56 protein-coding genes and 3 tRNA genes (1 of these 59 running past the window's edge) are annotated in these 57,263 nt (G+C 55.0%); 22 read left to right on the plus strand and 37 right to left on the minus strand.

The features are described from left to right. On the minus strand, positions 1 to 1,529 hold a 1,529-nt coding region (locus DD606_RS10095), incomplete at its 3' end, for an isovaleryl-CoA dehydrogenase (protein ID WP_129258580.1). A gap of 195 nt (positions 1,530 to 1,724) precedes the next feature. On the opposite strand from DD606_RS10095, the gene DD606_RS10100 reads away from it, so the two are divergent. Beyond that, complete coding sequence (locus DD606_RS10100; protein WP_023315262.1) at positions 1,725 to 2,999, plus strand: MFS transporter; 1,275 nt, start codon at positions 1,725 to 1,727, stop codon at positions 2,997 to 2,999. A gap of 33 nt (positions 3,000 to 3,032) precedes the next feature. On the opposite strand, the gene DD606_RS10105 is transcribed toward DD606_RS10100, so the two are convergent. From DD606_RS10105 to nnr, 21 genes are all read right to left on the minus strand, one after another. Then, positions 3,033 to 4,196: a glutathionylspermidine synthase family protein gene (locus DD606_RS10105; protein ID WP_129258582.1), complete on the minus strand. Its 1,164-nt coding sequence runs from the start codon at positions 4,194 to 4,196 to the stop codon at positions 3,033 to 3,035. A 2-nt stretch (positions 4,197 to 4,198) separates the two neighbouring features. After that, entirely contained in the window at positions 4,199 to 4,813 is a 615-nt protein-coding gene (locus tag DD606_RS10110) for a DUF1190 domain-containing protein (protein ID WP_074126402.1), read from the minus strand. Between the two features lie 9 nt (positions 4,814 to 4,822). Further along, the gene (locus DD606_RS10115) at positions 4,823 to 5,215 is read right to left on the minus strand and encodes a DUF350 domain-containing protein (RefSeq protein WP_063855346.1); all 393 of its coding nucleotides are present in this window, start codon (positions 5,213 to 5,215) and stop codon (positions 4,823 to 4,825) included. A gap of 19 nt (positions 5,216 to 5,234) precedes the next feature. Continuing rightward, the gene (locus DD606_RS10120; RefSeq protein ID WP_048966066.1) at positions 5,235 to 5,888 is read right to left on the minus strand and encodes a DUF2491 family protein; all 654 of its coding nucleotides are present in this window, start codon (positions 5,886 to 5,888) and stop codon (positions 5,235 to 5,237) included. Further along, complete coding sequence (locus DD606_RS10125; RefSeq protein WP_063855345.1) at positions 5,869 to 6,954, minus strand: potassium channel family protein; 1,086 nt, start codon at positions 6,952 to 6,954, stop codon at positions 5,869 to 5,871. The genes DD606_RS10120 and DD606_RS10125 overlap by 20 nt, the downstream gene beginning before the upstream one ends. Next, a complete protein-coding gene (locus DD606_RS10130; RefSeq protein ID WP_063133720.1) occupies positions 6,954 to 7,652 on the minus strand; it encodes a PspA/IM30 family protein in 699 nt (232 codons plus the stop codon). The genes DD606_RS10125 and DD606_RS10130 overlap by 1 nt, the downstream gene beginning before the upstream one ends. Before the next feature lie 16 nt (positions 7,653 to 7,668). Then, positions 7,669 to 8,070 (minus strand): YjfI family protein, encoded by a 402-nt coding sequence (locus DD606_RS10135; protein WP_063133721.1) that lies wholly within the window; start codon positions 8,068 to 8,070, stop codon positions 7,669 to 7,671. 125 nt (positions 8,071 to 8,195) lie between these two features. Next, on the minus strand, positions 8,196 to 8,927 hold the full coding sequence (gene rlmB / locus DD606_RS10140; protein WP_063855344.1) for a 23S rRNA (guanosine(2251)-2'-O)-methyltransferase RlmB: 732 nt from the start codon (positions 8,925 to 8,927) through the stop codon (positions 8,196 to 8,198). Positions 8,928 to 8,990: 63 nt separating this feature from the next. Further along, positions 8,991 to 11,432 carry a ribonuclease R gene (rnr, locus tag DD606_RS10145; RefSeq protein ID WP_032104769.1) on the minus strand — a complete coding sequence of 814 codons (2,442 nt, stop codon included), beginning with the start codon at positions 11,430 to 11,432 and terminating at the stop codon, positions 8,991 to 8,993. 38 nt (positions 11,433 to 11,470) lie between these two features. Next, positions 11,471 to 11,896 (minus strand): nitric oxide-sensing transcriptional repressor NsrR, encoded by a 426-nt coding sequence (nsrR, locus tag DD606_RS10150; RefSeq protein WP_003855998.1) that lies wholly within the window; start codon positions 11,894 to 11,896, stop codon positions 11,471 to 11,473. 192 nt (positions 11,897 to 12,088) lie between these two features. After that, positions 12,089 to 13,387 (minus strand): adenylosuccinate synthase, encoded by a 1,299-nt coding sequence (locus DD606_RS10155; protein WP_129258594.1) that lies wholly within the window; start codon positions 13,385 to 13,387, stop codon positions 12,089 to 12,091. 104 nt (positions 13,388 to 13,491) lie between these two features. Further along, entirely contained in the window at positions 13,492 to 13,689 is a 198-nt protein-coding gene (locus DD606_RS10160) for a DUF2065 domain-containing protein (RefSeq protein WP_003855996.1), read from the minus strand. 71 nt (positions 13,690 to 13,760) lie between these two features. After that, positions 13,761 to 14,765, minus strand: coding sequence for a protease modulator HflC (gene hflC / locus DD606_RS10165; protein WP_003855994.1), 1,005 nt, complete (start codon positions 14,763 to 14,765; stop codon positions 13,761 to 13,763). A 2-nt stretch (positions 14,766 to 14,767) separates the two neighbouring features. After that, the gene (hflK, locus tag DD606_RS10170) at positions 14,768 to 16,027 is read right to left on the minus strand and encodes an FtsH protease activity modulator HflK (RefSeq protein WP_003855992.1); all 1,260 of its coding nucleotides are present in this window, start codon (positions 16,025 to 16,027) and stop codon (positions 14,768 to 14,770) included. 56 nt (positions 16,028 to 16,083) lie between these two features. Continuing rightward, a complete protein-coding gene (gene hflX, locus DD606_RS10175; protein WP_003855991.1) occupies positions 16,084 to 17,364 on the minus strand; it encodes a ribosome rescue GTPase HflX in 1,281 nt (426 codons plus the stop codon). A gap of 74 nt (positions 17,365 to 17,438) precedes the next feature. Further along, positions 17,439 to 17,750 (minus strand): RNA chaperone Hfq, encoded by a 312-nt coding sequence (gene hfq / locus DD606_RS10180; RefSeq protein ID WP_003855990.1) that lies wholly within the window; start codon positions 17,748 to 17,750, stop codon positions 17,439 to 17,441. 85 nt (positions 17,751 to 17,835) lie between these two features. Continuing rightward, the gene (gene miaA / locus DD606_RS10185; RefSeq protein ID WP_003855989.1) at positions 17,836 to 18,786 is read right to left on the minus strand and encodes a tRNA (adenosine(37)-N6)-dimethylallyltransferase MiaA; all 951 of its coding nucleotides are present in this window, start codon (positions 18,784 to 18,786) and stop codon (positions 17,836 to 17,838) included. After that, on the minus strand, positions 18,779 to 20,623 hold the full coding sequence (gene mutL, locus DD606_RS10190) for a DNA mismatch repair endonuclease MutL (RefSeq protein WP_129258584.1): 1,845 nt from the start codon (positions 20,621 to 20,623) through the stop codon (positions 18,779 to 18,781). Before mutL ends, miaA begins: the two co-directional genes overlap by 8 nt. 9 nt (positions 20,624 to 20,632) lie before the next feature. Continuing rightward, on the minus strand, positions 20,633 to 21,973 hold the full coding sequence (gene amiB / locus DD606_RS10195; RefSeq protein WP_003855985.1) for an N-acetylmuramoyl-L-alanine amidase AmiB: 1,341 nt from the start codon (positions 21,971 to 21,973) through the stop codon (positions 20,633 to 20,635). Positions 21,974 to 21,989: 16 nt separating this feature from the next. Further along, positions 21,990 to 22,451 (minus strand): tRNA (adenosine(37)-N6)-threonylcarbamoyltransferase complex ATPase subunit type 1 TsaE, encoded by a 462-nt coding sequence (gene tsaE, locus DD606_RS10200; protein ID WP_003855970.1) that lies wholly within the window; start codon positions 22,449 to 22,451, stop codon positions 21,990 to 21,992. After that, positions 22,444 to 23,967 (minus strand): bifunctional ADP-dependent NAD(P)H-hydrate dehydratase/NAD(P)H-hydrate epimerase, encoded by a 1,524-nt coding sequence (gene nnr, locus DD606_RS10205; RefSeq protein ID WP_129258586.1) that lies wholly within the window; start codon positions 23,965 to 23,967, stop codon positions 22,444 to 22,446. The genes tsaE and nnr overlap by 8 nt, the downstream gene beginning before the upstream one ends. Here nnr and queG point away from each other — a divergent pair. Further along, complete coding sequence (queG, locus tag DD606_RS10210) at positions 23,966 to 25,105, plus strand: tRNA epoxyqueuosine(34) reductase QueG (protein WP_003855966.1); 1,140 nt, start codon at positions 23,966 to 23,968, stop codon at positions 25,103 to 25,105. The two genes, nnr and queG, sit on opposite strands and share 2 nt — an antisense overlap. A gap of 270 nt (positions 25,106 to 25,375) precedes the next feature. Here the strand turns inward: queG and DD606_RS10215 are convergent. From DD606_RS10215 to orn, 4 genes are all read right to left on the minus strand, one after another. Then, a tRNA-Gly gene (locus tag DD606_RS10215) sits at positions 25,376 to 25,451 on the minus strand. 45 nt (positions 25,452 to 25,496) lie between these two features. Beyond that, positions 25,497 to 25,572, minus strand: a tRNA-Gly gene (locus DD606_RS10220). 45 nt (positions 25,573 to 25,617) lie between these two features. Next, a tRNA-Gly gene (locus DD606_RS10225) sits at positions 25,618 to 25,693 on the minus strand. 196 nt (positions 25,694 to 25,889) lie between these two features. Next, complete coding sequence (gene orn, locus DD606_RS10230) at positions 25,890 to 26,435, minus strand: oligoribonuclease (protein WP_003855965.1); 546 nt, start codon at positions 26,433 to 26,435, stop codon at positions 25,890 to 25,892. Positions 26,436 to 26,542: 107 nt separating this feature from the next. On the opposite strand from orn, the gene rsgA reads away from it, so the two are divergent. The 3 genes from rsgA (at position 26,543) to mscM (ending at position 32,005) form a co-directional block, all read left to right on the plus strand. Continuing rightward, entirely contained in the window at positions 26,543 to 27,595 is a 1,053-nt protein-coding gene (gene rsgA, locus DD606_RS10235; RefSeq protein ID WP_003855964.1) for a small ribosomal subunit biogenesis GTPase RsgA, read from the plus strand. Between the two features lie 98 nt (positions 27,596 to 27,693). Next, on the plus strand, positions 27,694 to 28,662 hold the full coding sequence (asd, locus tag DD606_RS10240) for an archaetidylserine decarboxylase (protein ID WP_003855963.1): 969 nt from the start codon (positions 27,694 to 27,696) through the stop codon (positions 28,660 to 28,662). A gap of 19 nt (positions 28,663 to 28,681) precedes the next feature. Next, complete coding sequence (mscM, locus tag DD606_RS10245) at positions 28,682 to 32,005, plus strand: miniconductance mechanosensitive channel MscM (protein ID WP_003855962.1); 3,324 nt, start codon at positions 28,682 to 28,684, stop codon at positions 32,003 to 32,005. A 36-nt stretch (positions 32,006 to 32,041) separates the two neighbouring features. Here mscM and yjeM read toward each other — a convergent pair whose 3' ends face one another. Further along, positions 32,042 to 33,541 carry a glutamate/gamma-aminobutyrate family transporter YjeM gene (yjeM, locus tag DD606_RS10250; protein ID WP_003855961.1) on the minus strand — a complete coding sequence of 500 codons (1,500 nt, stop codon included), beginning with the start codon at positions 33,539 to 33,541 and terminating at the stop codon, positions 32,042 to 32,044. 178 nt (positions 33,542 to 33,719) lie between these two features. Beyond that, entirely contained in the window at positions 33,720 to 34,697 is a 978-nt protein-coding gene (gene epmA / locus DD606_RS10255; protein WP_003855960.1) for an elongation factor P--(R)-beta-lysine ligase, read from the minus strand. A 310-nt stretch (positions 34,698 to 35,007) separates the two neighbouring features. Here epmA and frdA point away from each other — a divergent pair, with 310 nt between their 5' ends. From frdA to frdD, 4 genes are read left to right on the plus strand one after another with little or no spacing between them, the layout of a single operon-like run. Continuing rightward, positions 35,008 to 36,798 carry a fumarate reductase (quinol) flavoprotein subunit gene (gene frdA, locus DD606_RS10260; RefSeq protein WP_023324036.1) on the plus strand — a complete coding sequence of 597 codons (1,791 nt, stop codon included), beginning with the start codon at positions 35,008 to 35,010 and terminating at the stop codon, positions 36,796 to 36,798. Further along, positions 36,791 to 37,525: a succinate dehydrogenase/fumarate reductase iron-sulfur subunit gene (locus DD606_RS10265; RefSeq protein ID WP_003855955.1), complete on the plus strand. Its 735-nt coding sequence runs from the start codon at positions 36,791 to 36,793 to the stop codon at positions 37,523 to 37,525. Before frdA ends, DD606_RS10265 begins: the two co-directional genes overlap by 8 nt. Positions 37,526 to 37,535: 10 nt before the next feature. Continuing rightward, complete coding sequence (frdC, locus tag DD606_RS10270) at positions 37,536 to 37,931, plus strand: fumarate reductase subunit FrdC (RefSeq protein WP_003855953.1); 396 nt, start codon at positions 37,536 to 37,538, stop codon at positions 37,929 to 37,931. A 10-nt stretch (positions 37,932 to 37,941) separates the two neighbouring features. Further along, positions 37,942 to 38,301, plus strand: coding sequence for a fumarate reductase subunit FrdD (frdD, locus tag DD606_RS10275; protein ID WP_045347145.1), 360 nt, complete (start codon positions 37,942 to 37,944; stop codon positions 38,299 to 38,301). A gap of 29 nt (positions 38,302 to 38,330) precedes the next feature. Here the strand turns inward: frdD and ampR are convergent, their stop codons facing one another. Continuing rightward, entirely contained in the window at positions 38,331 to 39,206 is an 876-nt protein-coding gene (gene ampR, locus DD606_RS10280; RefSeq protein WP_058672824.1) for a LysR family transcriptional regulator AmpR, read from the minus strand. 132 nt (positions 39,207 to 39,338) lie between these two features. On the opposite strand from ampR, the gene DD606_RS10285 reads away from it, so the two are divergent. Together DD606_RS10285 and DD606_RS10290 are read left to right on the plus strand one after the other, a co-directional pair. Then, a complete protein-coding gene (locus DD606_RS10285; protein WP_045331818.1) occupies positions 39,339 to 40,484 on the plus strand; it encodes a cephalosporin-hydrolyzing class C beta-lactamase ACT-41 in 1,146 nt (381 codons plus the stop codon). A 160-nt stretch (positions 40,485 to 40,644) separates the two neighbouring features. After that, positions 40,645 to 41,175: a lipocalin family protein gene (locus DD606_RS10290; protein WP_129258588.1), complete on the plus strand. Its 531-nt coding sequence runs from the start codon at positions 40,645 to 40,647 to the stop codon at positions 41,173 to 41,175. On the opposite strand, the gene sugE is transcribed toward DD606_RS10290, so the two are convergent. Continuing rightward, complete coding sequence (gene sugE, locus DD606_RS10295; protein WP_003855944.1) at positions 41,172 to 41,489, minus strand: quaternary ammonium compound efflux SMR transporter SugE; 318 nt, start codon at positions 41,487 to 41,489, stop codon at positions 41,172 to 41,174. The genes DD606_RS10290 and sugE overlap by 4 nt on opposite strands. Positions 41,490 to 41,751: 262 nt before the next feature. On the opposite strand from sugE, the gene DD606_RS10300 reads away from it, so the two are divergent. Beyond that, complete coding sequence (locus tag DD606_RS10300; protein WP_022650247.1) at positions 41,752 to 42,351, plus strand: LuxR C-terminal-related transcriptional regulator; 600 nt, start codon at positions 41,752 to 41,754, stop codon at positions 42,349 to 42,351. A gap of 37 nt (positions 42,352 to 42,388) precedes the next feature. Here the strand turns inward: DD606_RS10300 and ecnB are convergent, their stop codons facing one another. From ecnB to efp, 3 genes are all read right to left on the minus strand, one after another. Continuing rightward, positions 42,389 to 42,535, minus strand: coding sequence for a lipoprotein toxin entericidin B (ecnB, locus tag DD606_RS10305; RefSeq protein ID WP_003855942.1), 147 nt, complete (start codon positions 42,533 to 42,535; stop codon positions 42,389 to 42,391). A gap of 108 nt (positions 42,536 to 42,643) precedes the next feature. Continuing rightward, positions 42,644 to 42,775: an entericidin A/B family lipoprotein gene (locus DD606_RS10310; RefSeq protein WP_003855941.1), complete on the minus strand. Its 132-nt coding sequence runs from the start codon at positions 42,773 to 42,775 to the stop codon at positions 42,644 to 42,646. 57 nt (positions 42,776 to 42,832) lie between these two features. Next, positions 42,833 to 43,399 carry an elongation factor P gene (gene efp / locus DD606_RS10315; RefSeq protein ID WP_003855940.1) on the minus strand — a complete coding sequence of 189 codons (567 nt, stop codon included), beginning with the start codon at positions 43,397 to 43,399 and terminating at the stop codon, positions 42,833 to 42,835. A 40-nt stretch (positions 43,400 to 43,439) separates the two neighbouring features. Between efp and epmB the strand changes: the two genes are divergently transcribed. Continuing rightward, the gene (gene epmB / locus DD606_RS10320; RefSeq protein ID WP_003855939.1) at positions 43,440 to 44,468 is read left to right on the plus strand and encodes an EF-P beta-lysylation protein EpmB; all 1,029 of its coding nucleotides are present in this window, start codon (positions 43,440 to 43,442) and stop codon (positions 44,466 to 44,468) included. A gap of 65 nt (positions 44,469 to 44,533) precedes the next feature. Here the strand turns inward: epmB and DD606_RS10325 are convergent, their stop codons facing one another. Next, positions 44,534 to 44,887 carry a DUF4156 domain-containing protein gene (locus tag DD606_RS10325; RefSeq protein WP_003855938.1) on the minus strand — a complete coding sequence of 118 codons (354 nt, stop codon included), beginning with the start codon at positions 44,885 to 44,887 and terminating at the stop codon, positions 44,534 to 44,536. Positions 44,888 to 45,120: 233 nt separating this feature from the next. On the opposite strand from DD606_RS10325, the gene DD606_RS10330 reads away from it, so the two are divergent. From DD606_RS10330 to iadA, 3 genes are read left to right on the plus strand one after another with little or no spacing between them, the layout of a single operon-like run. After that, positions 45,121 to 45,768: a nucleoside recognition domain-containing protein gene (locus DD606_RS10330; protein ID WP_022650246.1), complete on the plus strand. Its 648-nt coding sequence runs from the start codon at positions 45,121 to 45,123 to the stop codon at positions 45,766 to 45,768. Beyond that, on the plus strand, positions 45,765 to 46,226 hold the full coding sequence (locus DD606_RS10335) for a YjiG family protein (RefSeq protein WP_032661233.1): 462 nt from the start codon (positions 45,765 to 45,767) through the stop codon (positions 46,224 to 46,226). Before DD606_RS10330 ends, DD606_RS10335 begins: the two co-directional genes overlap by 4 nt. A gap of 10 nt (positions 46,227 to 46,236) precedes the next feature. Further along, complete coding sequence (gene iadA, locus DD606_RS10340; RefSeq protein ID WP_109949043.1) at positions 46,237 to 47,400, plus strand: beta-aspartyl-peptidase; 1,164 nt, start codon at positions 46,237 to 46,239, stop codon at positions 47,398 to 47,400. A 66-nt stretch (positions 47,401 to 47,466) separates the two neighbouring features. Here iadA and groL read toward each other — a convergent pair whose 3' ends face one another. Further along, a complete protein-coding gene (groL, locus tag DD606_RS10345; RefSeq protein ID WP_003855930.1) occupies positions 47,467 to 49,113 on the minus strand; it encodes a chaperonin GroEL in 1,647 nt (548 codons plus the stop codon). A 40-nt stretch (positions 49,114 to 49,153) separates the two neighbouring features. Beyond that, entirely contained in the window at positions 49,154 to 49,447 is a 294-nt protein-coding gene (locus tag DD606_RS10350; RefSeq protein WP_003855929.1) for a co-chaperone GroES, read from the minus strand. A 178-nt stretch (positions 49,448 to 49,625) separates the two neighbouring features. Here DD606_RS10350 and yjeH point away from each other — a divergent pair, with 178 nt between their 5' ends. Beyond that, positions 49,626 to 50,873, plus strand: coding sequence for an L-methionine/branched-chain amino acid transporter (yjeH, locus tag DD606_RS10355; RefSeq protein ID WP_045337467.1), 1,248 nt, complete (start codon positions 49,626 to 49,628; stop codon positions 50,871 to 50,873). Between the two features lie 23 nt (positions 50,874 to 50,896). Here the strand turns inward: yjeH and DD606_RS10360 are convergent, their stop codons facing one another. Beyond that, entirely contained in the window at positions 50,897 to 51,361 is a 465-nt protein-coding gene (locus tag DD606_RS10360) for an FxsA family protein (protein WP_003855925.1), read from the minus strand. Positions 51,362 to 51,695: 334 nt separating this feature from the next. Here DD606_RS10360 and aspA point away from each other — a divergent pair, with 334 nt between their 5' ends. The 5 genes from aspA to DD606_RS10385 all read left to right on the plus strand — a co-directional run. Further along, positions 51,696 to 53,132: an aspartate ammonia-lyase gene (aspA, locus tag DD606_RS10365; protein WP_003855923.1), complete on the plus strand. Its 1,437-nt coding sequence runs from the start codon at positions 51,696 to 51,698 to the stop codon at positions 53,130 to 53,132. A gap of 116 nt (positions 53,133 to 53,248) precedes the next feature. Next, on the plus strand, positions 53,249 to 54,550 hold the full coding sequence (locus DD606_RS10370; RefSeq protein ID WP_003855921.1) for an anaerobic C4-dicarboxylate transporter: 1,302 nt from the start codon (positions 53,249 to 53,251) through the stop codon (positions 54,548 to 54,550). A 113-nt stretch (positions 54,551 to 54,663) separates the two neighbouring features. Continuing rightward, entirely contained in the window at positions 54,664 to 54,987 is a 324-nt protein-coding gene (gene cutA, locus DD606_RS10375; RefSeq protein ID WP_003855908.1) for a divalent cation tolerance protein CutA, read from the plus strand. Next, complete coding sequence (locus tag DD606_RS10380; protein ID WP_023324030.1) at positions 54,963 to 56,672, plus strand: protein-disulfide reductase DsbD; 1,710 nt, start codon at positions 54,963 to 54,965, stop codon at positions 56,670 to 56,672. Before cutA ends, DD606_RS10380 begins: the two co-directional genes overlap by 25 nt. Positions 56,673 to 56,721: 49 nt before the next feature. Continuing rightward, on the plus strand, positions 56,722 to 57,263 hold the 5' portion of the coding sequence (locus DD606_RS10385; RefSeq protein WP_017383972.1) for a transcriptional regulator. Its footprint extends 34 nt past the window's final position; the window shows 542 of its 576 coding nt (coding positions 1-542); its start codon is at positions 56,722 to 56,724; its stop codon lies beyond the right edge, outside the window.

Below are 57,263 nucleotides of genomic sequence, written 5' to 3' on the forward strand. Positions count from 1 at the left end.
CACCACGCCTGCGCCACGGGCGGCGTTGCGTGCCGCAGCATCTGGCTTCCGGCCCCGAGTAAAAAGAGCTGCCGCGCGATCTCCCTGCCCTGCGCTTCCTGCGGTTTACGCAGCTTCTGCTGTAGCTGCCGCCAGCTGCGATCGAAGTGCCTGTCCTGGCCTTTTACCTGCGCGAAATCATCGGCGAGCAGGTCGAGAATGCCCGACTGCTTCGCCAGCACGCGCAGGACATCCAGGCACATAATATTGCCAGAGCCTTCCCAGATGCTGTTAACGGGCATTTCACGGTACAACCGCGGAAGCTCACTCTCTTCGCAATAGCCTGCGCCACCCAGCACCTCCATTGCCTCTGCCACAAACGGTATGCCCGCTTTGCAGACGCTGTATTTTGCCGCCGGCGTGAAAAGCCGCGCCCATGCGGCTTCCTGCGGGTCGGTGCGGTTATCCCACGCCCGGGCGAGTCGGAACAGCAGTGCCGTGTGTCCCTCCAGCACCAGCGCCATACGGCTTAGCACGTCGCGCATTAACGGCTGGTCGATCAGATTTTTGCCGAAGGTCTGCCGCTGATGGGCATGATAAAGCGCCACCGAGAGCGCACGGCGCATCAGTCCGTGGCTGCCAAGCGCGCAGTCAAAGCGCGTCAGCCCACCCATCTTAAGAATTTGCCGGACACCTTCACCCTCTTCGCCCAGCAGCCAGCCGTAAGCATCAAGGAACTCAGCCTCACTGCTGGCATTTGAACGGTTACCGAGCTTGTCCTTCAGACGCTCAAGGCGCACGGCATTGCGTTGCCCGTCGGGTAAGAAACGCGGAACAAAAAAGCAGGAAAGCCCGCCCTTCGCCTGCGCCAGCACCAGATGCGCATCGCTCTGCGGCACGGAGAAAAACCATTTGTGCCCCACCAGCCGGTAACTGCCATCACTGCATTTCTCTGCTTTGGTGGTATTACTGAGTACGTCCGAACCGCCCTGCTTTTCCGTCATCCCCATGCCGATCAGCAGACCGCGCTTTTGCGCCCCCGGTGCGAGATGGGGATCGTAGCGATCGCTCATCAGCGGCGTTAACCAGTCGTGAAACGGTTTGGGTAGCGACTGTAGCAACAGCGGCGTGGCCGCAAAGGTCATGGTCACCGGGCATAGCGTTCCCGCCTCCACCTGAGCATGAAGCACAAAACGCGCGGCCCGGGCGACGAACGATCCTTTCCGCGCCTCCTCCCACGCCAGGTTGTGCACCCGGTTGGCGCAAAGCCCCTGCATCAGAAGATGCCATGCCGGATGAAAGCGGACGTCATCCAGCCTCGCTCCCGTGGCGTCATAACGCAGCAGCTCCGGCGGATTAACGTTCGCCAGCCTGCCCAGCTCCAGCGACTCCGCCGTACCCAACTGCTGTCCGATGCTGGCAAGAAGATCCACATCCCACTCAGCCCCTTCGCGCGCTACCGCATCGCGCAGGGCGCAATCAGAGAGAAAAAGGTTGCTGTTCGATAGAGGTGCAGGTTGATTAAAAACGGTATGAGTCTGCCAGTGCATGCTGTCTCCCTCCTTTCATTGGCAATAAAGGTAAGTATGGACAGAGGGCATGCACGCTGCATGGGAGGGGGGTCACACGATGACAATCGTGTTGATATCATTCGTGAAATAGCTCACAGAACATAAGAATAAACTATTTCATTACTTCACTAATGCTGAATAATTTATTCTTACCCTGTTTTTGTGAGGATCGTTATGCAACAGGATGCGCACAAGCGTGCATTAATTGCAGGCTCCATCGGTAATTTCATCGAGTGGTATGAATTTGCGGTCTACGGTTTTCTGGCAACGGTGATTGCCAGAAACTTCTTCCAGCTTGAGGGGGAAGCGGAGCTCACCAGCCTGATCCTTACCTGGGCCTCGTTCGCCATCGCTTTCTTCTTCCGTCCGCTGGGTGCGGTGGTCTTTGGCCGCATTGGCGACAGGATTGGCCGCAAACCGACGCTGATTATCGTGCTGGTATTGATGACGCTCGCCACCGCTGCCATCGGTATTGTGCCGGTCTACGCCAGTATCGGGATTGCCGCGCCGCTGATCGTTACGCTCCTGCGTATTCTGCAAGGACTGTTCGCGGGCGGTGAGTATGGCGGTGCGGTCTCATTGATGACGGAGTTCGCCCCGCGCGGCAAGCGCGGTCTTTACGGGGCATGGCAGTCCTTCACCGTGGCGCTCGGACTGTTAGCGGGCGCAGGTATTGTCGCGTTGCTCTCTGCCCTGCTCTCCCCTGAAGCCTTGCACGACTGGGGCTGGCGCATTCCGTTCTTCCTGGCGTTGCCGATGGGTGCGGTCGCGCTATGGCTGCGGGTGAGCATGGAAGAGACGCCGAGCTTTGTGCAGCAACGGGAAAAACCGGTTGTTACTCAGGCCACCACCGCCGCCACGTTCAAAACCATCCTGATGGGCATTGGCCGCGTGATGGTCTGGTCTGCGGCGGGCTATACCTATCTGGTGATTATGCCGACCTATCTGCAATCTGCGCTGCACACCGGTTTTAACCAGGCGCTGCTGATTGCGGTGATTTCTAACATTGGGTTTGCGCTCACGATCATTCCGTCGGGCATGCTGAGCGACAGGATCGGGCGGCGGACGGTGATGATTATCTCCACCGTGCTCCTGCTGATCCTCGCCCTGCCGCTGCTGAAAATTTTGCAGGCGGAAACCAGTACGCTGGCGGTCAAAGCGATTGTGGTGCTGATTGCGGGAGGTCTGGTTGGGATGCTGGCAGGGCCGGGGCCGGCAATGCTGTCTGAGATGTTCCCGACGCGCGTGCGTTATACCGGGCTGGGGCTGGCCTATTCTCTGTCGAATGCGATCTTCTCGGGCTGCGCGGGGCTGATCATTACCGGGCTGATTAAAGAGACGGGCAATCTGGATATTCCGGCGTACTACGTGATGGCAACGGCGGTAGTGAGTATTTTCGCGCTGATGACACTGAGGAAGGATGACCATTTGCGGTCTCTGGAGGAGTGAACCTCAGAGCTGGGGTTTTCACCCCAGCTCAAATTAACCCGCTATATAGTGCGGGATAAAACGCGAAGTATCTTTCGTGATCAACGATCCGTCTTCTCGAATACCGATTCCCGAAGGTTCATCATCGATCACCCAACTTCCTATCAAGGTATAGCTGTTGCCAAAACGAGGTAACGCCTGGAAACCCTGATAAATCATAGGTTCGTTTGCATAATCCCCTGCTTCACTCTCAATGATATTGCGCTGCGCGTCGAAAATAGTCACATTTCCCCCTTCCCGCGAAAACAAGGGCTTACGAACTATCGGAACGCCTTTTGGAATCGACGTTAACTCATTTTCAAACCACGCAGGCAGAAGGTTGGGATGGCCCGTAAAAAAGCGCCACAAGAGGGGCAAAATACCCTTATTACTGATGATGCTTTTCCAGAGCGGCTCCAGCCACTGTTCTCTTCTGGCGCAGAGAAGTGGACCATTTTCATCACGCATCATCCACTCCAGAGGATAGAGCTTAAACGCACGGCGGATCACGTTATCGTCAATGTCCGTTAAAAATCCGCCGGTGCCCAGGCCAATATCATCCATATAGATAAAGCGGGTGTTCAGCCCGGCCTGGACGGCACAATCTTCCAGATAAAGAAGCGTGCCGCGATCCTCCTCACTCTCTTTGCAGCAGCAGAAGTAAAGTGGAATATCGGTGGCTAATTCTTCAAAGCGAGCAACAAGCTTATCCTGAATGGAATTAAACTGATCGGCGTCACGCGGAATGATCCCGGAGCGACGAGCGTCCTCCATCCATTGCCACTGAAAGTAGGCTGACTCATACAAGGACGTCGGCGTGTCGGCATTGTATTCCAGCAGTTTGACGCTACCTTCTTCAGTCCAGACAAAGTCCATACGGCCATACAGTGAAGGATCCTGGCTGTGCCAGCTTTCCGCAATGGCATCCCAGTAAAGCGGCGGGATGGCCAACTGCGTCATCAGTTCTTCACTTTTTACCGCACGATCCACCACATCCAGACACATTTGATGGAGTTCAGCCGTCGGTTTTTCTATTCGTTCTTCAATTTGCTGTAACGTAAAACGGTAGGCACGGCTTTCATCCCAGTAAATTTCATCGTCGATGATATGAAAATGAAAACCATGGTCGTGGGCAATTTTGTCCAGCCCCGGACGAACAGGGACGTCATGACGTAACATAATTATCCCCCCCAACTTCCACGCGCACTGGATGAGCGCCCATATCCACCACGAGAAATGGTTGATACACGCTTTGTTGTATAGCCCATTTGACTACTGGCCTGCTTACCGGAGTGCCAGACATAGGATGAAGAGCTTCGCCACACAGGACGGGAAGAGTAAAATGAACCTCCGCTTGTATACCTGTACCCTTCATCAGCGTCTTCTCTGACTTTTTTATTAAGTAAGAATCCTGACAGAACCGGTATCCAGCTATTTTCGATATTGTCGTAATAGCAGTTCTCGAATTGACGTATACAGTCTTCCCTGGACATTTTTTTCGGCATATCTGCTTCAAATTTAGCTTTCGCATTGTTCCATGCATCGCTGCAAACCTGAGCGCTATTGCCATCGTCAACGCACGCTTGCGGCGATGCGTAAAACACGCCATCACCGTCATTATCATCAGCCGAACTATCGCACCCCTTCAGGGCGATAAATGCTGCACCGCCCATAATGGCCAGCGTCAAATACTTTCCGCTTTTGCGCTTTGAGGGTGAAGAGCGGAACGCTGCATTTTGGCTTCCTGATGCAGATCGAATCGGATTAGACTTCCGTGTTTTTTTCTTTTTAGCCATGTTCATTTATTACCATGTCATGCAGGCAGCATTTAAAATTCCGCCAGCCAGTGCTGCCATCCCCATAAATAAACCTGCGGCGTAGTGGCGGTTAACGATTTTTTCACTGATGTTTGGCATATAAATGCGCACGCAGCCATACACCAGTAACTGTACGATTAGCGCAACGCATCCCCATATCAGGTAATCCGGCATGCTAACCGAGTTTACGGCAGCGCTGGACAGAGGAATCACATACCCCAATAGCGTGCCACTGAATGCTGCTGCCGCCGCCAGGTTATTTTCTTTGATCAGTTTCCACTCATCATGTGACGTTATTCTTGAGTAGATGAATAAGAATATGACGGTCATCGCCAGACCGGTTAAGAAGTAAGAAAGAAAAGCAAATAATGAACCCAGCATGGTTTACATCCCCAGAAAGTTAACCAACAATGTTTAGCGAAGTGAGTGGAATATCCACACCTACGGCATACGAAAAGATCCACTCTGGCTCGCTATTATCACAAAATGTCTCTTCGCCAGTTAGCAAAAGGTACTCATACAGATCGGCAGTCGCCTCCCTCTGATATGCCATCATGAAATTATGCACATCCCATTTTTCGTTCTGGTTATTTTCAACGTGTTCCAGCAGGTAAACCGGCTCAACGTTCCCCTCCTCATTCTCGTTAAATATTCTTGTCCAGTCTCGTTCATTCCATTGCAGACTGGGTCTGCCAATTAAAGCTGCACCGATCTCTTTTTGCCATTGTTTCTCCGACGTAATACCAAAGCTATCCTGATAAATAAAAAGCTTAATATCATCAATATTTTCCCTTTCCATACCACCAGTAGTATTTATCTGCAAAAACTCATCGCCAGACGTGTAATAACGATAAATACGACAACCCGCGCCAGCTTCAATCACGCTGCTAGCGGCAATGGTATATTCCTCTGCTGGTAGTTGAGTCAAAAAACGGGCGGACAGTCGAAATGTCAGCGTATCAAGTGTAAACGCCGCACGTTGATGTAATCCCAATGGGCCACGCTTCACTGGCTGAGGTGTTTTATTAAATAAATTAAAAAATAAGTTCCGCATAACTTTTCCCTATGTTCTGCCAGCACACCTCATTCGACGAAATGCGACTATTGCCGATTAAATGCAACCACATTCCTCCTCTAACCTCTGTGGAGATCACAGGGTTAAGCTCCATACCACGACCATTTTTACAGTGGCTAATCCCCAGCACCGTCGCATCATGTTGCAGTTTCATGTAATGCATTAACGCACCATAAGGAATACAGGAAACCGATGTGGGTACCATCAGCGCGTAACCTGTATCACCCAGCATCGGGTTCATGATTGATGCTACGGATTGTGAAGAGCCAGGATCCTGGATCGAACGGGAAAGCTGTTCGGCTGAAAGATTGCGAACAATCTCAATTGTCGGGCAATGGGTCTCCAGTAAGCTTGCGTAGCGTTCATCCTCAAGATAAGCAACGATATGGCAATGCGCTGGCGCGTCGTTTACCAGCGAGAGTGTGGCCGTAAAGGTTTGTTCATCGGTGCTGGCAAAAATGACTACACATGAACAATTTACTAACCCCATCCGTTTTTGCTCTTTCGGATCGCTGTAGTTACTTACTTTGAGAAAATCGACATATAAATTATCGGATAAAGGATGCGCTATATCCTGCTGCTCACACAACACTACGCGACTAAATACCCGCTGCTCATCATAAAGCAGCAATGAGATCATTTTCTCTGTCTGATGACCACGCCAGCCAATCACCAAAACATGATTACGTAGAGAATGAAAATCGCCCATTCCTGCTATTCCTTTAGCTAATAATTCCTGCACCAATGCAATGATTTTGCCCATCAGCGCGCCGAAAAGGCCAACGCCAATGGGGATTTGCCAGAGCGCTGTGAACAACTTCCCTGCTTCGCTCTGAGGACTCAAATCGCCAAAGCCAATCGTCGCCCCAACCACTGAGCTGTAATAAACAAAATCACTTATCCGGCCAATGAGGGTCGTCTCTCCCAGCCAACGAAAGACAATAAAGCAAAGCAAATAATGCCCGGCAAACAAGCACAGCAGCGCTGTCCAGGTAAGCCGGAATAAATGTTGCCTGCAAACATTTACGACCCAGGAGAGAAACATTACGGAGCCTGCGTAAGTTTTAACCGTTCAAGAACCGCCTGTGCGGAGCTTGTTCCTGTGGTACCCACGCCTGCCTGCGCGAGTTTCTCTTCAAGCTCACGTCCATCAGCCACTTTTTCCAGTTGCGCTGCCGCATCCAGTCTCGCCTGACGTTCAGCCTGACGCGTCTGAAGTCTTTTTAAAGACTCTGCGGCCGTCGTTACGTTCGATGTTGCTCCGACCGTTGACGTCGTCACGGCCTGTTGCGCCCGCTGCATGGCTTCCGTGGCTTTAACAACCTCCAGCTGCTGTTCAAACTGATTAATACGTTGTGAAGTAATAGCTACGGCTTTTTCAATATTATTTCTTGAGGTTTCAAGAGAGTCCAAAACCTGTGCTTCACGAGTAATGGTATTCTCAAGTCGGGCGATTTCCTCTGCAACCTCGTTTAACAGCGCAGCATCAATATTCTTGCTCATTCCCTCTATCGCTCGTGACTCAAGATATTGCTTCCGCTCCCGCAACTCGGAAAGCTTGTCATTACTGAGCTTTACCCGGGCAAGCAGATCAACCCGGGATTTGCCTGCTTTATCAAGCTCAGCTTTTGCATCCCGGATGTGCTGCTCCAGCATCCGAACGCCCTGCGCTTCTTCTATCGCTTCATCGGCCTGATTGAGTAGTGATTTACCCAGTGTAAAAAGATTCTTCAAGATGCCCATACCTTTCCCTTACCTGTTAATTTATAAATTCTTGTGTAAGCTCAGCCAAATCCAGCGCATTCTCCGCAAGGGTTGTGATTTCCAGAATAATATCCTCAAGAGAAGAACTTACGGATAAGGCGCCAAAAGCGACATAATATTCATCATGTTGAATTTGCGAAATTCCAACAGAAGATAAGGGAAGCATTTTTTGATTACGTAATAAGAAGAGATTGAAATCAGCCTGGCGCTTAATGTCATTTACAGGACAAATATAGGTTTCAATGATAATTTGCTGGGATGTAATAAAAATACTTAATGGCAAATCGCCATATTCATTCATTTTTATAATAAGTACATCATTGTTATTTTTTAAATCAATATAAATATCGCGCTGGCGCGACAATTCATCGGCAAGCGATGAGAGAGACCATCTCATAATTTCATCCATGTGTTAGTTTTAAAGATATTTATAAAAGCCGAAATCACTTCGGCCGTTATATTACCAGCCAGGACATAAAAAAAGCCACCCGAAGTGGGTGGCTTTTTTTTATAGTTTACTCGTTAGCTACGCTGACGCACCGCTTCAAACAGGCAGATACCCGTCGCAACAGAAACGTTCAGGGACGACACGCTGCCTGCCATCGGGATGCTGATCAGCTCGTCGCAGTGCTCGCGCGTCAGACGACGCATGCCTTCACCTTCTGCCCCCATCACCAGCGCCATGCGGCCGGTCATTTTGCTCTGATACAGGGTGTGATCCGCTTCACCGGCTGTGCCGACGATCCAGATATTCTCTTCCTGCAACAGACGCATGGTGCGCGCCAGGTTAGTCACGCGGATCAGCGGAACGTTTTCCGCCGCGCCACAGGCAACTTTTTTAGCGGTAGCGTTAAGCTGCGCGGAACGATCTCTTGGCACAATCACCGCATGCACGCCTGCTGCATCGGCGCTACGCAGGCACGCGCCCAGGTTATGCGGGTCGGTTACGCCATCAAGGATCAGGAAGAACGGGTTATCCAGCTCAGCGATCAGATCCGGCAGATCGTTCTCCTGATACTGACGGCCTGGCTTCACGCGCGCGATAATGCCCTGGTGTACAGCTCCTTCGCTTTTCTCATCCAGATACTGGCGGTTCGCCAGTTGGATCACTACGCCCTGCGCTTCCAGCGCGTGGATCAGCGGCATCAGACGTTTATCTTCTCGCCCTTTCAGAATAAAAACTTCCTGAAAACGCTCCGGCGCGCGCTCCAGCAGGGCCTGCACCGCGTGGATGCCGTAAATCATTTCACTCATTGATGGTTCTCGTAATAAATATTTTCCCTCTCCCGTTGGGGAGAGGGTCAGGGTGAGGGGAAATTACTCCGCCTGCTGTTTCTTCGCCGCGCGCTTCGCTTTGGTCGCGGCCGCTATTTTTTGGGTCTTGGTCGACGGTTTTTTCGCTTTACGAGCGTCTTTTTTCGCCGCCTTGGGCTTCTGTTTCTTCTCGCCACGGAAAGCGCTGTCTGGCTCAAAGTTTACTCTTTTACCTGCCTGACGTCGCTTGCCGCCCGCTTTACCGTTGCCACCTTTTTTCGCTTTCTCACGCTCGGTTTTCCCGACGTTACGCGGCGCGCGCTCGCTGGAGATCAGGCTGAAGTCGATTTTACGGTCGTCCATATTCACGGCTTCAACCTTCACTTCCACCCGATCTCCCAGACGGTAGGTCTGGCCGCCGGATTCGCCGATCAGACGTTGTCCGACCTGGTCGAAGCGGTAGTAATCGTTATCGAGGCTGGAAACGTGCACCAGACCGTCGATAAACAGCTCATCCAGACGCACGAAGAAGCCAAAGCCGGTGACGCTGGCAATCACGCCTTTAAAGACGTTACCCACCTGATCCAGCATAAAGTCACACTTCAGCCAGTCCGCCACGTCACGCGTTGCTTCATCCGCACGACGCTCGGTCATGGAACAGTGCTGGCCCAGTTGCAGCATCTCTTCCATAGAGTAGTGATACCCTCCGGTTTCGGTCGTGTTGCCTTTATGACCCTGCTCGTGCGCCAGCAGATACTTGATCGCACGGTGCAGGGACAGATCCGGATAACGGCGGATCGGCGAGGTGAAGTGCGCGTACGACTGTAAGGCCAGGCCAAAGTGGCCCCGGTTTTCCGGATCGTAAATCGCCTGCTTCATGGAGCGCAGCAGCATGGTTTGCAGCATTTCCGCGTCAGGACGATCGCTGATGGATTCCAGCAGCTCGGCGTAATCTCGCGGCTCAGGCTTATTACCGCCAGGCAGCTCCAGGCCGAGTTCAGCCAGCACGGAGCGGAACGAGGTTACGGCTTCCGTGGTTGGCTTATCGTGAATACGGAACAGCGCAGGCTCTTTGGCTTTCTCAACGAAACGTGCCGCCGAGATGTTCGCCAGGATCATACACTCTTCAATCAGCTTGTGCGCATCGTTACGCTGGGTCTGCTCGATACGCTCGATACGACGCTCAGCGTTAAAGATAAACTTCGCCTCTTCACTCTCAAACGAGATCCCACCGCGCTCTTCGCGCGCCTGATCCAGCGTTTTGTAGAGGTTGTGCAGCTCTTCGATGTGTTTGACCAGCGGCGCGTACTGTTCGCGCAGATCCTGATCGCCCTGCAACATATGCCAGACCTTGGTATAGGTCAGGCGCGCATGAGAACTCATCACTGCTTCGTAGAACTTATAGCCCGTCAGACGTCCCTTGCTGGAGATGGTCATTTCGCAGACCATACACAGGCGGTCCACCTGCGGGTTGAGGGAACACAGGCCGTTGGAGAGCACTTCTGGCAGCATCGGTACAACCTGCGACGGGAAGTAGACCGATGTACCGCGGCTGCGCGCTTCGTTATCCAGCGGCGTGTGTGGACGTACGTAGTAGCTCACATCCGCGATAGCCACCCACAGACGCCAGCCACCACCACGTTTTTTCTCACAGTACACGGCATCATCGAAGTCACGGGCGTCTTCACCATCAATGGTGACCAGCGGCAGATCGCGCAGATCCACGCGGCCTGCTTTGGACTCTTCCGGCACTTCTTCACGCAGGTTTTCGATCTGGTCTTCAACCGCTTTCGGCCAGACGTACGGAATTTCATGGGTGCGCAGCGCCATATCGACGGCCATGCCGGTGCCCATGTTATCGCCCAGCACTTCAACGATTTTACCCACCGCTTTTGTGCGACGAGTTGGGCGCTGGGTGAGTTCAACCACCACCACAAAGCCCATGCGTGCGCCCATTACCTCTTCAGGCGGGATGAGAATGTCGAAGCTCAGACGGCTGTCGTCCGGCACCACAAAGCCTACGCCCGCATCGGTAAAGTAACGGCCAACGATCTGGCTGGTTTTCGGCACCAGCACGCGGACCACGCGCGCTTCGCGGCGGCCTTTACGGTCTGCACCCAGCGGCTGCGCCAGGATCTGGTCGCCGTGAATACACATCTTCATCTGTTCGGATGAGAGGTACAGGTCGTCTTTACGGCCTTCCACGCGCAGGAAGCCGAAGCCATCGCGGTGACCAATAACGGTGCCTTTCAGCAGGTCGAGGCGTTCTGGCAGCGCGTAGCACTGGCGACGAGTAAAGACCAGCTGCCCGTCACGCTCCATGGCGCGCAGGCGGCGGCGAAGGGCTTCAATTTGCTCTTCACCTTCAATGTTTAATTCAACGGCAAGTTCTTCACGATTGGCGGGTTTTTCGCGTTTTGTTAAGTGTTCAATGATGAACTCGCGGCTGGGGATAGGATTCGCGTATTTTTCGGCTTCGCGTTCCTGGAAAGGATCTTGTGACATGTCGGTTCCTCCGTTGTCAGCTCCGGTGGAAATTTTCTTCATTCCACCAGCAATAATTTATAAAGCGGTTGATTCTCTTCAACCAAATCGGCCAGCGTGTAGTTATCCAGTTCCTTGAGAAAACTTTGCACGGCCTTTGAAAGCGCCTGCTTCAGGCGGCAAGCGGGCGTAATGTGGCAGAACGCGCTGCTACAGTTCACCAGAGAGAGCGGCTCCAGTTCACGTACCACATCGCCAATACGGATACTCTGTGCCGGTTTACCGAGACGGATCCCTCCATTCTTCCCGCGGACGGCAGCAACGTATCCGGCACGACTAAGTTGATTGATTATTTTGACCATATGATTACGGGACACACCGTACACCTCTGTGACTTCAGAGATGCTGGTCATCTTCCCATCGGGTAACGACGCCATGTAAATCAGCGCGCGTAAGCCGTAATCGGTGAAACTTGTTAACTGCACATCAACCTCAGGAAAAAGGGAAAACGCGGTTAAACCGCAGAGATATTCATTAATGATGATAAACCAGCCAGATAGTTAGCGGCTAATTTATTTGACAGACGGGGCGAAAAAGCGGAGATCCAGGAGCGGTCGCCGGATGGCGCTGCGCTTATCCGGCCTACGGGTTTCCCCGCAGGCCAGCAGTCACGAAGATTATGCGTCGAACGGGTCGCGCAGGATCATCGTTTCAGTACGATCCGGGCCGGTAGAAATAATATCGATCGGCACTTCGGTCAGTTCTTCAATGCGCTTGATGTAGTCCAGCGCGGCTTTTGGCAGGCCACTACGCTCTTTCACACCGAAGGTGGTCTCAGACCAGCCCGGCATGGTTTCGTAGATTGGCTCAATGCCTTCCCAGTCGTCAGCAGCCAGCGGAGTGGTGGTCACTTCGCGGCCATCTGGCATGCGGTAGCCTACGCAGATTTTCACTTCTTTCAGGCCGTCCAGTACGTCCAGCTTGGTCAGGCAGAAGCCAGACAGGGAGTTGATCTGCACTGCGCGACGTACGGCAACGGCGTCCAGCCAGCCGGTACGACGACGACGACCGGTGGTCGCGCCAAACTCGTTACCCTGCTTGCAGAGGAACTCGCCGGTTTCATCAAACAGTTCGGTCGGGAATGGACCCGCACCCACGCGTGTGGAGTACGCTTTGATGATGCCCAGAACGTAATCCACATAACGTGGACCCAGACCAGAGCCGGTCGCCACGCCACCCGCGGTGGTGTTAGAGGACGTAACGTACGGATAGGTACCGTGGTCGATGTCCAGCAGGGTACCCTGCGCACCTTCGAACATGACGAAATCGCCACGCTTGCGCGCCTGGTCCAGCAGATCGGACACATCAACAACCATACCGGTCAGAATGTCTGCAATCGCCATGACGTCATCCAGCACTTTCTGGTAGTCAACAGCGTCAACTTTGTAGAAGTTCACCAGCTGGAAGTTGTGATATTCCATCACTTCTTTCAGTTTTTCAGCGAAGGTCGCTTTGTCGAAGAGGTCACCGACGCGCAGACCGCGACGAGCCACTTTATCTTCGTATGCCGGGCCGATGCCACGACCGGTAGTGCCGATCGCTTTCGCGCCACGCGCTTTTTCACGCGCCACGTCCAGCGCCACGTGATAGTCCAGGATCAGCGGGCAGGCTTCGGAGAGCAGCAGACGCTCACGAACAGGGATACCACGGTCTTCCAGACCTTTCATCTCTTTCATCAGCGCAGCAGGAGACAGCACAACGCCGTTACCGATGATGCTGGTGACGTTTTCGCGAAGAATGCCTGATGGAATAAGATGGAGGACGGTTTTTTCACCGTTGATTACGAGAGTATGGCCTGCGTTGTGACCGCCCTGGTAGCGTACAACATATTTAGCCCGTTCAGTCAGAAGATCAACAATCTTCCCTTTACCTTCGTCACCCCATTGGGTGCCCAGTACGACGACGTTGTTACCCATTTTTTTCAAAATCACCGTTTGCTTAAAAATGGATTCTACCATCGCTTTTTCAGATATACAGCACTTTTTGACCCTAAAATATGCCAATTGCGGTTAGTTTTTGATCAGCCAATCGTTTTCCTCAACATGTAGTAGATAACGATACCAGCAACCACAAGACCACCGCCAAAACGACGCAAAATATTATCCGGCAGTTGGCTCATGGTGGCGATCATCCGGCGCCATGCGCGCGGATAAAGCATCGGGCCGAGGCCTTCCAGCACCAAAACCAGGGCCAGCGCGAGCCAGATCGTTGAATTCATTTTTCATCCTTATAAAAGAAAACCACCGCTCCGTGAAGAGCGGTGGTTTGAATACTCAAACGAGCCTGAGTTTATCGCGTTGCGTTGGTCGGCGTCTTCATATAACGGAAGAAATCGCTGTCCGGGCTGAGCACCATCACATCCTGGTTGCTCTTGAAGCTATTCTCGTAAGCGCGCAGGCTACGAATGAAGGCATAGAAGTCCGGATCCTGGCTGAATGCATCAGCAAACAGTTTCGCGGCTTCCGCATCACCTTCACCGCGCAGGATACGACCCTGGCGCTCAGATTCCGCCAGCGTCTTGGTGACTTCATAGTCCGCTGCCGCGCGCAGTTTTTCCGCTTCTTCCTGACCCTGTGAACGGTGACGACGGGCTACCGCTTCACGCTCGGCGCGCATACGGTTGTAGATCGCCTCGGACACTTCCGCTGGCAGGTTGATCTGCTTGATGCGCACATCAACCACTTCGATGCCCAGCGCCGCCATACTGTTCGGGTTGATCACCGGCACTTTACCGTTGGTTTCAGCCTGAACACGTTCAGCCGCTTTGGCAATCGCATCGTCTGCCGCCGGGGTTTCAACTTCATCCTCGGTGCCCGCAGAGCCGGAGTTCAGCGCATCACGCACTTCCAGCGTCAGACGACCACGGGAGTCGGTCACAATGTCTTTCACATCCAGACGACCAATTTCAGAACGCAGACGGTCAGAGAACTTACGTTTCAGCAGCACTTCTGCCTGAGAAACGTCGCCACCCCCGGTTGCCAGGAAGTAGCGGCTGAAATCGCTGATGCGCCATTTGATATAGGAATCAACGATCAGGTCTTTCTTCTCTTTGGTCACGAAACGATCGGCCTGGTTATCCATGGTCTGGATACGCGCATCGAGCGTTTTCACTGACTGAATGAACGGGATCTTAAAGTGCAGACCCGGCTCATAAATCACCGGACGCTTGTCGCCGTCACGCACGACGCTGCTGAACTGGAACTTGATCCCACGCTCGCCCTCTTTCACCACAAAGATGGAGGTGTAGAGCACGACCAGTACAATGATGATGATCGCAATAACTGACTTACGCATCCTTATTCCCCCTGACGCTGGTAGTCGTTACGCTGCGCGTTGGCACGGCGTTGGTCCATAATGTCACCATCGTTCGAAGAAGGCGTTGTGTTCGCGCTGGCGCTGCCAGACGAGGCCGGTGGCAGACGCAGCAGGTTGTTCGCACCGCTGTTGTCTTTTGCTGCCGGTGCAGAACCGCCTTTCAGCATCTGATCCAGCGGCAGGACCATCAGGTTTCCGCCTTTGTTGTCGTTAACCAGCACTTTACGCGTATGGCTCAGCACTTTTTCCATGGTCTCGATATAGAGACGCTCACGGGTAATTTCCGGCGCGGCTTTATATTCCGGCAGGATCTTCGCGAAGCGAGCCACTTCACCCTGTGCTTCCAGGATGGTCTGGGTCTTATACGCACGCGCTTCTTCCAGAATACGCTGCGCCTGACCGTTTGCACGCGGCTGAACTTCGTTGGTGTACGCTTCCGCTTCACGGATGTACTGCTGTTCGTTTTCACGCGCGGCAATCGCATCGTCAAAGGCGGCTTTCACCTCTTCCGGCGGACGTGCAGCCTGGAAGTTGACGTCCAGCAGGGTGATACCCATGTTGTACGGACGGATGGTCTCTTCCAGCTCACGCTGGGTATCGCTACGAATAACGGTACGACCTTCGGTCAGGATACGGTCCATGGTGTATTTACCGATCACGCCACGCAGGGCGCTGTCGGTCGCCTGACGCAGGCTGTCATCGGCGCTGGTCACGCTAAACAGATAACGTTCCGGATCGGTCACGCGGTACTGTACGTTCATCTCAACGCGCACCACGTTCTCGTCAGAGGTCAACATCACGCCAGAGGCGGCCAGTTCACGGACGGACTCCACGTTAACCGCGGTCACGTCATCAATGAAGGTCGGCTTCCAGTTCAGGCCCGGTTCAACCAGATGGCTGAACTTACCGAAACGGGTAACCACGCCGCGTTCTGCTTCTTTAATGGTGTAGAACCCGCTGGCTGCCCAGATGATTACTACCGCAGCGGCGACAATGCCCACCACGCGGCCACCCATTGGCGGGCGCGGACTCTGAGTGGAATTGCCACCCGAGCCAGAACCTTTTCCTCCGCCAAGGCCACCAAGCTTTTTGCTCAGTTTGCGGAAGATATCATCCAGATCCGGCGGCCCCTGCTCGCGACCACCTTTGTTGCCATTTCCCCCAGAGTTGCCGCCTTGATTATTGCTGCTTCCCCACGGGTCGCGGTCTTGTCCGTTATTACCGGGCTGATTCCACGCCATGTATATGCTCCATATTTGTTATGCAAGGGCGAATTTTTCAGGCTTCCCCTTTCTGATCAGACGATATAGTCCGCCAGCGCAGGTTCTTGTTTACAGAGGCGACGCCAGTCAACGATCGGCATACGCACCTGCATCCCCACGCTGCCGTCATCCTCCATCCACTCTTTTTCTATCGCCTGAAGCTGATAAAACCGGCTGCGCAGCCTGCCTTCCTGTGGCGGCAGTCGCAGCGTGTGCTGAGCTACCTCACCGGAAAGACGTTCTGTCAAAGCCTGGAAAAGCAGTGGCACACCAATCCCGGCCTGAGCAGACAGCCAGACCCGAATCGGTTTGTTCTCTTCGTCTCGGTCAATACGCGGTTCAAAATCGTCCAGCATATCGATCTTGTTCATCACCAACAGGGTAGGAATTTCGTGGGCGTCGATCTCTTCGAGCACCACGTTCACCGCGTCGATGTTCTCCTGCACGCGTACGTCAGCCGCATCAATCACATGCAGTAGCAGGGTCGCCTGACGCGTCTCCTGCAACGTCGCTTTAAACGCCGCGACCAGATCGTGCGGCAGATGGCGAATAAACCCTACGGTATCCGCCAGCACAGTTTCACCCACGTCTGCGACGTCAATACGGCGCAGGGTTGGGTCCAGGGTCGCAAACAGCTGGTCTGCGGCATATACCTGGGCCTCGGTTATCTGGTTAAACAGGGTGGATTTACCGGCGTTGGTATAGCCCACCAGCGACACCGTTGGGATGTCAGCTTTCGTTCGCGCCCGACGCCCCTGTTCGCGCTGTTTCTCTACACGTTCCAGACGTGAAAGGATCTGGGTTATACGCCCACGCAGCAAACGGCGGTCGGTTTCGAGCTGGGTTTCACCCGGGCCGCGCAAACCAATCCCGCCTTTTTGTCTTTCAAGGTGTGTCCAGCCACGCACCAGACGCGTCGCCAGATGGCGCAACTGCGCCAGCTCAACCTGCAACTTACCCTCGTGGGTACGCGCACGCTGAGCAAAAATATCTAAGATCAACCCCGTGCGATCGATAACACGGCATTCGCAGAGAGCTTCCAGGTTACGTTCCTGAGCCGGAGACAGCGCATGATCAAACAGCACAACAGATGCGCCGGTTGCTTTTACGGCATCCGCAATTTCTACTGCTTTACCTTCACCTACAAAATACTTCGGGTGCGGCGCTTTACGGCTACCGGTAATCACCTGCATTGCTTCGACACCGGCGGAAGAGACCAGAGATTCAAACTCCTGGAGGTCTTCCATATCTTTGTCTTGCGAAAAATAGATGTGTACCAGCACCGCCTGCTCACCGGCGTCATAACGGTCAAACAAGCGTAAACCTCTCTAAAAAGATCAGCGGGGAACGCAGGATCCCTGGCTCCCCGTGTGGATAACAGCCCAAAACCTTATTCGGTTTCTTCGCTGTCCTGCGCTGGTGTTGAAGAACCCTGCGCGTTGCTGCCGTGATGGTAGTTACTGCCAGTGCCGCCGCCAGCGTTATTGCTGTGATGAGATACCGGACGGGACGGAACAACAGTAGAAATCGCGTGCTTATAGACCATCTGGCTGACCGTGTTTTTCAACAGGATCACGAACTGATCGAAAGACTCAATCTGACCTTGCAGCTTAATACCATTCACCAAATAAATAGAAACTGGAACACGCTCCCGACGCAATGCGTTCAGGAACGGATCTTGTAAAGATTGCCCCTTAGCCATTCTATCTTTTCCTTATATGCTTGTTTTGTACTTAGAACCTTGCGATTCTGAAAAATTGCGCACGATACGGCTTAATTGTACACATTCAGTCAGCGATATCACCAATAACCTCAATCACTTCGTTTAACGCCTGTTGTGGTTTTTCACTGTCTAACCAGTGAACCCCCTTCCAACCGCGTAACCAGGTGATCTGGCGCTTCGCTAACTGTCTCGTGGCGCAAACACCTCGATAAACCATTTCATCGTATGAAATCTCGCCTTCAAGATACGACCACATCTGGCGGTACCCCACACAACGAATGGAAGGCATGTCCGTATGCAAATCTCCACGGGCAAAAAGCGCCCGCACTTCTGCTTCAAAATCTGAAGCCAACATCTGATGAAAACGCTGCTCAATTCGTTGATGGAGCAGTTCACGGCTCGCCGGGGCGATGGCGAACTGATGCACCTGATACGGCAGAGCGTCTCCTGACGTTTGCGTCAGTTCCGTTAAAGTTTTACCCGAAATGAAAAAAACTTCCAGTGCCCGGGAAAGCCTTTGCGGATCGTTTGGGTGGATCCGCGCTGCGGCAACCGGGTCAATCTCTTCCAGTTGCCTGTGCAAAACGTCCCACCCCTGCTCTGCCGCCTGCCGCTCAATCTTCGCTCTCACTTCCGGATCGGCCGATGGCAGAGGCGATAACCCCTCCAGCAGCGCCTTAAAGTAGAGCATCGTGCCGCCAACTAACAGCGGTATGCGTCCCGCGGCGGTAATCTCGGCCATCTCGGCTAAGGCGTCGCGGCGAAAATCTGCCGCGGAGTAAGCCTGTGCCGGGTCGAGAATATCCAGTAAACGGTGCGGTGCCGCACGCAGTTCGTCTGCGTTGGGCTTCGCCGTGCCGATGTCCATCCCTCGGTAGATGAGGGCTGAATCAACGCTAATCAACTCTACTGGCAAAACTTTACGTAACTCAATGGCTAACGCCGTTTTGCCGGAGGCCGTTGGCCCCATTAGAAAAATCGCCTTTGGCAGGCTCGCCTTACTTACATCAGTCATGTTTCAGGGCGGTCATCGCCGTTTGTAAATCAACAGGTTGTAACAAACCACCTGGAGGCGCTTTCACCAGCTGTGGACAGAGGCGCTCCACCTCCGCCAGAACGGTAATCGCCTGCGCCATACTCCACGGTGCATGCTCGCTGGCCAGATGGCGGGCGATCCACTGCGCGGTATCGGCGGCATCAAACGTCGTTTGCTGCGCCAGGTAGCCTATCAGTTCAGGAATCAAGTTTTGTAAATTTTGTTGGCGTAAGGGTAAAGGCACTGCGCGAATTGTCACATGCTGCGCGTCCAGTACGATTTCAATCCCCATTTCGGCCAGTTGCGTCTGCACGCGCCGCAAAACCCCTGTTTCTTCAGGGGTTATTTTCAGGCGAACAGGAATCAACAGCGGCTGCGCGCAGGCGGCATTCACCCCCGGAGTTAACTGCGCCTGTTTGAGCCAGCGCTCCGCCACGGAAAGCGCCAGCAACAGGAGTTTACCTTTGCGTTCAAGCAATGCCATGTCGGGGGCAATAATGGTTAATACCCGACCAAAACTCTGGCTATGTCCATCCAGAGAGGGGGGTGAAACCGTGATGTGCTCTTTATGCTCAACGGACGGGGTATCCAGCAGCTTGCGGTACAGCGCCCCCTGCTGTTTATGATAGCCCGGCTGAGCGTTGGGATAGTTGGCACCGGTTGGTCGCGGCGCGTTGCCCGCCGAGGATAAACGTGGAGCAGCCGGCTCGCGCGCTACCGCCGGTTCAGCAAAATGGTTACGCCCGGCCGCCACGCGGTTTTCCGGCAGTGGGCGCGGCGCGGGCGCTTCTTTTGCCAGCGGCAACTCTGGCTCTGCCTGCTGCTGCAATACAGCGGCAACGCCCTGGTAGATGAAATCATGCACCAGGCGCGACTGGTGGAAACGCACCTCGTGCTTGGCGGGGTGCACGTTAACGTCAACCTGGTGCGGGTCGATCTCCAGATAAAGCACAAAGGCGGGCTGTTGATCGGCGCCGAGCTTATCTTCGCAGGCCTGTCGAATAGCGTGGTTAATCAGGCGGTCGCGCATCATGCGGCCGTTGACGTAGCAATACTGAATTTCAGCAAAAGCGGCGCTGCTGGCGTTCGGATCGGCAACCCAGCCACGCAAGGTCAGATCGCCATGCTGCCACTCAATGGCCAGCGCTTTTTCCAGGAACGGTGTGCCGCAGATAGCGCCCAGCCGACGCTCTTTTTGCCCGCCTTCCGCCACTGCGCGATACTGGCGCATCACTTTGCCGTTATGGCTAAGGTTGATCGTGACATCAAAGCGCGCCAGCGCGATGCGGCGGATGATCTCGTCGATATGTCCGAATTCGGTCTTCTCGGTTCGCATAAACTTGCGCCGGGCGGGCGTGTTATAGAAGAGATCCAGCACTTCAAGCGTGGTGCCTACCGGGTGCGCCGCAGGTTTAACCGTGACGTCCATATCACGCCCTTCGGCGTAGGCCTGCCAGGCTTCCTGCTGGTCGGCCGTGCGGGAGGTCAACGTTAAGCGGGAAACAGAGCTGATACTGGCCAGCGCTTCGCCGCGAAAACCCAGGCTTATAATCGCTTCCAGATCGTCAAGTGAGGCAATTTTACTGGTGGCATGACGCGCCAGCGCCAGCGCCAGTTCGTCCTTTTTGATGCCACAGCCGTTATCACGAATGCGGATAAGCTTTGCGCCCCCGCGTTCGATATCGATATCAATGCGGGTCGCCCCTGCATCGAGGCTGTTTTCCACCAGTTCCTTCACCACCGACGCAGGGCGTTCCACCACCTCACCGGCGGCGATTTGGTTCGCGAGCTGCGGCGGTAGAACCTGAATCGGCATGAACTCTCCTTAATTAGTCGCGGTCATTTCACCCGGCAGCGCGGCGCTTGCCGTCTGGGCTGCCCCGCCCTGCGGCGCAGACTGAAGCGGATGCGCGTCAAAGTATTTACGCAGACCGTTATAAATCGCTTCGGCAATTTGCTGCTGATAGCTGTCGCTTCCCAGTAAACGCTCTTCACCATGGTTACTGATAAAGCCCGTCTCTACCAGAATCGACGGGATATCCGGCGAACGCAGGACACCAAGGCTTGCATGCTCCGGGCGACGCTTATGCAGCGATCCAATGCTTTGCAGCTGGCTCAGTACGTTAGTGGCGACATCATACCCGACGCGCTGAGAATGACCGAACTGTAAATCCAGTACCGCCTGGCTGAGATACGGATCGGCCTGGCTGTTTGCCAGCACATCGCCTGCCCCACCTAACAGTTCAGATTGCTTCTCGTGCTCTTCAAGCCAGTTCGCCATTTCACTGTTGGCTCGACGGTTCGACAGCACCCATACCGACGCGCCGGTGGCGTTACGGTTCGGCGCAGCATCCGCGTGAATCGACACCAGGAAGTTGGCGTTTTGCTTACGCGCCACATCCGAGCGTCCCATCACTGAAATAAAGTAATCTCCGTCGCGGGTCATGACCCCTTTAAACATCGGATCGTCATTCAGAAGCGCACGCAGCTTACGGGCAATGGCGATAGTGACGTTTTTCTCCCGCGTGCCGCCCGGGCCAATCGCGCCAGGATCTTGCCCGCCGTGTCCGGCGTCGATGGCGATAATCACTTTGTCGCCACTGACCGGTGTTCGCCGCGCGCTGACCGCCGGACGCGTCACCGTGTTGCTGCTGGTCACGGCGGTAAGTCGGTCATTTTGTGATTTAAACGGATTACGGGCTGGCTCAGACGGCCTTGGGGTATAAACCGGCGCTTCCACGCGTTTTGCTACAACAGGTGCAGGCGGTGGCGGCGGCGGAACATCAGCATTAATGGTAAAGACCACCGTATAATTGGCGCCGTTTTGCTGCTTAACCGCCTTCGTTTTGCCCTTTTCGGTGAGATCGACCACCAGACGCAGAGACTGCGTATCCTTCGGCGTTCCCGAACGGATGCTTTTCACCAGATTGTTGCCGCTGAACTGGAGCGGCAGCCCCTGGATCACCCCGGTCTGTTTAATATCGAGCGCCACGCTGCGGCTGTCGATTTGTGAGAAAGCATATTCAGGATCGCCCATAAAGCTGAACGTAATGCGGGCCTGGCTATCGCCATTCGACACCTGAATATCCGAGAGGCTGGCCGCCCCGACCTGCGCGCACAGCAGGACCGTGGCAGCCAGCACCCAACCTTTAACGCGATTAATCATCCCGTTATCCCTACGCTCAACCGGCTAAACGCGCCAGTAAGGAACAGCCTGATGAGGAAACCGCACTGATGCGTGCCTCACGCCCTTGTGCCTGGTAATCTAAGTGAATTTCGACATCCGGGTCAGGCAGCACACCCGCACCTTGTTGCGGCCACTCCACCAGGCAGATGGCGTCGTTGGCAAAGTAATCGCGGATCCCCATAAATTCCAGCTCCTCCGGGTCCGCAAGACGATATAAATCAAAGTGGTACACCATGATATTTTCAAGCGTGTACGGTTCCACCAGCGTGTAGGTCGGGCTTTTTACGTTCCCGTTATGGCCTAACGCCTGCAAAAAGCCACGGCTGAAGGTTGTTTTACCCGCGCCTAAATCACCATACAGATAAATGACGGTCGCCCCCTGACAGGCCTGCGCCACGCGCTTGCCGAGATCTAAAGTGGCTTGTTCATCAGGTAAAGGAATCGCTCGATTAGTCATTTTCTACGTCAATCACATCCGGGTTAACAACACGCCGCAGCGTGCAAAAAAGATCGGTGGCCAGCATACCGCGCGTTCCGTAACGAGCAGCCAGCCTGTCAGCCGCCGCACCGTGGGCCACGCAGCCCGCACAGGCTGCATCATAAAGGGGAAGTTTCTGTCCGAGCAATGCGCCAATGATGCCGGAGAGCACATCGCCCATGCCGCCGCTCGCCATGCCTGCATTACCGGCATCAACGATGCCCATCGCTTCATCGCTGGCGATAACGGTTCCCGCCCCTTTCAAAACGGCAACACCTCCGTAACGTTTTACCAGACGTTGGGCTGAAAGTAAGCGATCGCTTTCAATTTCTGCCACGCTACAGTTAAGCAGCCGTGCGGCTTCGCCGGGGTGCGGCGTCAGAATGCGATTGTGACGCTTATCCGGGTTTATTGCCAGAAGGTTAAGCGCGCCGGCATCCCAGAGCATCGGTTTACGAAAATTCTCGGCCTTTTGCAGGGCCTGTTTACCCCACTCCTGCTGACCCAGGCCCGGACCAATGACCACCACGTCCGCCCACTCAAGACCCTCTTCAATCGCCTGCGGGGTAAGCTCGTGGACCATCAGCTCCGGCCGCGCGGTAATAATGGGCGGAATGTTTTCGCTGCGGGTCAGCACGCGTATTAATCCGCCGCCGCTGCGCAACGCGGCCTCTCCGGTCATTCGAATCGCACCTGCCGTGCCATGATCGCCACCAATAATCAGCAGTCGGCCATGGTCACCCTTATGGGAGGTGGGACGACGCGGCGGTAGCCACTGTGCAAGCTGGGAGGCATCAAAGCGGGTGATGTGGGTATCCTGTCCGATCAGCCAGTTTTCCAGCCCCAGGGCGTTGTGGTGTAACGTGCCCACGACATCCCGCGCTTTCCCGGTAAGCAGCCCCGGCTTCAGGGCGATAAAGGTCACGGTGTGCGCCGCCTCAATCGACACGCCCGGCGTCGCGCCGGTTTGTGCCATCAGGCCGGAGGGAATATCCAGCGCTACCACCGGGGCGGGGTGCGCATTAGCGCGCGTAATCAGCGCGGCGACGTCATCGCGAGGCGCGCGCATCAGTCCCGTCCCCAGCAGACCATCAACAATCACGTCGACATCCTCGGGCCAGATAATATCAGGCGCATGAATAATGCCCCCCGCATTCAGCCAGGCCTCTCTCGCCATGCCAGCCTCTTCCGGTAGCGGCTTGTCGCTCTCCAGCGCCATCAGGGTGACGCGCAGCCCCGCCGCCACCGCAAGACGAGCCACCACATAGCCATCGCCACCGTTATTGCCGTGCCCGCACAGGATCAGATAGTGCGAGGCATCAGGATAAGCCGTGCGCGCCACGTTAAACGCCGCCTCGCCCGCGCGCTGCATCAGTTCGTAAAGGGTAATGCCGAGGCTATCTGCGGCCTCTTTCTCGGCCCGACGGAGGTCATCCGCATGCCAGATGGAATGTGGTATACTTGCGGGGTTTTTCTTCACAGTATGGTCCGTCATGTCACAGCCCCTCGATCTCAATGAATTAGCGCAAAAAATAAAACAGTGGGGTGCTGAACTGGGCTTCCAGAAGGTCGGTATTACTGACACCGACCTCTCTGCCAGTGAGCCTAAGCTCCAGGCATGGCTGGATAAACAATACCACGGCGAGATGGAGTGGATGGCGCGTCACGGTATGATGCGTGCCCGCCCCCACGAGCTGTTGCCGGGTACGCTGCGCGTTATTAGCGTACGCATGAACTATCTGCCTGCTAACGCGGCCTTTGCGCGCACGCTAAAAAATCCTTCGCTGGGTTACGTCAGCCGATACGCGCTGGGGCGTGATTACCATAAACTTCTGCGCAACCGTCTAAAAAAGCTCGGGGAAACCATTCAGCAGCACTGTGTTTCGCTGAATTTTAGACCCTTTGTCGATTCTGCGCCTATTCTTGAGCGCCCGATCGCCGAAAAAGCCGGGCTCGGCTGGACAGGTAAGCACTCACTTATCTTAAGCCGCGACGCGGGCTCATTCTTTTTCCTGGGTGAACTACTGATTGATTTACCTCTGCCGGTAGACAGTCCGGTGGAAGAAGGTTGTGGCCGCTGTGTGGCCTGTATGACCATCTGCCCAACGGGCGCGATTGTCGAACCGTATACCGTTGATGCGCGCCGCTGTATCTCTTATCTCACTATCGAGCTGGAAGGCGCTATTCCAGAGGAGTTTCGTCCGCTTATTGGCAACCGCATCTACGGCTGTGATGACTGTCAGCTGATTTGTCCGTGGAACCGTTATTCACAGTTGACGGACGAAGAAGACTTCAGTCCGCGCAAGGCGTTACATGCCCCGCAGTTGATCGAACTGTTCGCCTGGAGCGAAGCCTGGTTCCTGAAGGTGACGGAGGGTTCCGCCATACGTCGTATCGGCCACCTGCGCTGGCTGCGTAATGTGGCCGTTGCGCTGGGGAATGCCCCGTGGGATGAAGCAAATCTTCAGGCGCTCGAAAGCCGTAGAGGTGAGCACCCACTTCTTGATGAGCACATAGAATGGGCGATTGCGCAGCAAATTGAGAAGCGAAATGCCGGCGTGGTTGAAGTGCAGTTACCGAAGAAACAGCGCCTGGTCAGGGTGATTGAAAAAGGACTGCCGCGGGATGTGTGATATATTCACAGGCTGTGAATAAAAATAAGAATTCAGGCGCCATCAGCTCTGGCAAACAGGTCAAGTGATCTCAATAACATTTTGAAATCAAATTTTCTTCATAAATTACAGGTAATTACGAAGATATTATTCACCCTGCTAACATTTCGTAGAGACTGGTTTTATCACGGTTTCTGTGGATAACTCTGTTCACAAGAGTATTTCAGACATAATAGAAAACGTCCCCAACGAAGCACTTCGCTGTGGATAATCTGGAGATGAAGAAGAATTTGGAGCGGGAAACGAGACTCGAACTCGCGACCCCGACCTTGGCAAGGTCGTGCTCTACCAACTGAGCTATTCCCGCTTGGGTGTTCTGGTGCTATGCGTATCTTGCGATACTTTCAAATTTTGGAGCGGGAAACGAGACTCGAACTCGCGACCCCGACCTTGGCAAGGTCGTGCTCTACCAACTGAGCTATTCCCGCTTGGGTGTTCTGGTGCTGGCGTATCTTGCGATACTTTTCAAATTTTGGAGCGGGAAACGAGACTCGAACTCGCGACCCCGACCTTGGCAAGGTCGTGCTCTACCAACTGAGCTATTCCCGCAAATCTGTACTGCTTTTGTTGCTGTCGTAACGTGTAATTCTCTGTCGTTACGGGAGGCGCATTATACGAGAAATCCGTTTAGCTGCAACCCCCCTCAAAGCGATTTTTTTGAAATTCAGTTCAAGTGCTTATTTAATCGGCAAGCTGAACAATTTAGCGACAAAAACCCGGCCACGCAAGGCGCCGGATCGCAAAATCAGAGCTTAATAAAGTTTTCGCGATAGTACGCCAGCTCCGCAACAGACTCACGGATGTCATCCATCGCCTGGTGCGTCCCCTGCTTTGTGAAGCCGTCGAGAATTTCCGGTTTCCAGCGGCGGGCCAGCTCTTTCAGGGTGCTCACATCCAGATAGCGGTAGTGGAAGTAGGACTCCAGCTCCGGCATGTACTTAAACAGGAAACGACGATCCTGACCAATGCTGTTGCCACAGATAGGCGATTTTCCTGCCGGCACCCACTGCTTCAGAAATTCAAGCGTCGCCAGCTCCGCTTCGCGGTCGCCCAGGGTGCTGGCCTTCACGCGTTCCACCAGCCCGCTGCCGGTATGGGTACGCACGTTCCACTCATCCATCAGCGCAAGCTGGTCATCGGACTGGTGCACGGCAATCGTTGGGCCTTCCGCCAGAATATTGAGGTTGGCATCGGTGACCAGTGTGGCGATCTCAATAATGCGATCGCGCTCGGGATCAAGGCCGGTCATCTCCAGATCGATCCAAATCAGGTTGTTTTCGTCCGCGCTCATGTTATTTTCCACCCTTCTCGCATAACCGGCAGTAGCAGGTTAACTAGTATTAATTAGAGTGTATCATAGAGGTTTTGCCCGCTACGGGCGACCAGGAGCCAGCGCGATTGAGTAAAAATAAACTCTCCAAAGGGCAGCAGCGCCGCGTGAATGCAAATCACCAGCGCCGTCTTAAAACCACTACGGAGAAGCCCGATTACGACGACAACCTGTTTGGCGAAGCGACAGAAGGCGTTGTGATTAGCCGCTTCGGCATGCACGCCGATGTCGAATCTGCCGACGGGGATATCCACCGTTGCAATATCCGTCGCACCATCCGTTCCCTGGTGACCGGTGACCGCGTGGTCTGGCGTCCGGGCAAGGAGGCGGCGGAAGGGGTAACGGTTAAAGGCATCGTTGAAGCCGTGCATGAACGCACGTCGGTTCTGACCCGTCCGGATTTCTACGACGGCGTGAAGCCCATTGCCGCCAACATTAACCAGATCGTGATCGTTTCGGCGATTTTGCCTGAGCTTTCACTCAACATTATTGACCGTTATCTGGTGGCCTGCGAAACGCTACAGGTTGAGCCGCTTATCGTGCTGAATAAAATCGATCTGCTGGATGACGAGGCCATGGCCTTTGTCAATGAGCAGATGGATATTTACCGCAACATTGGCTATCGCGTGTTGATGGTGTCCAGCCGCACCAAAGACGGCCTGAAGCCGCTGGAAGATGCGCTAACCGACCGCATCAGCATCTTTGCAGGGCAGTCCGGCGTGGGTAAATCCAGTCTGCTTAACAATTTGCTCGGCCTTCAGCAGGAGATCCTGACCAACGATGTGTCGGACGTCTCCGGGCTGGGCCAGCACACCACCACCGCCTCACGTCTCTATCACTTCCCGCACGGCGGCGATGTGATTGACTCACCAGGCGTGCGTGAATTTGGTCTCTGGCACCTCGAGCCGGAACAAATCTTTAACGGATTTGTCGAATTCCATGACTATTTAGGCGCTTGCAAATACCGCGACTGTAAACATGACAACGATCCGGGCTGCGCCATCCGCGAAGCGGTGGAGAACGGTGAAATTGCGGAAACCCGTTTCGAAAATTACCACCGCATTCTCGAAAGCATGGATCAGGTAAAAACGCGTAAAAACTTTTCTGATTCTGATAACTGACAACTAAGCTAAGCGTCGCTAAAATCGTCCCCTTTTTTTCAGGTTCCGGCAGCGTAATGCCGGATCAGGAACGACAAAACAATGGCCTGGAGGCTACCTTGTTAAACTCATTTAAACTTTCGCTTCAATACATTCTGCCGAAACTGTGGCTCACTCGCCTGGCGGGCTGGGGCGCGAGCAAACGAGCGGGCTGGCTGACCAAACTGGTCATCGACCTGTTCGTGAAATACTACAAGGTCGACATGAAAGAAGCGCAGAAGCCGGATACGGCAAGCTATCGTACCTTCAACGAATTTTTTGTGCGTCCGCTGCGCGACGAAGTGCGTCCGCTGAATACCGACCCGAACGTGCTGGTGATGCCAGCGGACGGCGTGATCAGCCAGCTGGGTAAAATTGAAAACGACAAAATTTTGCAGGCGAAAGGCCATAACTACAGCCTGGAAGCGCTGCTGGCCGGTAACTACATAATGGCCGATCTGTTCCGTAACGGGACTTTCGCGACCACCTATCTCTCCCCGCGCGATTACCACCGCGTGCATATGCCGTGTAACGGTATTCTGCGCGAGATGATTTACGTGCCGGGGGATCTGTTCTCCGTCAATCACCTGACGGCGCAAAACGTTCCTAACCTGTTTGCCCGTAACGAGCGCGTCATCTGCCTGTTTGATACTGAATTTGGCCCAATGGCGCAGATTCTGGTGGGTGCTACCATTGTAGGCAGCATCGAAACCGTCTGGGCGGGCACCATTACTCCGCCACGCGAAGGCGTGATCAAGCGCTGGACCTGGCCTGCCGGCGAAGAAGAAGGTTCTGTGGCCCTGCTGAAAGGTCAGGAAATGGGCCGCTTCAAGCTGGGCTCAACGGTCATCAACCTGTTCGCTCCGGGCAAAGTTAACCTGGTCGACGAGCTGGAAAGCCTGTCCGTGACCAAACTCGGCCAGCCTCTGGCAGTATCGACGGAGGTCTTTGCAACACCAGACGTTGCGCCAGCCCCGTTGCCGGAAGATGAGATCAAAGCCGAGCACGACGCCAGCCCGCTGGTTGACGACAAAAAAGACGAAGGCTAACAACAGAAGGATCGCTGACGTGCGCCCGATTATCGTATTACTGATGGCCTGGTGCCTCAGCATGGGGGCGTACGCAGCGACGGCCCCCGACGCCAAACAGATAACCCAGGAGCTGGAGCAGGCAAAAGCGGCAAAACCCGCTCAGCCGGAGACCGTTGAGTCGCTCCAGTCTGCACTGAACGCGCTTGAGGAACGAAAGGGTTCCCTTGAGCGCGCGCAGCAGTATCAACAGGTTATCGACAATTTCCCCAAACTCTCTCAGACCCTGCGCTCGCAGCTAAACAACCTGCGCGATGAACCACGCCAGGTCCCCGCGGGGATGACGTCCGAGGCGCTGAATCAGGAGATCCTGCAAGTCAGCAGCCAGCTGCTAGAAAAAAGCCGTCTGGCGCAGCAGGAGCAGGAACGGGCGCGTGAAATTGCCGATTCCCTCAGTCAGCTTCCACAGCAGCAAACCGATGCCCGCCGTCAGTTAAATGAGGTGGAACGCCGCATCGGGACGCAGACGGGCAGCACACCGCAGAATCAGGCGCAAAATCTTGGGTTGCAGGCGGAATCCGCCAGACTAAAAGCCCTGGTTGATGAACTGGAGCTGGCGCAGCTTTCCGCTAACAACCGCCAGGAGCTGTCGCGGATGCGTTCCGAGCTGGCGCAGAAGCAGAGCCAGCAGCTGGATGCGTATCTCCAGGCGCTGAGAAATCAACTCAACAGCCAGCGTCAGCGTGAAGCTGAACGTGCTCTGGAAAGCACAGAGTTACTGGCCGAAAACAGCGCTAACCTGCCCGACAGCATCGTCGCCCAGTTTAAGGTTAACCGCGAGCTTTCTGCTGCGCTGAATCAGCAGGCGCAGCGCATGGATTTGGTGGCCTCGCAGCAGCGTCAGGCTACCAATCAAACCCTTCAGGTTCGTCAGGCACTCAACACGCTGCGTGAACAGTCCCAGTGGCTTGGCTCGTCTAACCTGTTGGGCGAAGCGTTACGCGCGCAGGTGGCCCGTCTGCCAGAGATGCCAAAACCACAGCAGCTTGATACGGAGATGGCGCAGCTGCGTGTTCAGCGTCTTCATTATGAAGATCTCCTCAACAAGCAGCCGCAAATCCGCCAGATCCGTCAGGCTGACGGACAGCCGCTCACCGGCGAGCAAAGTCGTATTCTGGAAGCGCAGCTGCGCACCCAACGCGAACTGCTCAATTCCCTGTTGCAGGGGGGCGATACGCTGATCCTTGAGCTGACCAAGCTGAAAGTCTCGAATAGCCAGCTGGAGGATGCGCTGAAAGAGGTCAACGAAGCCACGCACCGTTACCTTTTCTGGACGTCCGACGTGCGGCCGATGACCTTCGCCTGGCCGATTGAGATCGTGCAGGATCTGCGCCGCCTCATTTCGCTGGACACCTTTAGCCAGCTGGGCCTCGCCAGCGTAATGATGATAACCAGCAAGGAGACTATCTTCCCGTTGCTGGGGGCGCTGATTCTGGTGGGCTTCAGTATTTATTCCCGTCGTCACTTTACCCGTTTCCTTGAGCGCTCCAGCGCCCGAGTGGGAAAAGTAACCCAGGATCACTTCTGGCTGACGTTGCGTACGGTGTTCTGGTCAATTCTGGTCGCGTCTCCGCTGCCGGTGCTGTGGATGACGCTCGGATACGGACTGCGTGAAGCCTGGCCCTACCCGCTTGCCGTCGCGATTGGCGATGGCGTGACCGCCACCGTCCCGCTGCTGTGGGTGGTGATGATTTGCGCCACGTTTGCGCGGCCAAATGGTCTGTTCATCGCTCACTTTGGCTGGCCGCGTAATCGCGTTGCGCGGGCGATGCGTTACTACCTGATGAGTATCGGGCTGATTGTGCCGCTGATTATGGCGTTGATCATGTTCGATAATCTCAATGACCGGGAGTTCTCCGGCTCGCTGGGACGGCTGTGCTTTATGCTGATCTGCGGGGCGTTAGCGGTAGTGACGCTCAGCCTGAAACGCGCCGGGATCCCGCTCTATCTCGACAAGACCGGCAGCGGCGATAACATGTTAAACCGTCTGCTGTGGAACCTGCTGCTCAGCGCGCCGCTGGCGGCGATGCTGGCGGCAGCGGTCGGTTATCTCGCCACGTCGCAGGCGCTGCTCGCCCGACTGGAAACGTCGGTGGCCATCTGGTTCCTGCTGCTGGTGGTCTACCATGTTATCCGCCGCGGCATGCTGATCCAGCGTCGTCGTCTGGCGTTTGACCGTGCTAAACATCGTCGCGCAGAAATTCTGGCCCAGCGCGCGCGGGGTGAGGAAGAGCCAAACCACGTCAACAGCACCGAAGGGACTACAGACGCTGATGACGTCGAACTGGATCTGGATGCGATAAGTACCCAGTCCCTGCGGCTGGTACGCTCAATTCTGATGCTGGTTGCCCTGCTGTCGGTGATCTACCTGTGGTCAGAAATCCACTCCGCGTTTGGCTTCCTGGAGAACATCTCTTTATGGGATGTGACATCCACGGTGCAGGGAGTCGAAAGCCTGGAGCCCATCACCTTAGGGGCCGTGCTGATTGCGATTCTGGTGCTGATCATCACCACCCAGCTGATACGTAACTTCCCTGCCTTGCTGGAGCTGGCGCTGTTGCAGCATCTGGATTTAACCCCAGGCACAGGCTATGCCATCACCACCATCACCAAGTATTTAATCATGCTGTTTGGTGGGCTGGTCGGCTTCTCGATGATTGGTATCGAATGGTCAAAACTGCAATGGCTGGTTGCCGCCCTGACCGTAGGCCTGGGCTTTGGTTTACAGGAGATTTTTGCCAACTTCGTTTCTGGTCTGATCATTCTGTTTGAAAAGCCGATTCGAATTGGTGATACGGTGACCATCCGCGATCTCACCGGCAGCGTCACCAGGATCAACACCCGTGCCACCACCATCAGCGACTGGGACCGTAAAGAGATCATCGTCCCGAACAAGGCATTTATCACCGAGCAGTTTATCAACTGGTCGCTGTCCGACTCCGTCACGCGTGTGGTGCTGACCGTACCCGCTCCGTCGGATGCCAACAGCGAAGAGGTGACGCAGATCCTGTATACGGCTGCTGAACGCTGTTCGCTGGTAATCGACAACCCACCGCCGGAAGTCTTCCTGGTTGATTTGCAGCAGGGGATCCAGATTTTCGAGCTGCGTATCTACGCCGCCGAGATGGGACACCGTATGCCGCTGCGCCATGAGATCCACCAGCTGATTCTGGCTGGCTTCCGCGAGCACGGAATTGATATGCCGTTCCCACCGTTCCAGATGCGTCTGGAAACGCTGGACGGACGTAAGACGGGAAGAACGTTGACGTCAGCGGCGCGTACGCGCCCGGCGGGAAGTTTGTAATCCTTTCCCCCTCCCCATCGGGAGGGGGTCAATCCTTTATGCCACTTCTGCTACACAGGCCGTCGAGCGACGACGGTAATGCTCATAAATCCCCATTGCCAGCAGCGAGAAGAAGATCGGTCCGCCAACCATCCACAGCGTGCTGTTCCAGTCATTTGCCTCAACAACGGGCTGAATGACGGTAAAAATGTTGGCGAACGCGACGACCAGCACCACAACAGTGGTCGCCAGCAGCGTCGCCGCACGGGTTTTGAAGATCACAAACGGTCGTTCCAGATCCTGCTTCGCCTTAAAGAACGGGAACGCCAGGGTCAGGAACAGATACGGAAGCGTCATCGATACGTTTGCCATCAGGGTCAGCTTGTTATAGAACGCCGACGCGGTATCACCGCCGAAGGACACCAGCAGAATGAACACGCACACCAGCATGCACTGCATCCACATCGCGTTGGCAGGCATACCGGCAGCGTTCAGCTGAGTCATACGTGCAGGCCACAGCGCCTTTGGCGTCCCCTGAATAATCGCTTTCAGCGGCGAGTAGATCAGCGTGAAGAACGCGCCAGTATAGGCGAGGAACATCGACAAACCGGTAATCCGCGCAAACCAGATCCCCAGGGTGGCCGACGTTTCCGGCGCGAGATCCATGGCGTTGCCCAGCGTCACCCCCAGGCTTTTCATCAACACGTAGGTAATGTTGCCGAGGTTGGTAGTGTTATTGCTCAGTACCTGCTGCCAGTTGGTGCTGACGCCCCAGAGGAAAATCGCCAGTGAGTAGCCAATGGATATGACGATGGCGGCAAAGATAATGCCTTTGGCGAAGTTCTTTTCCGGATTTTCGGTTTTGTCGACCAGGCCGCCCACGGCTTCAATTCCACCGTAAGCAAAGATGGCAAACACCACGAAGGAGAGCATGGCCAGTCCGGACTGGTAACCCGGATTAGGCGATGAAACGAAGTTGACTTCCTGTGCGAAATGCCCGCCGTTCAGGCACAGAATGGCGATGCTGACCAGCAGCAGCACCAGGTTCAGGCACATCACGGAAATACCGCCAACGGCAGTGATACGGGCAATTTTGTTGATGCCTTTCGAGGCCACCAGCGTGACCACCACCATCCAGCACACCGCCAGAATACCGACCACCTGCGTGGAGCTCAGCCCCGCCAGAGACCAGACCTGCGTTTTATCCGCACCGAAGAGAAACGTTGAGAACGGCACCCAGACCTTGGCCGCCGTGCTGACCATCCAGACGACGTAGGATGAAAACCACATGAACGTACCGATAAACGCATAACGCGGACCGACGCTGTTGTTCATCCACGAATAGATGCCACCCTCTTCTTTCCGGTACGCCGAGCCCATCTCCGCCATCATCAGCGCAAACGGGATAAAGAAGAACAGAGCGGAAACGATATAAAACGGCGTCGCGCTGTAGCCCATCAGATAAAACGCGGACGGGCTATTGGCAAAGCCAAAGACTGACGTAAAAATCATCAGAATGAGCCCGGTAAGGGTCATTTTTTTGAGTGAGTGAGACATATAACCATCCGAAACGGAATTAAACTGCGCGGATGGTAGCAGATGACCAGACAAATATTGTGGCTATCCGAGGCAATTTAAGAAAAAGACCCGTCTATAGCGAAAAGAGCAGTTTTTAATGTGGCAGAGTTAAATGACCGAGTAGGCCGGGTAAGCGACAGCGCCACCCGGCATTTTTTCAGGCGCGATCGACCGTAAAGGCAATCACATCGCCCAGCTGCTCGGCACCCAGCGCCAGCATGACCAGACGATCCACACCCAGCGCCACGCCGGAGCAGTCCGGCAAACCGGCCTTAAGCGCTTCCAGCAGGTTGGTGTCAATCGGCTGCTGCGGCAGACCGCGCGCGTTGCGCTTGCGGTTATCCTGCTCGAAACGCTGCTGCTGTTCGCGCGCGTCGGTCAGCTCGTGGAAACCGTTCGCCAGCTCAATGCCTTTGAAGTACACCTCAAACCGTTCCGCCACGCGGTGATCTTCGGTGCTGATCTGCGCCAGCGAGGCCTGGCTGGCCGGGAAGTGATAGACAAACGTCGGGCGATCTTTACCAATTTGCGGTTCAACGCCAAAGGTGAACAGCAGTTGCAACAGCGTGTCGCGGTCCTCTTCGTTATCCGCCACATTGCTCAGATCCAGTTTTGCCGCCACTTCACGCAGCTGTGTTTTATCAGCCGACAGCGGATCGATTTCCAGATGGCGCTGGAAGGCCTGCTGATAGGAGAGCGTTTCAGCTTCCGCGCAATCCAGCACCTGTTGCAGCAGATCGTCGACTTCGTTCATCAGACGATACATGTCGTAGTGCGGGCGGTACCACTCCAGCATGGTGAATTCCGGATTATGGTGTCGGCCCATCTCTTCATTACGGAAGCTACGGCACAGCTGATAGACCGGACCACACCCGGCCGCCAGCAGACGCTTCATATGGTATTCCGGGCTGGTCATCAGATACAGATTCATGCCCTGAGAGTGGCCTGGGCCAACAAAACGGGTTTCAAACGGGACCAGATGAATATCCGTAACCGTCGCCTGACTCATGCACGGCGTTTCCACCTCCAGGACGCCGCGGTCGGCAAAGAAACGGCGGATCTCCGCCATAATTGCTGCGCGCTTTAGCAGGTTTGGAATGGATGCGCTCGGCTGCCAGGTGGCCGTTTCGCTCATGAGTTATTTCTCCGTTTTCAGACAAGGGCACGAAGTCTACTCGTAAGCCGGGGCAGAGACAAATTTTGCACAGTAAAAGTCCCTTTTCATTGCACAGAGAAATACTGTGACGCCATTCATTAATCACGATGATAAATCACCGCACAGAACAGCAAAAAAATCGAACACGTCAAATTTCCCTCCCTTCTACGCGGTTATACTGTTTTACCCATAAAGGAGCAGTGGAATCGCTTCCGCAATCGCCCGTTCGGGCAGGTGAACGTCCTTTAGCTCATCGCGTTGCGGGAAAACAAAAATCTGGAGGAATGTCGTGCAAACTTTTCAAGCCGATCTTGCCGTAATAGGCGCTGGCGGGGCTGGATTACGCGCTGCAATTGCTGCGGCACAAGCCAATCCGAACGCTAAAATCGCATTGATTTCAAAAGTCTATCCGATGCGCAGCCACACGGTAGCCGCAGAAGGAGGATCCGCTGCCGTCGCGCAGGATCATGACAGCTTCGAATACCATTTCCACGACACGGTTGCAGGGGGCGACTGGCTTTGCGAACAGGATGTCGTTGATTACTTCGTGCACCATTGCCCAACGGAGATGACCCAGCTGGAACAGTGGGGATGCCCGTGGAGCCGCCGTCCGGACGGGAGCGTCAACGTCCGCCGCTTCGGTGGCATGAAGATCGAACGCACCTGGTTTGCCGCCGATAAGACCGGCTTCCACATGCTGCACACCCTGTTCCAGACCTCCCTCCAGTTCCCACAAATCCAGCGCTTTGACGAACATTTCGTTCTCGACATTCTGGTCGACGACGGTCATGCGCGCGGACTGGTGGCGATGAACATGATGGAAGGCACGCTTGTCCAGATCCGCGCTAATGCGGTGGTGATGGCAACGGGCGGCGCGGGCCGCGTATACCGCTACAACACCAACGGCGGCATCGTCACCGGTGACGGTATGGGCATGGCGCTCAGCCACGGCGTCCCGCTGCGTGATATGGAGTTCGTCCAGTATCACCCAACCGGCCTACCGGGCTCCGGCATACTGATGACGGAAGGCTGCCGCGGCGAAGGCGGAATTCTGGTCAACAAAAACGGCTATCGCTATTTGCAGGATTACGGCATGGGTCCGGAAACCCCACTTGGCGAGCCGAAAAACAAATACATGGAACTCGGCCCTCGCGACAAAGTCTCTCAGGCTTTCTGGCACGAGTGGCGCAAAGGCAACACCATCTCAACGCCGCGCGGCGACGTGGTGCATCTCGACCTGCGTCATCTCGGCGAGAAGAAACTGCTGGAGCGTCTGCCGTTTATCTGCGAGCTGGCGAAAGCGTATGTGGGCGTCGATCCGGTGAAAGAACCGATCCCGGTGCGTCCAACCGCGCACTACACCATGGGCGGCATCGAAACCGATCAGCAGTGCGAAACCCGCATCAAAGGGCTGTTTGCGGTGGGCGAGTGTTCCTCCGTCGGTCTGCACGGCGCAAACCGTCTGGGCTCGAACTCGCTGGCTGAGCTGGTGGTCTTTGGTCGCATGGCGGGCGAACGTGCGGTGGAGCGTGCCGCAACGGCAGGTGAAGCTAACAGCGCGGCGCTGGATGCGCAGGTTGTAGACGTCGAAAAACGCCTGAAAGACCTGGTGAACCAGGAAGGTAACGAAAACTGGTCGAAGATCCGCGACGAAATGGGGCTGTCGATGGAAGAAGGCTGCGGGATCTACCGTACGCCAGAGCTGATGCAGAAAACCGTCGATAAGCTGGCGGAGTTGCAGGAGCGCTTCAAGCGCGTGCGTATCACCGACACTTCCAGCGTATTCAATACCGAACTGCTTTATACCATTGAACTGGGCCACGGCCTGAACGTCGCAGAATGTATGGCCCATTCCGCCCTGGCGCGTAAAGAGTCCCGCGGCGCGCACCAGCGTCTGGATGAGGGCTGCACTGAACGTGACGACGTCAATTTCCTTAAACACACTCTCGCCTGGCGCGATGCGGATGGCACCACCCGTCTGGACTACAGCGACGTGAAAATCACCACGCTGCCACCGGCGAAACGCGTGTACGGTGCAGAAGCAGAAGCCGCCGATAAGAAGGAGAAGGCGAATGGCTGAGATGCAAAAACTGAAAGTTGAAGTGGTGCGCTACAATCCGGAAGTGGACGCCGCGCCGCATAGCGCTTTCTATGAAGTCCCTTACGACGAGCAAACCTCCCTGCTGGATGCGCTCGGCTATATCAAAGATAACCTGGCCCCAGACCTGAGCTACCGCTGGTCCTGCCGCATGGCAATTTGCGGCTCCTGCGGCATGATGGTCAACAAGGTGCCAAAGCTGGCGTGTAAAACCTTCCTGCGTGATTACACCAAAGGCATCAAGGTTGAAGCGCTGGGCAATTTCCCGATTGAGCGCGATCTGGTGGTCGACATGACCCACTTTATCGAAAGCCTCGAAGCGATTAAGCCGTACATCATCGGCAACCCGCGCACACCGGATCAGGGGCCAAACACCCAGACGCCCGCGCAGATGGCGAAATACCATCAGTTCTCCGGATGCATCAACTGCGGCCTGTGCTACGCCGCCTGTCCACAGTTTGGCCTGAACCCTGAGTTTATCGGCCCGGCCGCCATTACCCTGGCGCACCGCTATAACGAAGACAGCCGCGACCACGGCAAAAAAGAACGTATGGCCCAGTTGAACAGCCAGAACGGGGTCTGGACCTGCACGTTTGTCGGTTACTGCTCCGAAGTCTGTCCGAAGCATGTCGACCCGGCCGCCGCCATTCAGCAGGGTAAGGTGGAAAGCTCGAAAGACTTTCTTATCGCTACCCTGAAACCACGCTAAGGAGTGCATGATGACGACTAAACGCAAAGCCTACGTGCGACCAATGCCGTCCACCTGGTGGAAAAAACTGCCGTTTTATCGCTTCTATATGCTGCGTGAAGGCACGGCAGTTCCCGCGGTCTGGTTCAGCCTCGAACTGATGTACGGGGTGTATGCCCTCAAGCACGGCCCGGAAGCCTGGGCCAGTTTTGTGGGCTTCCTGCAAAACCCAATCATCGTAGTACTGAACCTGATTGTGCTCGCCGCCGCGCTGCTTCATACCAAAACCTGGTTTGAACTGGCGCCAAAAGCAGCGAATATCATTGTAAAAGGCGAAAAAATGGGGCCAGAGCCGGTCATTAAAGGGCTCTGGGCAGTGACAGCAGTTGTCTCTGTGGTCATTCTGTTTGTCGCACTGTTCTGGTAAGGAGACTACTGTGATCAATCCAAATCCAAAACGTTCAGACGAGCCGGTTTTCTGGGGGCTGTTTGGCGCAGGCGGCATGTGGAACGCCATTATTGCCCCGGTCATTATCCTGCTGGTCGGGATCATGCTGCCGCTGGGGTTGTTCCCGGGCGATGCGCTGAGCTATGAGCGCGTACTGGCCTTTGCGAGCAGCTTTATTGGCCGCGTGTTCATCTTCCTGATGATCGTCCTGCCGCTGTGGTGTGGTCTGCACCGTATCCACCATGCGATGCACGATCTGAAAATCCATGTGCCAAGCGGTAAATGGGTCTTCTACGGTCTGGCGACCATTCTGACGGTCGTCACGTTGATTGCCGTGGTCACCATCTGACTGAACAGGCCCGCCATCCGGCGGGCTTTTTACTTTTTCATCTTCTCCACCAGCCACCGGGAAAATTCGCGCATGGCTGGCGTTTCTGCCCGGGACTGCAATCGGGTCAGCCAGTAGCTGCCGAGCTCAATCTGCGTCGCAAAGGGCTGCACAATGCGCTCGCTGGCTAACAGATGGGTAAACATATCGACAGGCGCAATGGCAATGCCCACCCCTGCCTGAGCGGCCTCCAGCATGGTCACGGACGAATCAAATACCATCACGCGGTGCGTTGGCGAAGGGGGATGCTCGCCGGCCTCCTGCATCCACGCGGTCCATTCATCGCGTCGGTAAGAGCGCAGCAGCGTAAACCTGAGGATGTCGGCCGGACTGTGCAGACTGGCGGCGATATCGGGCGTACACAGCGGCGCGAGCGGCGCATGACAAAGGAATTCAGCCTCGGTGCCGTGCCACGCCCCGCCACCGTATCGGATCGTATAGTCAAGCCCTTCGGCAGCCGGATCAACGCGGTTGTTATGGGTGGAAAGCTGAAGATCGATGTGCGGATAGCCACGGCGAAAATCCTCCAGCTGCGAGAATAAAACCCCGGTGGCAAATGTACCCACCACGCCGATTTTCAGCTTCTCCTGCGCACGATGGTTAGCGAAGCGATCCAGCATTCCGGCTATACGATCGAAAGAATCATTCAGCACCGGCAGTAAATTTTCACCCTCGGTAGTCAACATCAGCCCGCGCGACACGCGAACGAACAGCTGACAGTTCAGGTGCTGCTCCAGCGTTTTCACATGCTGGCTAATGGCTGAATGGGTCACGTTCAGCTCAATGGCCGCATGCGTAAAGCTGAGATGTCTCGCGGCAGCTTCAAAAGCCCGAAGCGAATTGAGGGGGAGATAGCTTCGCGTCATGGTCTCTTCCGTTAGAAAAATTAACAGCTAATGCTAAATTTAACCGTTTGTCAGGCACAGTCAAATCCAACAGACTACGCCTGTCTGACGGGCCCGGACATCCCCTTGACTCGCTATTACGGAAGATTACTGATGATGAAAAAATCCCTTTGCTGCGCCCTGCTGCTGGGCCTCTCTTGCTCTGCTCTCGCCGCGCCAGTATCAGAAAAACAGCTGGCGGAGGTGGTCGCGAATACGGTTACCCCGCTGATGAAAGCCCAGTCTGTTCCAGGCATGGCGGTGGCCGTTATTTATCAGGGAAAACCGCACTATTACACGTTTGGCAAGGCCGATATCGCGGCGAATAAACCCGTTACGCCTCAGACCCTGTTCGAGCTGGGTTCTATAAGTAAAACCTTCACCGGCGTTTTAGGTGGGGATGCCATTGCTCGCGGTGAAATTTCGCTGGACGATCCGGTGACCAGATACTGGCCACAGCTGACGGGCAAGCAGTGGCAGGGTATTCGTATGCTGGATCTCGCCACCTACACCGCTGGCGGCCTGCCGCTACAGGTACCGGATGAGGTCACGGATAACGCCTCCCTGCTGCGCTTTTATCAAAACTGGCAGCCGCAGTGGAAGCCTGGCACAACGCGTCTTTACGCCAACGCCAGCATCGGTCTTTTTGGTGCGCTGGCGGTCAAACCTTCCGGCATGCCCTATGAGCAGGCCATGACGACGCGGGTCCTTAAGCCGCTCAAGCTGGACCATACCTGGATTAACGTTCCGAAAGCGGAAGAGGCGCATTACGCCTGGGGCTATCGTGACGGTAAAGCGGTGCGCGTTTCGCCGGGAATGCTGGATGCACAAGCCTATGGCGTGAAAACCAACGTGCAGGATATGGCGAACTGGGTCATGGCAAACATGGCGCCGGAAAAGGTTGCCGATGCCTCACTTAAGCAGGGCATCGCGCTGGCGCAGTCGCGCTACTGGCGTATCGGGTCAATGTATCAGGGTCTGGGCTGGGAGATGCTCAACTGGCCCGTGGAGGCCAACACGGTGGTCGAAGGCAGCGACAGTAAGGTAGCGCTGGCGCCGTTACCCGTGGCAGAAGTGAATCCACCGGCTCCCCCGGTCAAAGCGTCCTGGGTCCATAAAACGGGTTCTACCGGCGGGTTTGGCAGCTACGTGGCCTTTATTCCTGAAAAGCAGATCGGTATTGTGATGCTCGCGAATAAAAGCTATCCGAACCCGGCACGCGTTGAGGCGGCATACCATATCCTCGAGGCGCTACAGTAAAACATTGCCGGGTGGCGGCTTCGCCTTACCCGGCCTACACAACGCGTGAACTTTGTAGGCCGGGTAAGGCGAAGCCGCCACCCGGCAAAACACCCTACACAATCTCCCGCATTTTCCCTGCTGTCATCTACACTTAACAAAAAACAGTAAGGAAACTCCTATGCGCATTCTGCCTGTTATTGCCGCAGTAACAGCCGCGTTTTTAGTGGTTGCTTGCAGTTCCCCTACTCCTCCGCCTGGCGTCACGGTAGTCAGTAATTTCGACGCACAGCGCTTCCTCGGCACCTGGTATGAAATCGCCCGAATGGACCATCAGTTCGAACGGGGCTTAGAAAAAGTCACGGTCAACTACAGCGCGATGGATGACGGCGGGATCCAGGTCATTAACCGCGGCTATAACCCGGATCGCCAGATGTGGCAGCAGTCAGTTGGTCAGGCCTATTTCACCGGCGCGTCTAACCGCGCGGCCATGAAAGTCTCTTTCATCGGCCCATTCTACGGCGGGTATAACGTCATTGCGCTGGACAGAGAGTACCGCCATGCGCTGGTGTGTGGGCCGGATCGCAACTATCTGTGGCTCCTCTCCCGCACGCCAACGATCCCGGCGGAAATGAAACAGCAGATGCTGGACATAGCGACCCGGCAAGGGTTTGACGTGACGAAATTACTCTGGGTAAAACAGCCGCATTAGTGGGTACTGAGTTTTAACCCGATGATACCCGCGACGATTAACGCGAGGCTGGCGATGCGCGCCAGGCTCGCAGACTCCCCCAGCAGCAGAATACCGGTAATGGCAGCCCCTACCGCGCCAATTCCCGTCCAGACAGCGTAAGCCGTTCCGACTGGCAAGCTTCGCATCGCCCATGACAACATGACGATACTGACAATCATTGCGGCGATAGTGATGACGCTGGGCGTCAGGCGGGTAAAACCATGGGTATATTTCAGGCCAATTGCCCATACCACTTCGAGCAAACCGGCAATAACAAGAACGATCCAGGACATATCAGGCTCCTTAACTTAACGACAAGTTGGGGCCGTCCCCGATGAATGAAGCGCTTACGGGTCGTCCCGCAAGGCTGAGGTTGCGCCTTATATTTTGGTTAGCATGGAATTTTTTTTCAAACTTTTTCTGCTGAACATGTTAAGGCAAGAAATAGCCTCAGTAAGACACGGAGTTCAGGCATTTATGACTCATCCGACTTCTCTATGATGATAGGCTTTCTGATGGCAGGAAGCCAAACCACTAGCCGACTGCGAAAATTTTATGTTTAAAATTCTTTTGATTGACCGTTGTCACTTCACCCGCACGGGATTTGAAGCCTGGGTCAATCATTCAGACCTGTTTTCGGGTCATTTCGTCGTAACCGGGGTAAATAATCTTTTCCTCGCCAGAGAGCATATCCTGCAATGGAAACCTGCGCTGGTCATCGCTGATTTATCTGGCTTCCGGCAGGATTTACACCATTTTCAGCAGCTATCCTCCCTGCTGATTGCCAGCGAAACATTGCCTTTTATTATGCTGCAATCAGGCCAGGAGCAAGAGATGACAGATTATCTGGCGCAGTTCCCGATATGGTCTTCTCTTTCCAAAAATACCGATCTGGAAAAACTAGCGGCGGTGATAAATGACGCGCTAACGTCATGCGCAAGCGCGGAGCTTCCGGAGATGGCAGCACCGTTACTGACGCGTCAGGAAGAGAGAGTTCTTAGCCTGTGGATGGATGGCGCGAGCAACCAGAAAATTGCCAGCAATCTGCGCATTAACGGAAAAACGGTGTACACGTACAAACGCAATATCCGCATGAAGCTACATATGGATACGCGCTACTCCCCGTTTTTATCGCTACAGGAAGTGGAGAATTGACGGTACGGTGAAATGACCTGCCGTACCGTCGCTTTCATTAGTTCTGAGCTTTAGTTGCTGCGCCAGAAATCGCGTTACCACCGTCGGAGATATCTTCCCCTACGCCACGGGTGGTGTTACATGCAGTCAGTACCGAAGAAAGCACCAGAACAGAAAAGATCGCTGCAATTGTTTTCTTAACCATAATATCTTCCTTTTATAGCCAAAGTTATTTTGTGTATAGCAACTTAAGAATAGACAAGATCTTGTCGTTTGACGGAAAAGGAAGAATTTTTAGGAAAATTAGACGGAATTAGCTGGCCGCATGGGAAATGATATGGCCGAGATCCTGGATATCTTCACCCATGCCACGCGCGGTGTTGCAACCGGAGAGAATTGCGCTGGAGAGCGCTAACAGAAGCAGAATTTTAACGGTACGTTTCATCTTCCCTGCCTGCAAAATCAGGCGCAGCGGGCGCTGCGCCTTACATCACGACGTAAATTACTTCACGCGGGATACGTATTCGCCGGAGCGGGTATCCACTTTGATCACTTCACCGATCTGTACGAACAGTGGCACTTTCACCACAGCGCCGGTAGACAGGGTGGCAGGCTTGCCGCCAGTACCTGCGGTATCACCTTTCAGACCTGGATCGGTTTCAACGATTTCCAGCTCAACGAAGTTCGGAGGCGTAACCGCGATAGGCTGACCGTTCCACAGGGTCACGATGCACTCAGCCTGATCCAGCAGCCACTTGGCGTTGTCACCAATCGCTTTTGCGTCCGCAGACAGCTGCTCGAAGGTTTCGTTGTTCATGAAGTGCCAGAACTCACCGTCGTTGTACAGGTAAGTCAGGTTCATATCGACAACATCAGCGCCTTCAGCGGAGTCAGTAGATTTGAAGGTTTTCTCAACACGGGTACCGGTCAGCAGGCGACGCAGCTTTACGCGTGCGAATGCCTGGCCTTTACCTGGTTTAACGAATTCGCTGGCTTCAACCGCGTACGGTTCGCCGTCCATCATGATTTTAAGACCAGCACGAAAATCGTTGCTATAGTACGTTGCCATAAGGCCCTCTAAATTTGTTAACTGGTAGCTAAGCCACAAAATGGCGCATATTGTAACCCTAAACACCCCGTCCAGAGAAGATTGGTTATCGCAACTTGCCGATGTAATCACCAGTCCTGATGAATTGCTGCGTCTTTTAGACCTCGAACAGCACGAAGCGTTGCGTGCAGGTCGTGAGGCGAAACGCCTTTTCGCCCTGCGCGTTCCCCGCGCGTTTGTTGCCCGAATGGAAAAGGGCAATCCTGATGATCCGTTATTAAAACAAACGCTTACCTCTCAGGATGAGTTTATTACCGCCCCCGGCTACAGCACCGATCCGCTGCAAGAGCAGAACAGTGTCGTACCGGGTTTGCTGCATAAATACCGCAATCGTGCCCTGCTGCTGGTTAAGGGCGGTTGCGCGGTAAATTGCCGCTATTGCTTCCGTCGCCACTTCCCGTACGCCGAAAACCAGGGCAATAAGCGCAACTGGCAGGTGGCGCTGGACTACATCACGGCACACCCGGAACTGGATGAAATCATTTTTTCCGGCGGCGATCCGCTGATGGCAAAAGATCATGAGCTGGACTGGCTGCTGACTCAGCTTGAGACCATCCCGCACATTAAGCGTCTGCGCATTCACAGCCGTTTACCGATCGTCATCCCGGCGCGTATCACCGACGCCCTGGTCACGCGCCTGGAGCAGTCCCGTTTGCAGGTGCTGCTGGTGAATCATATCAACCACGCGAATGAAATTGACGCGGACTTTCGTGCGGCGATGGCGCGTATGCGAAAGGCAGGCGTGACGCTGCTCAACCAGAGCGTATTACTGCGCGGCGTGAACGACAGCGCCCGCGTGCTGGCCGATCTCAGCAATGCCTTATTTGATGCGGGCGTTATGCCCTATTACCTGCATGTTCTGGATCGCGTCCAGGGCGCGGCGCACTTCATGGTGACAGATGAAGAGGCCCGGAAGATTATGCGCGAGCTGTTAACGCTGGTTTCAGGTTATATGGTGCCGAAGCTGGCACGTGAGATTGGCGGAGAGCCGAGTAAGACGCCGCTGGATTTGCAGCTGCGTCAGCAGTAAAAAGGCAGGTGGCGCTACGCTTACCTGCCCTGGAGATAAAGCGGCAGCACCATCAAACGGTTATATCAGTTCGGGCACTTATAGACCTGGCCGTTCATCTGGCTGGCGGTTGGCACAAAGCTGGACAGCATCCCCTGCGTCGGGCTGCTCACCCCGTAAATCACGTTGCCGCCCATTGCCGCAGCCTGATTACGCAGGGCATTGGCCGCACCGCGCATAGAGCCGCCCTCTTCGCCGTGCTGCCCCGACATCCAGTTGCTTTGCTCGCCAGTGGCGGTGCCTAACAGCTGGCATTCGCTGCCCGGCTTATCTTCCACAAAGCGAACGCTCTGGCCCGCTGCCGTCAGCTCATTGCTGGTGCTACAACCCGCCAGCAGCAATGCTGCACCTACAATCCCTGCACAGACTTTTATGCGCATGTTATTCCTCGTTTTCAATAAGCTGGACAGTAGTTGTCCGCGTGTAAACCTTATACTAAAAAGATGACCAAAAGAAAAATGCTGAGCATTTCTGCGAGCCAGATTCCGCTGGCACTCCTCCGACATCTTAAATGAATTCTGATAATAACCTTTGGGATATCGTGTTTTAGCCCCCGATCGTTTTTAGTGATGCGACGTACAACTTTTGTACGCGACTCAAAAAAGGGGGTTTCATGAGTGCATCATCCTCAGGAGAGGAAAAAGTAACCTGGGTGGGCTATCTGGCGTTCGTGCTCACCATCGTATTTTTCTCAGGTTTTTTCGCCAAAAGTACCGAATGGTGGCGCGTGCTGGATTTTACCGTCCTGAACGGCAGCTTTGGACCGGTGAACGGTGCGCTGACGTTTCGCGGCGAGGGCGGCACGGGAGCGAAAGATGGGTTTTTGTTTGCCCTTGAACTGGCGCCCTCGGTCATTTTATCGCTCGGGATCATTGCCGTTACCGAGGGGCTGGGCGGGCTGCGCGCCGCACAACAGCTTATGACGCCCATTCTGCGCCCGCTGCTCGGCGTGCCGGGCATTTGCTCTCTGGCGCTTATCGCCAACCTGCAAAATACTGATGCTGCCGCAGGGATGACCAAAGAGTTGACCAACGAAGGGGCGATTACTGACCATGAGCGCGCCATTTTCGCCACCTTCCAGACCAGCGGTAGCGCCATTATTACCAACTATTTTTCTTCCGGCGCTGCACTCTTTACCTTTATTACCGTCCCGGTAATCACGCCGCTTGCCGTCATTCTGGTGTTCAAATTTGTTGGCGCGAACTTTCTGCGACTGTGGATCGCCCACATGGAAGTTCGCTGCGCTCAGGAGGAAAAATGATCGCCCAGTCGCGTAAAAATATCATGGACTTGTTTATCGATGGCGCCCGCCGCGGCTTTACCATCGCCACCACCAGCCTGCTGCCGAACGTGGTCATGGCGTTTGTTATCATTCAGGCGCTCAAGGTAACCGGCCTGCTGGATATTGTCGGCAGGGTATGCGAGCCCATCATGGCTCTGTGGGGACTTCCGGGTGCGGCGGCAACGGTTCTTCTGGCCTCGGTGATGAGCATGGGGGGCGGTGTGGGGGTCTGCGCCAGTCTGGTCGCTGCCGGCACGCTCAACGGTCACGATGCCACCATCCTGCTGCCCGCCATCTATCTGATGGGTAATCCGGTGCAAAACACGGGCCGTTGCCTTGGCACCGCAGGCGTCAACCCGAAGTATTATCCGCACATCATCGCTGTCTGCGTCATTAACGCCCTGCTCTCAATGTGGGTGATGCAACTACTCTTCTGAGGAGATAAAAATGGATTTTTCAGTGCTGGAACCGCACCTTTTCCGCAATGCGCAGCTTTACGCTCCCGAGGATCTTGGGCATTGCGATCTGCTGATTGCCGGAGGAAAAATCGTCGCAGTCGAAAAAGCTGGCCACGCCACAATGAGGCCAGACTGCCCTGAAAGCGATCTCGCCGGAGCGGTGGTTTGCCCGGGGTTTATCGATCAGCATGTACACCTGATTGGCGGCGGCGGTGAAGCCGGTCCCCACACCCGGACGCCAGAGGTACGATTGTCTGCGCTGGTGGCGGCTGGCATCACCTCCGTTGTAGGCCTGCTGGGCACCGACGGCGTGACCCGCCATCCCGAGTCGCTGCTGGCGAAAACGCGGGCACTTGAGCATGAAGGGATCAGCGCATGGATGCTGACAGGCGCGTATGGCCTGCCTTCTCCGACGATCACTGGCAGTATCGAAAAGGATGTGGCGCTAATTGATAAAATCATTGGCGTGAAATGCGCGATTTCTGACCATCGCTCTTCCGCACCGGCAGATGACCAGCTCGCGAATATGGCCGCCCAGTCACGCGTCGGCGGGCTGCTGGGCGCCAAAGCGGGGATATCCGTATTTCACCTCGGCAACAGCCCTAAACTGCTGGAGCCACTGCTTAACATCCTGAATAACGCCGACGTGCCTCGCACGAAGCTGCTGCCAACCCACGTCAACCGCGCCCAGGCACTGTTCCACGCCGCACTGGACTATGCCCGCGAAGGGGGGTACATCGACATCACCACCAGCATCAGTGAGCCCATTGATGCCGCTACCGCCATCGCGACGGCCCGTGACGCGCAGGTGCCGTTTAACCGGCTCACGCTCAGCTCGGATGGCAACGGCAGCCAGCCGAATTTTGACGCAAACGGTAATCTTGTTGGCATTGGCGTGGCGGATTTTGAGTCCCTGCTTGATACGCTACAGCAGCTGGTCGGCCGGTATCACCTGCCTCTGGAGGAGGCACTTCTGCCATTTACGCGTAACGTGGCGGAGTTTCTCGGTCTGGAGCATAAAGGGCGGATCGCGCCCGGATGCGATGCCGATTTCCTGGTGCTGACGGATGACCTGAAGCTCCGTGAGGTCTGGGCGAAAGGCCGCCAGATGGTGCGTGAAGGCGTGGTGTGCGTGAAAGGCACGTTTGAGTAGAAGATAATAAAAAAACCCCGGGCATTGCTGCCCGGGGCTCGTTCTGAGAGGTTCAGAACAGCATGATTACATCATGCCGCCCATGCCACCCATGCCGCCCATACCACCAGCAGCACCTAAGTCAGGCGCGTCGCCTTTAGGCAGGTCGGTCACCATGCACTCGGTCGTGATCATCAGGCCAGCTACAGATGCCGCGTATTGCAGAGCAGAACGGGTCACTTTAGTTGGATCCAGGATACCGAAGTCGATCATGTTGCCGTATTCTTCAGTTGCCGCGTTGTAACCGTAGTTACCTTCACCCGCTTTCACCTTGTTCGCAACCACAGACGGCTCTTCACCGGCGTTGGACACGATCTGACGCAGCGGAGCTTCCATTGCACGCAGCGCAACTTTGATACCCACGTTCTGGTCTTCGTTCTGAGCAGTCAGGCCAGCCAGTTTAGCGGCTACACGCACCAGCGCGACACCACCACCAGCAACCACGCCTTCTTCTACCGCAGCACGGGTCGCGTGCAGGGCGTCGTCAACGCGTGCTTTCTTCTCTTTCATTTCAACTTCGGTAGCCGCACCGACTTTGATTACCGCTACGCCACCTGCCAGTTTCGCTACGCGCTCCTGGAGTTTTTCACGGTCGTAATCGGAAGTTGCTTCTTCGATCTGCTTACGGATCTGACCAACACGGCCCTGAATAGCGGCTTCTTCACCCACACCGTCGATGATGGTGGTGGTGTCTTTGTTGATCACAACGCGTTTCGCCTGGCCCAGGTCTTCCAGAGTCGCTTTTTCCAGCTCCATACCGATCTCTTCGGAGATCACGGTACCGCCGGTCAGGGTAGCGATATCCTGGAGCATCGCCTTACGACGATCGCCGAAGCCAGGTGCTTTAACCGCTGCCACTTTCACGATGCCACGCATGGTGTTAACCACCAGGGTCGCCAGCGCTTCGCCTTCAACGTCTTCAGCAATGATTACCAGCGGCTTGCCTGCTTTCGCAACGGCTTCCAGCACTGGCAGCATTTCGCGGATGTTGGAGATTTTCTTGTCAGCCAGCAGGATGAACGGGCTTTCCAGCTCAACAGCGCCAGTTTCTGGCTTGTTGATGAAGTATGGGGACAGGTAACCGCGGTCGAACTGCATACCTTCAACCACGTCCAGTTCGTCTTCCAGACCAGTACCGTCTTCAACGGTGATCACGCCTTCTTTACCGACTTTATCCATCGCTTCAGCGATCAGTTTACCTACGGTTTCGTCGGAGTTAGCGGAGATAGTACCAACCTGAGCAATGGCTTTAGAGTCAGAGCACGGTACGGACAGCGCTTTCAGTTCTTCAACAGCGGAAGCGACGGCTTTGTCGATACCACGTTTCAGATCCATTGGGTTCATGCCCGCAGCAACGGCTTTCAGGCCTTCGGTGATGATCGCCTGCGCCAGTACGGTCGCGGTGGTGGTACCGTCACCGGCAGCGTCGTTCGCTTTAGAGGCAACTTCTTTCACCATCTGTGCGCCCATGTTTTCGAACTTGTCTTCCAGCTCGATTTCACGTGCAACAGAAACACCATCTTTGGTGATGGTTGGCGCGCCGAAGGATTTGTCCAGCACTACGTTACGGCCTTTCGGGCCCAGAGTGACTTTCACTGCGTCTGCCAGTACGTTTACGCCGCGGAGCATTTTTACACGAGCGTCGTTACCGAATTTTACGTCTTTAGCTGCCATGTTCTTATTTCCTCAAATTCGTACAGTTTTCGTGCGTTAATTACGCTTCAACAATTGCCAGAATGTCGCTCTCGGACATGATCAACACTTCTTCATTGTCGATCTTCTCGGATTTTACGCCGTAGCCATCGTTGAAAATGACGATGTCACCAACTTTAACGTCCAGTGGCTGCACAGTTCCGTTTTCCAGGATGCGGCCCTTACCGACAGCGATGATTTCGCCACGCGTTGATTTTGCTGCTGCTGAACCGGTCAGAACGATGCCGCCAGCAGACTTGGTTTCAACTTCTTTACGTTTGACGATCACACGATCATGTAACGGACGAATACTCATTGATAGCTCTCCTTTGAGAAAGTCATTATCAGTTATGGATGACGCCGGTCCGCATGCGGTTTTCCGGCTAGTGCCCTGAGAGATGGGGATAGCTTTTTACCCCTTCAAGGGGTAATCGAAAAAAAATTTGCGAAAGTGTTACCATCCACTCTCTTTTGATGGTGGCGGGACGAGGTAAATGAGTGGACTCAGGCAGGAGTTGGGGCTGGCGCAGGGCATTGGCTTACTCTCAACGTCTTTATTAGGCACGGGGGTATTTGCGGTTCCCGCGCTGGCGGCGTTGGTTGCCGGCAATAACAGTCTTTGGGCATGGCCGGTGCTGATCGTGCTGGTGTTTCCGGTGGCGATTGTCTTTGCCATACTCGGGCGGCACTTCCCGAGCGCAGGCGGCGTAGCGCATTTTGTCGGCATGGCGTTTGGGCCGCGGATGAAGCGTGTCACCGGCTGGCTATTTTTGTCGGTGATACCCGTTGGCCTTCCGGCAGCCCTGCATATCGCAACCGGCTTCGGACAGGCGCTGTTTGGCTGGCACGATGAACAACTGCTGCTGGCTGAAATCGGTACGCTGGCGATTGTCTGGTGGGTTGGCTCGCGAGGGGCCAGTTCCAGCGCCAATCTGCAAACGCTGGTCGCCGTGTTAATTGTCGCGCTGATCGTCGCCATCTGGTTTGCGGGTGACATTACGGTGGCGGATATTCCTTTCCCCGCGATTAACGACATCGACCACGCACAGCTTTTCGCTGCACTATCCGTCATGTTCTGGTGTTTCGTCGGTCTGGAGGCGTTCGCTCATCTGGCATCCGAGTTTAAACAGCCCGAGCGTGACTTTCCCCGCGCTCTGATGATTGGCCTGATGCTGGCGGGCACAGTGTACTGGGCCTGTACCGTACTGGTGCTGCACTTCAACGCGTTCAGTGAAGAGAAAGCCGCCGCCGCGTCGCTGCCGGGCATCGTGGTGCAGCTGTTTGGTGTTAAAGCCCTGTGGGTAGCCTGCGTGATTGGCTATCTCGCCTGCTTTGCCAGCCTCAACATTTATATTCAGAGCTTCGCCCGGCTGGTGTGGTCTCAGGCACTTTATAAACCGGATAGCCCCCTCTCACGCCTGTCAAAGCGTCAGCTTCCGGTGAATGCGCTGAATACCGTACTGGGCTGCTGCGTGGTGAGTTCCCTGGCCATTTATCTCCTCGACATCAACCTTGACGCGCTGATTGTCTACGCCAACGGTATTTTCATCATGATCTACCTGCTGTGCATGCTGGCGGGCTGTCGGCTACTGAAAGGACGCTTTAAGGCGCTGGCGGCTGTCGGGTGTGTCCTGTGCCTGATGCTGCTGGCGATGGTGGGATGGAAGAGTGTGTACGCCATCGTCATGCTGGCGGGACTGTGGGTGTTTTTACCGAAGCGGCAAGCTCCGCAGGCCCGGTGAGCGAGCGCCACCGGGCCAGAAACTCACCGATCGTCTTTATGATCTAACCGGTCGCGCTGCTCATCCTTACGCTGGTATTCCCCTTCAAAGGTATCCCCCGGGCCGGTGCTGAAACCACCGCCTGGCATACGGCTGAAACGCAGATGCGGCAGCAGCTTCATGGTCAGGTGCTTCTGCACCGGCGGCAACAGCAACAGCAGGCCGAGGAAGTCTGTAAAGAAGCCCGGCAGGATCAGCAGCAAACCAGCAATAATCAGCGACACGCTTTTGATCATCTCGGCGGCCGGGCTTTCGCCTGCGGCCATCTTCTGCTGCATTAACAGGAAATTTTTGAAACCCTGATTGCGCACCAGCGACATGCCGATGACGGAGGTGAAGATCACCAGAATCAGCGTCAGCAGGACGCCCAGCACATGGGCAACCTGGATGAAAATCGAAATTTCAATGTAAACATAAAGAAAGAAAGCAATAAATGGTATCCAGCGCACTGGCATCTCCTGTATGGCAGGTGCCTTCTGGCCCTGACTGAATGTGTTCGCGAAGCGCGTAGATAAGAGATGGCGACGGTTAGCCAAATTTCAATCGGTTTGCACGGATATTTTTTCTGGAAATATTAAAGCGGTGACATATTTCACAGATTAATAATTATCATGAAATCGGGTCGATAATAAGTGATCCAGCTTACGGCAATTCGCTATCATCAGCATATGATCTCGAACATCTGGCCGATTGAGGGAATAATCGTCGGTCATAAAATATTCAAAACCACATATATACTGTGTGTTTAGTACAATCCATCGGCAGCTTGAAAAGAAGGTTCACATGTTAAACAACATTCGTATCGAAGAAGATTTGTTGGGTACCAGGGAAGTTCCAGCGGATGCCTACTATGGTGTTCACACTCTGAGAGCGATTGAAAACTTCTACATCAGCAACAGCAAAATCAGCGACATCCCTGAATTTGTGCGTGGCATGGTGATGGTAAAAAAAGCCGCGGCTCTGGCAAACAAAGAGTTGCAAACCATTCCTAAAAGCGCTGCAAATGCGATTATCGCCGCGTGCGATGAGGTGCTGAACAACGGCAAATGCATGGATCAGTTCCCGGTCGACGTCTATCAGGGCGGCGCGGGCACCTCTGTCAACATGAACACCAACGAAGTGCTGGCAAACATCGGCCTGGAGCTGATGGGTCATCAGAAAGGTGAATACCAGTACCTGAACCCGAACGACCACGTTAACAAATGTCAATCCACCAACGACGCCTACCCAACCGGCTTTCGCATCGCGGTGTATGCCTCTGTCGTCAAACTGGTCGACGCGATTAATCAGCTGGGCGATGGCTTCCAGCGTAAAGCCGTTGAGTTCCAGGACATCCTGAAAATGGGCCGTACCCAGTTGCAGGACGCGGTGCCAATGACCCTCGGACAGGAATTCCACGCGTTTAACGTGCTGCTGAACGAAGAGACGAAAAACCTGCTGCGTACGTCCGAACTGCTGCTGGAAGTGAACCTGGGCGCAACCGCCATCGGTACACGCCTGAACACGCCAGATGGCTATCAGCAACTGGCGGTACAGAAGCTGGCTGAAGTGTCCAACCTGCCGGTTGTGCCTGCGGAAGACCTGATTGAAGCTACCTCAGACTGCGGCGCCTACGTGATGGTGCACAGCGCCCTGAAACGTCTGGCGGTGAAACTGTCCAAAATCTGTAACGACCTGCGCCTGCTCTCCTCCGGTCCGCGCGCTGGCCTGAATGAAATCAACCTGCCAGAGTTGCAGGCGGGTTCATCCATCATGCCAGCTAAAGTGAACCCGGTGGTGCCAGAAGTGGTGAACCAGGTTTGCTTCAAGGTTATTGGTAACGATACGACCGTCACCATGGCTTCCGAAGCCGGTCAGCTCCAGCTGAACGTGATGGAGCCGGTGATTGGCCAGGCGATGTTTGAATCTATCCATATTCTGACCAACGCCTGCTACAACCTGCTGGAAAAATGCATTAACGGCATCACCGCGAATAAAGAAGTGTGTGAAGGCTACGTCTATAACTCCATCGGCATCGTCACCTACCTCAACCCCTTCATCGGCCACCACAACGGCGATATCGTCGGGAAGATTTGTGCCGAAACCGGTAAGAGCGTACGTGAGGTGGTTCTCGAGCGAGGATTGTTGACCGAAGCCGAACTGGACGATATCTTCTCCGCCCAGAACCTGATGCACCCGGCATATAAAGCGAAACGATATACCGATGAAAGCGAACAGTAACCGTTCAGGCTAAGCTTCCGAAAGGCACGTCACTTGTGACGTGCCTTTTTTCTTTATGGGCGTTACCAAAACACAACAATTCAATATCAACTTGTTAATGAGCAAGGCAGGTCTTTATGTTTGGAGCAGAACTCGTCATCGTCCTGTTGGCGATTTATTTGGGCGCACGACTCGGGGGAATCGGCATCGGTTTTGCTGGCGGTCTCGGAGTGCTTGTACTTACCCTGATCTTTCAGATTAAACCCGGCGCAATCCCTTTTGACGTTATCGAAATCATCATGGCGGTTATTGCTGCTATCGCGGCCATGCAGGTCGCTGGCGGTATGGACTACCTGGTGAGCCTGGCGGAGCGTATGCTGCGTCGCCATCCGAAATACATCACCTTCCTTGCCCCGCTGGTGACCTGGTTTATGACCATTCTCGCCGGTACTGGCCATACTGCCTTCTCCACGCTGCCGGTCATCACCGAAGTGGCGAAAGAGCAGGGTATTCGCCCGTCTCGCCCTCTTTCTATTGCCGTGGTCGCCTCCCAGATTGCGATTACCGCCTCGCCTATTTCCGCGGCGGTGGTCTTCTTCGCGGGCATCCTTGAGCCAATGGGCGTAAGTTACCTGACGCTGCTGGCAATCTGTATTCCGGTCACGCTGATTGCGGTAATGATCACTGCCGTGCTGTGTAACTTCCTCGGTGCCGAGCTGAAAGACGATCCGGTTTACCAGGAGCGTCTGGCAAAAGGTGAAGTGAGCCTGCGCGGTAGCCAGGTCTTCGAGCTGAAGCCGCATGCAAAACGCTCCGTGCTGCTGTTTCTGATTGGTATCGTCGCCGTGATGTTCTACGCGACCGCCATCAGCGACACGGTAGGTCTGATCCAGAACCCGGTTCTGCCGCGTAACGAAGCCATTGTGGTGTTTATGCTGACCATCGCGACGCTGATCAGCATCACCTGTAAAATCGACACCAGTGAAGTGCTGAACGCCAGCACCTTCAAATCCGGTATGAGCGCCTGCGTGTGCGTGCTGGGCGTGGCGTGGCTCGGTGATACCTTTGTGAAAGCGCACATCAGCGATATCCAGACCGTTGCAGGCGACCTGCTGCACAACTATCCGTGGCTGCTGGCAGTAGTGCTGTTCTTTGCCGCGACGCTGCTGTACTCCCAGGCTGCGACCACCAAAGCGCTGATGCCTGCGGCACTGATGCTGGGCGTGACGCCGCTGACGGCGATTGCCTCTTTTGCAGCGGTTTCCGCCCTGTTCGTGCTGCCAACCTACCCAACCCTGCTGGCCGCAGTTGAGATGGATGACACCGGCTCAACCCGTATTGGTAAGTACGTGTTTAACCACGCGTTCCTCATCCCGGGCGTGGTGGCGATTACGCTCTGCGTGATCCTCGGCTTTATCATCGGCGGCATTGTGCTGTAAACGATTAGCCGTTGTAAAAATAGTTAAAAACGGGCCGCTCTGCGGCCCGTTTCATTAATGACCAACCGCCTTGCGTGATATAGTGAAGACTTTCGTGATGAGGAGGTCGACTTGTGAACACGCCTGATGCTGTTGTTGTACTGTGCACCGCCCCTGATGAAGCTTCTGCCCAGGATCTGGCCGCCAAAGTGCTGGCCGAAAAACTGGCTGCCTGTGTCACGCTTCTTCCCGGCGCCACCTCCCTTTATTACTGGGAAGGCAAGCTGGAGCAAGAGTACGAAGTCCAGATGTTGCTCAAAACCAACCTGACAAACCAGCAGGCGCTCCTCGACTGCCTCAAGTCTCATCATCCATACCAAACCCCGGAGCTGCTGGTGCTGCCAGTGGTCCACGGCGATAACGATTATCTCTCATGGCTCAACGCTTCATTACGCTGATCCTGCTGCTGTGCAGCACGTCAGTTTTTGCCGGGTTGTTTGACGCACCCGGCCGTTCGAACTTTATTCCTGCCGACCAGGCATTCGTTTTCGACTTTCAGCAAAACCAGCACGATCTCAGTCTCACCTGGCAGGTGAAAGAGGGTTACTACCTCTATCGCAAGCAGGTCAGCATCACGCCGGCAAAGGCGAACGTCGGCGCATTGCAGATGCCCGCTGGCGTGTGGCACGAGGACGAGTTCTACGGTAAGAGTGAAATTTATCGCCAGCGCTTAAGCGTGCCCGTCACGGTGAACCATGCCGATAAAGGTGCCACATTAACGGTCACCTATCAGGGCTGCGCAGACGCCGGATTCTGTTACCCACCTGAAACAAAGGTCGTTCCGCTTAGCGAAGTGAAAGCCGCTGCCTCCCCTTTCCCCTCAGGGGAGAGGGCCAGGGTGAAGGGTGAAGGCGCAGTCGAAGCCACTTCAGACCTTCCGTTCTCAGCACTTTGGGCGTTATTGATTGGTATCGGCATCGCCTTTACGCCCTGCGTACTGCCTATGTACCCGCTTATCTCTGGCATCGTGCTGGGCGGTAAACAACGCCTTTCCACCGCCCGTGCGCTGTTGCTGGCCTTTATCTATGTACAGGGCATGGCGTTAACCTATACGGCGCTCGGCCTCGTGGTCGCCGCTGCCGGGTTGCAGTTCCAGGCCGCCCTTCAGCATCCTTATGTGCTTATCGGACTGTCAGCGGTGTTTATTCTGCTGGCGCTGTCGATGTTTGGCCTGTTCACCCTGCAACTGCCCTCTTCCCTGCAAACCCGTCTGACGCTGATGAGCAACCGTCAGCAGGGTGGCTCTGCGGGCGGCGTGTTCGCCATGGGTGCCATCGCCGGGCTGATTTGCTCCCCCTGCACCACTGCGCCGTTGAGCGCCATCCTGTTATACATTGCTCAGAGCGGCAACCTGTGGCTCGGCGGCGGCACGCTGTACCTCTACGCGCTCGGCATGGGCCTGCCGCTGATCCTGGTGACGGTGTTTGGCAATCGTCTGCTGCCGAAAAGCGGCCCGTGGATGGAGACGGTGAAAACCGCGTTTGGTTTTGTCATTCTGGCGCTGCCGGTATTTCTGCTGGAGCGCATCATCGGTGATGTGTGGGGTACACGTCTTTGGGCGATGCTCGGCGTGGCCTTCTTCAGCTGGGCGTTTATCGTGAGTCTGGGGGCGAAGAAACCGTGGATGCGCCTGCTACAGATCCTTCTGCTGGCGGCCGCGCTGGTGAGCGTCCGTCCGCTACAGGACTGGGCGTTTGGCACCCCGGCAGGTCAAACGCAGGCTCATCTGAATTTTATACAGATTAAAAACGTAGATGACCTTAACCACGCCCTGGCGCAGGCGAAAGGCAAACCGGTCTTGCTCGATCTCTATGCCGACTGGTGCGTGGCCTGCAAAGAGTTTGAAAAATACACCTTCAGCGATCCGCAGGTACAACATGCGCTGAGCGATACCGTTCTGCTCCAGGCGAACGTTACCGCCAACAGCACGCAGGATAAGGCTCTGCTGAAGCAACTTAACGTGCTCGGGTTGCCTACCATCCTGTTCTTCAATGAACAGGGGGAAGAACAGCCGACGCAGCGTGTAACCGGGTTTATGGACGCGACGGCATTCAACGCGCATTTGCGCAATCGCCAACCGTAAACAACACTTTAGACGGGACAAACCGTTGGGAATAGCGGAGGAGATAACCGTGCAACGCGAAGACGTACTGGGACAAGCCCTGCAATTGCTTGAGATTCAAGGGATCGCCAGCACCACGCTTGAGATGGTCGCCGACCGTATCGATTACCCTCTGGATGAACTTAAGCGCTTCTGGCCGGATAAAGAGGCGCTGCTGTACGATGCCCTGCGCTATCTCAGCCAGCAGGTGGATATCTGGCGCAGGCAGCTGATGCTGAATGAAGAACTGACCACCGAGCAAAAGCTGCTGGCGCGCTATACCGCACTGACGGAGTGTGTTACCAACAACCGTTACCCAGGTTGTCTGTTTATCGCCGCCTGCACCTACTATCCGGATCCTGGGCACCCCATCCATCAACTGGCAGATCAGCAAAAACGAGCCGCGCACGAGTTCACACATGAGCTGCTGACCACACTTGAAGTGGATGATCCGGCAATGGTCGCGAAGCAGATGGAGCTGGTGCTGGAAGGTTGCCTGAGCCGCATGCTGGTGAACCGTAGCCAGGCGGATGTGGATACGGCGCACCGTCTGGCGGAAGATATTTTGCGGTT

It is taken from the genome of Enterobacter cloacae complex sp. GF14B (assembly GCF_004136805.1).
Classification (GTDB): Bacteria; Pseudomonadota; Gammaproteobacteria; order Enterobacterales; family Enterobacteriaceae; genus Enterobacter; species Enterobacter hormaechei_C.

Bases quoted from the DNA above. Each gene is read 5' to 3' on its own strand.
- DD606_RS10100 (WP_023315262.1), top strand. From the start codon at position 1,725: ATGCAACAGGATGCGCACAAGCGTGCATTAATTGCAGGCTCCATCGGT.
- DD606_RS10105 (WP_129258582.1), bottom strand. From the start codon at position 4,196: ATGTTACGTCATGACGTCCCTGTTCGTCCGGGGCTGGACAAAATTGCC.
- DD606_RS10110 (WP_074126402.1), bottom strand. From the start codon at position 4,813: ATGGCTAAAAAGAAAAAAACACGGAAGTCTAATCCGATTCGATCTGCA.
- DD606_RS10115 (WP_063855346.1), bottom strand. From the start codon at position 5,215: ATGCTGGGTTCATTATTTGCTTTTCTTTCTTACTTCTTAACCGGTCTG.
- DD606_RS10120 (WP_048966066.1), bottom strand. From the start codon at position 5,888: ATGCGGAACTTATTTTTTAATTTATTTAATAAAACACCTCAGCCAGTG.
- DD606_RS10125 (WP_063855345.1), bottom strand. From the start codon at position 6,954: ATGTTTCTCTCCTGGGTCGTAAATGTTTGCAGGCAACATTTATTCCGG.
- DD606_RS10130 (WP_063133720.1), bottom strand. From the start codon at position 7,652: ATGGGCATCTTGAAGAATCTTTTTACACTGGGTAAATCACTACTCAAT.
- DD606_RS10135 (WP_063133721.1), bottom strand. From the start codon at position 8,070: ATGAGATGGTCTCTCTCATCGCTTGCCGATGAATTGTCGCGCCAGCGC.
- rlmB (WP_063855344.1), bottom strand. From the start codon at position 8,927: ATGAGTGAAATGATTTACGGCATCCACGCGGTGCAGGCCCTGCTGGAG.
- rnr (WP_032104769.1), bottom strand. From the start codon at position 11,432: ATGTCACAAGATCCTTTCCAGGAACGCGAAGCCGAAAAATACGCGAAT.
- DD606_RS10155 (WP_129258594.1), bottom strand. From the start codon at position 13,387: ATGGGTAACAACGTCGTCGTACTGGGCACCCAATGGGGTGACGAAGGT.
- DD606_RS10160 (WP_003855996.1), bottom strand. From the start codon at position 13,689: ATGAATTCAACGATCTGGCTCGCGCTGGCCCTGGTTTTGGTGCTGGAA.
- hflC (WP_003855994.1), bottom strand. From the start codon at position 14,765: ATGCGTAAGTCAGTTATTGCGATCATCATCATTGTACTGGTCGTGCTC.
- hflK (WP_003855992.1), bottom strand. From the start codon at position 16,027: ATGGCGTGGAATCAGCCCGGTAATAACGGACAAGACCGCGACCCGTGG.
- hfq (WP_003855990.1), bottom strand. From the start codon at position 17,750: ATGGCTAAGGGGCAATCTTTACAAGATCCGTTCCTGAACGCATTGCGT.
- miaA (WP_003855989.1), bottom strand. From the start codon at position 18,786: ATGACTGATGTAAGTAAGGCGAGCCTGCCAAAGGCGATTTTTCTAATG.
- mutL (WP_129258584.1), bottom strand. From the start codon at position 20,623: ATGCCGATTCAGGTTCTACCGCCGCAGCTCGCGAACCAAATCGCCGCC.
- amiB (WP_003855985.1), bottom strand. From the start codon at position 21,973: ATGATTAATCGCGTTAAAGGTTGGGTGCTGGCTGCCACGGTCCTGCTG.
- tsaE (WP_003855970.1), bottom strand. From the start codon at position 22,451: ATGACTAATCGAGCGATTCCTTTACCTGATGAACAAGCCACTTTAGAT.
- queG (WP_003855966.1), top strand. From the start codon at position 23,966: ATGTCACAGCCCCTCGATCTCAATGAATTAGCGCAAAAAATAAAACAG.
- nnr (WP_129258586.1), bottom strand. From the start codon at position 23,967: ATGACGGACCATACTGTGAAGAAAAACCCCGCAAGTATACCACATTCC.
- orn (WP_003855965.1), bottom strand. From the start codon at position 26,435: ATGAGCGCGGACGAAAACAACCTGATTTGGATCGATCTGGAGATGACC.
- yjeM (WP_003855961.1), bottom strand. From the start codon at position 33,541: ATGTCTCACTCACTCAAAAAAATGACCCTTACCGGGCTCATTCTGATG.
- epmA (WP_003855960.1), bottom strand. From the start codon at position 34,697: ATGAGCGAAACGGCCACCTGGCAGCCGAGCGCATCCATTCCAAACCTG.
- DD606_RS10265 (WP_003855955.1), top strand. From the start codon at position 36,791: ATGGCTGAGATGCAAAAACTGAAAGTTGAAGTGGTGCGCTACAATCCG.
- frdC (WP_003855953.1), top strand. From the start codon at position 37,536: ATGACGACTAAACGCAAAGCCTACGTGCGACCAATGCCGTCCACCTGG.
- ampR (WP_058672824.1), bottom strand. From the start codon at position 39,206: ATGACGCGAAGCTATCTCCCCCTCAATTCGCTTCGGGCTTTTGAAGCT.
- DD606_RS10285 (WP_045331818.1), top strand. From the start codon at position 39,339: ATGATGAAAAAATCCCTTTGCTGCGCCCTGCTGCTGGGCCTCTCTTGC.
- DD606_RS10290 (WP_129258588.1), top strand. From the start codon at position 40,645: ATGCGCATTCTGCCTGTTATTGCCGCAGTAACAGCCGCGTTTTTAGTG.
- sugE (WP_003855944.1), bottom strand. From the start codon at position 41,489: ATGTCCTGGATCGTTCTTGTTATTGCCGGTTTGCTCGAAGTGGTATGG.
- DD606_RS10300 (WP_022650247.1), top strand. From the start codon at position 41,752: ATGTTTAAAATTCTTTTGATTGACCGTTGTCACTTCACCCGCACGGGA.
- ecnB (WP_003855942.1), bottom strand. From the start codon at position 42,535: ATGGTTAAGAAAACAATTGCAGCGATCTTTTCTGTTCTGGTGCTTTCT.
- DD606_RS10310 (WP_003855941.1), bottom strand. From the start codon at position 42,775: ATGAAACGTACCGTTAAAATTCTGCTTCTGTTAGCGCTCTCCAGCGCA.
- efp (WP_003855940.1), bottom strand. From the start codon at position 43,399: ATGGCAACGTACTATAGCAACGATTTTCGTGCTGGTCTTAAAATCATG.
- epmB (WP_003855939.1), top strand. From the start codon at position 43,440: ATGGCGCATATTGTAACCCTAAACACCCCGTCCAGAGAAGATTGGTTA.
- DD606_RS10325 (WP_003855938.1), bottom strand. From the start codon at position 44,887: ATGCGCATAAAAGTCTGTGCAGGGATTGTAGGTGCAGCATTGCTGCTG.
- DD606_RS10330 (WP_022650246.1), top strand. From the start codon at position 45,121: ATGAGTGCATCATCCTCAGGAGAGGAAAAAGTAACCTGGGTGGGCTAT.
- DD606_RS10335 (WP_032661233.1), top strand. From the start codon at position 45,765: ATGATCGCCCAGTCGCGTAAAAATATCATGGACTTGTTTATCGATGGC.
- iadA (WP_109949043.1), top strand. From the start codon at position 46,237: ATGGATTTTTCAGTGCTGGAACCGCACCTTTTCCGCAATGCGCAGCTT.
- groL (WP_003855930.1), bottom strand. From the start codon at position 49,113: ATGGCAGCTAAAGACGTAAAATTCGGTAACGACGCTCGTGTAAAAATG.
- DD606_RS10350 (WP_003855929.1), bottom strand. From the start codon at position 49,447: ATGAGTATTCGTCCGTTACATGATCGTGTGATCGTCAAACGTAAAGAA.
- yjeH (WP_045337467.1), top strand. From the start codon at position 49,626: ATGAGTGGACTCAGGCAGGAGTTGGGGCTGGCGCAGGGCATTGGCTTA.
- aspA (WP_003855923.1), top strand. From the start codon at position 51,696: ATGTTAAACAACATTCGTATCGAAGAAGATTTGTTGGGTACCAGGGAA.
- DD606_RS10370 (WP_003855921.1), top strand. From the start codon at position 53,249: ATGTTTGGAGCAGAACTCGTCATCGTCCTGTTGGCGATTTATTTGGGC.
- DD606_RS10380 (WP_023324030.1), top strand. From the start codon at position 54,963: ATGGCTCAACGCTTCATTACGCTGATCCTGCTGCTGTGCAGCACGTCA.